Annotated in this window: 42 protein-coding genes, 1 tRNA gene and 1 pseudogene; 29 read left to right on the top strand and 15 right to left on the bottom strand. The window is 65.7% G+C overall.

The window, feature by feature from the left end:
* Window positions 1–386: 386 nt before the first annotated feature.
* Both CKJ85_RS11185 and CKJ85_RS11180 read right to left on the bottom strand, forming a co-directional pair.
* Window positions 387–1598, bottom strand: a complete 1212-nt coding sequence (locus CKJ85_RS11185; RefSeq protein ID WP_095554364.1) for an MFS transporter — start codon at window positions 1596–1598, stop codon at window positions 387–389.
* Window positions 1599–1680: 82 nt separating this feature from the next.
* On the bottom strand, window positions 1681–2121 hold the full coding sequence (locus tag CKJ85_RS11180) for a MarR family winged helix-turn-helix transcriptional regulator (protein WP_095554363.1): 441 nt from the start codon (window positions 2119–2121) through the stop codon (window positions 1681–1683).
* A gap of 59 nt (window positions 2122–2180) precedes the next feature.
* Between CKJ85_RS11180 and CKJ85_RS11175 the strand changes: the two are divergent.
* Window positions 2181–2498 (top strand): annotated as a pseudogene (locus CKJ85_RS11175) (IS481 family transposase); the annotation flags it as partial.
* 47 nt (window positions 2499–2545) lie between these two features.
* Here CKJ85_RS11175 and CKJ85_RS11170 read toward each other — a convergent pair.
* Window positions 2546–2619 (bottom strand) — tRNA-Leu (locus CKJ85_RS11170).
* A gap of 75 nt (window positions 2620–2694) precedes the next feature.
* On the opposite strand from CKJ85_RS11170, the gene polA reads away from it, so the two are divergent.
* Window positions 2695–5337: a DNA polymerase I gene (gene polA, locus CKJ85_RS11165; RefSeq protein ID WP_095554362.1), complete on the top strand. Its 2643-nt coding sequence runs from the start codon at window positions 2695–2697 to the stop codon at window positions 5335–5337.
* Between the two features lie 573 nt (window positions 5338–5910).
* Here the strand turns inward: polA and CKJ85_RS11160 are convergent.
* Window positions 5911–6678 carry a class I SAM-dependent methyltransferase gene (locus tag CKJ85_RS11160; RefSeq protein ID WP_095554361.1) on the bottom strand — a complete coding sequence of 256 codons (768 nt, stop codon included), beginning with the start codon at window positions 6676–6678 and terminating at the stop codon, window positions 5911–5913.
* Window positions 6679–6891: 213 nt separating this feature from the next.
* Here CKJ85_RS11160 and rpsA point away from each other — a divergent pair, with 213 nt between their 5' ends.
* The 3 genes from rpsA (at window position 6892) to CKJ85_RS11145 (ending at window position 9480) form a co-directional block, all read left to right on the top strand.
* A complete protein-coding gene (rpsA, locus tag CKJ85_RS11155; protein WP_095278821.1) occupies window positions 6892–8355 on the top strand; it encodes a 30S ribosomal protein S1 in 1464 nt (487 codons plus the stop codon).
* A gap of 84 nt (window positions 8356–8439) precedes the next feature.
* Window positions 8440–9048, top strand: a complete 609-nt coding sequence (gene coaE, locus CKJ85_RS11150) for a dephospho-CoA kinase (RefSeq protein ID WP_095554360.1) — start codon at window positions 8440–8442, stop codon at window positions 9046–9048.
* Window positions 9049–9105: 57 nt separating this feature from the next.
* On the top strand, window positions 9106–9480 hold the full coding sequence (locus CKJ85_RS11145; protein ID WP_095536477.1) for a DUF4259 domain-containing protein: 375 nt from the start codon (window positions 9106–9108) through the stop codon (window positions 9478–9480).
* Between the two features lie 5 nt (window positions 9481–9485).
* On the opposite strand, the gene CKJ85_RS11140 is transcribed toward CKJ85_RS11145, so the two are convergent.
* The 7 genes from CKJ85_RS11140 to CKJ85_RS11110 all read right to left on the bottom strand — a co-directional run bounded on the left by CKJ85_RS11140 (window position 9486) and on the right by CKJ85_RS11110 (window position 18709).
* Entirely contained in the window at window positions 9486–11222 is a 1737-nt protein-coding gene (locus tag CKJ85_RS11140; protein WP_095554359.1) for a choline/carnitine O-acyltransferase, read from the bottom strand.
* Window positions 11223–11274: 52 nt separating this feature from the next.
* Window positions 11275–12921 carry an ABC transporter ATP-binding protein gene (locus tag CKJ85_RS11135; RefSeq protein WP_095554358.1) on the bottom strand — a complete coding sequence of 549 codons (1647 nt, stop codon included), beginning with the start codon at window positions 12919–12921 and terminating at the stop codon, window positions 11275–11277.
* Window positions 12918–13940: an ABC transporter permease gene (locus CKJ85_RS11130; RefSeq protein WP_095546297.1), complete on the bottom strand. Its 1023-nt coding sequence runs from the start codon at window positions 13938–13940 to the stop codon at window positions 12918–12920. The genes CKJ85_RS11135 and CKJ85_RS11130 overlap by 4 nt, the downstream gene beginning before the upstream one ends.
* Before the next feature lie 2 nt (window positions 13941–13942).
* A complete protein-coding gene (locus tag CKJ85_RS11125) occupies window positions 13943–14887 on the bottom strand; it encodes an ABC transporter permease (protein WP_095536871.1) in 945 nt (314 codons plus the stop codon).
* Between the two features lie 4 nt (window positions 14888–14891).
* Window positions 14892–16445, bottom strand: coding sequence for an ABC transporter substrate-binding protein (locus CKJ85_RS11120; protein ID WP_095278857.1), 1554 nt, complete (start codon window positions 16443–16445; stop codon window positions 14892–14894).
* Between the two features lie 5 nt (window positions 16446–16450).
* Window positions 16451–17371 carry a TetR family transcriptional regulator C-terminal domain-containing protein gene (locus tag CKJ85_RS11115; RefSeq protein ID WP_095554357.1) on the bottom strand — a complete coding sequence of 307 codons (921 nt, stop codon included), beginning with the start codon at window positions 17369–17371 and terminating at the stop codon, window positions 16451–16453.
* A 69-nt stretch (window positions 17372–17440) separates the two neighbouring features.
* A complete protein-coding gene (locus CKJ85_RS11110) occupies window positions 17441–18709 on the bottom strand; it encodes an alpha/beta fold hydrolase (protein ID WP_158221648.1) in 1269 nt (422 codons plus the stop codon).
* A 61-nt stretch (window positions 18710–18770) separates the two neighbouring features.
* On the opposite strand from CKJ85_RS11110, the gene uvrB reads away from it, so the two are divergent.
* The 3 genes from uvrB (at window position 18771) to CKJ85_RS11095 (ending at window position 21866) form a co-directional block, all read left to right on the top strand.
* Window positions 18771–20870, top strand: a complete 2100-nt coding sequence (gene uvrB / locus CKJ85_RS11105; protein WP_095278830.1) for an excinuclease ABC subunit UvrB — start codon at window positions 18771–18773, stop codon at window positions 20868–20870.
* A 25-nt stretch (window positions 20871–20895) separates the two neighbouring features.
* The gene (locus CKJ85_RS11100) at window positions 20896–21354 is read left to right on the top strand and encodes a universal stress protein (protein WP_095548332.1); all 459 of its coding nucleotides are present in this window, start codon (window positions 20896–20898) and stop codon (window positions 21352–21354) included.
* 68 nt (window positions 21355–21422) lie between these two features.
* Entirely contained in the window at window positions 21423–21866 is a 444-nt protein-coding gene (locus CKJ85_RS11095) for a universal stress protein (protein WP_095278832.1), read from the top strand.
* A gap of 44 nt (window positions 21867–21910) precedes the next feature.
* On the opposite strand, the gene CKJ85_RS11090 is transcribed toward CKJ85_RS11095, so the two are convergent.
* The 3 genes from CKJ85_RS11090 to CKJ85_RS11080 form a co-directional block, all read right to left on the bottom strand.
* On the bottom strand, window positions 21911–24142 hold the full coding sequence (locus tag CKJ85_RS11090; protein WP_233127055.1) for an AAA family ATPase: 2232 nt from the start codon (window positions 24140–24142) through the stop codon (window positions 21911–21913).
* 115 nt (window positions 24143–24257) lie between these two features.
* Window positions 24258–25304 carry a DoxX family protein gene (locus CKJ85_RS11085; RefSeq protein ID WP_095536487.1) on the bottom strand — a complete coding sequence of 349 codons (1047 nt, stop codon included), beginning with the start codon at window positions 25302–25304 and terminating at the stop codon, window positions 24258–24260.
* A 131-nt stretch (window positions 25305–25435) separates the two neighbouring features.
* Window positions 25436–26032, bottom strand: a complete 597-nt coding sequence (locus CKJ85_RS11080; RefSeq protein ID WP_198947168.1) for an MBL fold metallo-hydrolase — start codon at window positions 26030–26032, stop codon at window positions 25436–25438.
* 103 nt (window positions 26033–26135) lie between these two features.
* On the opposite strand from CKJ85_RS11080, the gene uvrA reads away from it, so the two are divergent.
* The 21 genes from uvrA to tyrS all read left to right on the top strand — a co-directional run bounded on the left by uvrA (window position 26136) and on the right by tyrS (window position 49474).
* Window positions 26136–28988 (top strand): excinuclease ABC subunit UvrA, encoded by a 2853-nt coding sequence (gene uvrA, locus CKJ85_RS11075; RefSeq protein WP_095536865.1) that lies wholly within the window; start codon window positions 26136–26138, stop codon window positions 28986–28988.
* Between the two features lie 291 nt (window positions 28989–29279).
* Window positions 29280–29828 (top strand): translation initiation factor IF-3, encoded by a 549-nt coding sequence (gene infC / locus CKJ85_RS11070; protein ID WP_205691350.1) that lies wholly within the window; start codon window positions 29280–29282, stop codon window positions 29826–29828.
* Between the two features lie 31 nt (window positions 29829–29859).
* Window positions 29860–30054 carry a 50S ribosomal protein L35 gene (rpmI, locus tag CKJ85_RS11065; RefSeq protein ID WP_095278838.1) on the top strand — a complete coding sequence of 65 codons (195 nt, stop codon included), beginning with the start codon at window positions 29860–29862 and terminating at the stop codon, window positions 30052–30054.
* Between the two features lie 57 nt (window positions 30055–30111).
* Complete coding sequence (rplT, locus tag CKJ85_RS11060) at window positions 30112–30495, top strand: 50S ribosomal protein L20 (RefSeq protein ID WP_095278839.1); 384 nt, start codon at window positions 30112–30114, stop codon at window positions 30493–30495.
* Window positions 30496–30602: 107 nt separating this feature from the next.
* Window positions 30603–31106, top strand: a complete 504-nt coding sequence (locus CKJ85_RS11935; RefSeq protein WP_143340201.1) for a TM2 domain-containing protein — start codon at window positions 30603–30605, stop codon at window positions 31104–31106.
* A 22-nt stretch (window positions 31107–31128) separates the two neighbouring features.
* Window positions 31129–31941, top strand: a complete 813-nt coding sequence (locus CKJ85_RS11050; RefSeq protein WP_095554354.1) for an RNA methyltransferase — start codon at window positions 31129–31131, stop codon at window positions 31939–31941.
* Between the two features lie 120 nt (window positions 31942–32061).
* Window positions 32062–33108, top strand: coding sequence for a phenylalanine--tRNA ligase subunit alpha (gene pheS, locus CKJ85_RS11045; RefSeq protein WP_095554353.1), 1047 nt, complete (start codon window positions 32062–32064; stop codon window positions 33106–33108).
* Between the two features lie 33 nt (window positions 33109–33141).
* On the top strand, window positions 33142–35661 hold the full coding sequence (gene pheT / locus CKJ85_RS11040; RefSeq protein WP_095554352.1) for a phenylalanine--tRNA ligase subunit beta: 2520 nt from the start codon (window positions 33142–33144) through the stop codon (window positions 35659–35661).
* A gap of 51 nt (window positions 35662–35712) precedes the next feature.
* Window positions 35713–36756 carry an N-acetyl-gamma-glutamyl-phosphate reductase gene (gene argC / locus CKJ85_RS11035; RefSeq protein ID WP_095554351.1) on the top strand — a complete coding sequence of 348 codons (1044 nt, stop codon included), beginning with the start codon at window positions 35713–35715 and terminating at the stop codon, window positions 36754–36756.
* Window positions 36757–36828: 72 nt separating this feature from the next.
* The gene (gene argJ, locus CKJ85_RS11030; protein WP_095554350.1) at window positions 36829–38043 is read left to right on the top strand and encodes a bifunctional glutamate N-acetyltransferase/amino-acid acetyltransferase ArgJ; all 1215 of its coding nucleotides are present in this window, start codon (window positions 36829–36831) and stop codon (window positions 38041–38043) included.
* Window positions 38044–38062: 19 nt separating this feature from the next.
* A complete protein-coding gene (gene argB / locus CKJ85_RS11025) occupies window positions 38063–39043 on the top strand; it encodes an acetylglutamate kinase (protein WP_095554349.1) in 981 nt (326 codons plus the stop codon).
* Entirely contained in the window at window positions 39040–40251 is a 1212-nt protein-coding gene (locus CKJ85_RS11020) for an acetylornithine transaminase (protein ID WP_095554348.1), read from the top strand. Before argB ends, CKJ85_RS11020 begins: the two co-directional genes overlap by 4 nt.
* Complete coding sequence (gene argF, locus CKJ85_RS11015; protein ID WP_095554347.1) at window positions 40248–41189, top strand: ornithine carbamoyltransferase; 942 nt, start codon at window positions 40248–40250, stop codon at window positions 41187–41189. The genes CKJ85_RS11020 and argF overlap by 4 nt, the downstream gene beginning before the upstream one ends.
* Entirely contained in the window at window positions 41186–41683 is a 498-nt protein-coding gene (locus CKJ85_RS11010; protein ID WP_095278849.1) for an arginine repressor, read from the top strand. The genes argF and CKJ85_RS11010 overlap by 4 nt, the downstream gene beginning before the upstream one ends.
* Before the next feature lie 110 nt (window positions 41684–41793).
* A complete protein-coding gene (locus CKJ85_RS11005; RefSeq protein ID WP_095278850.1) occupies window positions 41794–43014 on the top strand; it encodes an argininosuccinate synthase in 1221 nt (406 codons plus the stop codon).
* A 2-nt stretch (window positions 43015–43016) separates the two neighbouring features.
* Complete coding sequence (argH, locus tag CKJ85_RS11000) at window positions 43017–44453, top strand: argininosuccinate lyase (RefSeq protein ID WP_095554346.1); 1437 nt, start codon at window positions 43017–43019, stop codon at window positions 44451–44453.
* A 56-nt stretch (window positions 44454–44509) separates the two neighbouring features.
* Window positions 44510–45676 (top strand): hypothetical protein, encoded by a 1167-nt coding sequence (locus CKJ85_RS10995; RefSeq protein ID WP_095554345.1) that lies wholly within the window; start codon window positions 44510–44512, stop codon window positions 45674–45676.
* Window positions 45673–47301, top strand: coding sequence for a VWA domain-containing protein (locus tag CKJ85_RS10990; protein ID WP_095554344.1), 1629 nt, complete (start codon window positions 45673–45675; stop codon window positions 47299–47301). The genes CKJ85_RS10995 and CKJ85_RS10990 overlap by 4 nt, the downstream gene beginning before the upstream one ends.
* On the top strand, window positions 47288–47953 hold the full coding sequence (locus CKJ85_RS10985; protein WP_095554343.1) for a hypothetical protein: 666 nt from the start codon (window positions 47288–47290) through the stop codon (window positions 47951–47953). The genes CKJ85_RS10990 and CKJ85_RS10985 overlap by 14 nt, the downstream gene beginning before the upstream one ends.
* Before the next feature lie 10 nt (window positions 47954–47963).
* On the top strand, window positions 47964–48140 hold the full coding sequence (locus tag CKJ85_RS10980) for a Trm112 family protein (RefSeq protein WP_095537049.1): 177 nt from the start codon (window positions 47964–47966) through the stop codon (window positions 48138–48140).
* Between the two features lie 68 nt (window positions 48141–48208).
* Entirely contained in the window at window positions 48209–49474 is a 1266-nt protein-coding gene (gene tyrS / locus CKJ85_RS10975) for a tyrosine--tRNA ligase (protein WP_095554342.1), read from the top strand.
* Window positions 49475–49487: 13 nt separating this feature from the next.
* On the opposite strand, the gene CKJ85_RS12275 is transcribed toward tyrS, so the two are convergent.
* A partial coding sequence (locus CKJ85_RS12275; protein WP_233127054.1) for a hypothetical protein occupies window positions 49488–49902 on the bottom strand: 415 nt, incomplete at its 5' end.

Below are 49902 nucleotides of genomic sequence, written 5' to 3'. Positions count from 1 at the left end.
TGCGCATCGGAAGCATCGGGAGATGATGTTGGCGGATTCGCTTACGTGTACGTGGAAGGATTGTGATGTGCCGGCGTCACAGTGCGATGCGCATCATATGGTGGAGCATCAGCATGGGGGTGAGACTAAGGTGGGGAATTTGGGGTGGTTGTGTCGGTATCACAATTATCAGGCGGGTCGGCCGTCGCGTGGGCGGACGCAGCGTCGGGATGGGCGGATTGTGTGGGTCTCGCCGTCGGGTCGGGTCACACCGACTGGGGTGGATCATGCGGCGCGGGCGCCGTTTCGTAGCCCGGACCCGCCGGATGATGGGTAGCCTGCCGTCGCTTTCGAGTTAGCGCCAGTGCCCCTGGCGCTCAGAGGCATGCGCTGGGGCGGCGGCGTCGTTAAGCGAGGCGGCCCAGGTTGCGCTTGCCCACGAGCAAGATTGCGAGGGAGAGGACAAGCGACGCCGCGCCGAACCAGTACGGGACGCCCGCGCCGAGCGCGGCGGCAAGCGGGCCGGAGACCGCGGGGGCGATGGCGCCGCCGAGGAAGCGCAGTCCGGAATACGTGGAGGAGGCGACGTTGCGGGGGAGGTGGGTGGCTTCCATGACGGCCTCGGTGAGCACGGTGTTGAAGACGCCGATGAAGATGCCAGCGATGATGACCAGGGTGACGACCGCCGTGAGGTGCAGCGCGGCGAAACCGAGGCAGGCGAGTAGGACGCCGAAGCCGCCGAGGATCAGGTTCAGCACGGGGAAGAGGCCGAGCCATTGCACGAGGCGGGGTGCGAGGAACACCGAGGAGATGGCGAGTGTGAGGCCCCAGCCGAAGAAGACGAATCCCAGCTCGATGGCGCCGAAGTCCTTGCCTGCGAGCGAGGCGGCCTCCTCGATTGGGTACGGGGAGTATGCCAGAAGCGTGAAGAAGCCGAAATTGTAGAAGAACGCGACCAGTCCGAGCGTGAGCAGTGCCGGTTCCTTCAACGCGACGAAGCCTGCGCTGAATTCGACGGGGGCGGGATTGTTGGACTTGCGCTTGAGGAGCGTCGCGATTGCGAGAAAGCCGATGGCCATGAGGACGGCGGTGCCGTAGAAGGGGGCTCGCCAAGAGATCTCGCCGAGGAGACCACCGGCCAGCGGGCCGACGGCGAGGCCGATGCCCATCGCCGCTTCGTAGAGGATGATGGCTTGACCGGCGCTGCCTGCGGCGGCGCCCACGATCGCCGCGAGCGCGGTGGAGATGAACAGGGCGTTGCCCAAGCCCCAGCCGGCGCGGAACCCGATGATGGCGTCGACGGAGCCGGCGGCGCCGGACAAAAACGCGAAGACGACGATGAGTGCGAGGCCAATCAAGAGTGTGACCTTGACTCCGATTCGCGAGGAGATGAAGGCGCTGAAAAACATTGCGAGCGCCGTGATGAGCAGGTAGCTGGTGAACAGCAGCATCGTCTGCGTGGGGGACGCGTCGAGTTCGCGGCTGATTGCAGGCAGAATCGGATCGACCAAGCCGATGCCCATAAACGAGACCGTGCAGGCGAACGCGAGGGCCCACACAGCGATTGGTTGCTTCAGTATTGAATGCGGTTCGGCGTCTTCCAAACCAGCGTTGGACATGAAAACCTCCTTGTTTTTGGGCATGGCAAATGTGGTGGGGTCGACTGGATTGCCGACCTCGGTAAGTAGGAATGCAGATGCGCTAGCGCTTCTCGGAGAGTTCCTCGGTGATCTGCTGGAGCAGTTCGGAGGCGCGGTGAAGCACGGCGATGTCGTCGTCGCTCAGCGTGTCCAGCACAGGCAGAATCTGGGCGGCGGAGTCGTTGCGGTACTTCAGGAGAATGTCGCGGCCCTTGTCGGTGATCATGAGGTCCGCGGCGCGCGCGTCTTCGGGCGAGGGGTGGCGGGTGATGAAGCCGCCGTCGACAAGCTTCTTGATTGCCTGACTCATGGACGGCTGTGTGATACCCTCACGACGTGCGAGTTCTCCGACGCGAAGTCCGGGCTCGCGATTGAGTGCGGACATCGCGCGCAGCGAGACGTACGAGAGTTGTACCGGCGTTGCTTGATATGCGGTCCGTGCGAAGCGGCTGCTGGCCCACACGAGGCTGTTGGCGAGCTGTGCTTGTTCGTCAATCTGCATAGCGTAAATATATACTATGCCTATGTAAGTTGCAATCCGGGCCCACGCCAGGGTGATCTACCCCTGCGGAGGCCTACAACGCTTTACCCAAAGCGCACCCCCGACCAGACATCAAGGCTCATGACTACCGCCTGCGAACCGACAAAGTCGCCAAAAACGGCAAAACAACACTGCGATGGGGCGGCCAACTCAGACGCCTCTACATCGGACGCCGATGGGCCGGAGAACCCATCACCATCATGTGCGTAGACAACACCGCAGACATCAAAATCACGGCCACGGGGCAACACATAGCCCACTACACATTGACACCGGACAAGATCTACTACAACCAAAAAGACAACGAACTCAACCCCAACCCGGGCAACAAAAATTAAAGAAGCCCCGAGACATAACCGGAACGATGTCTCGAGACTTCACAGCGTGCCCCAGGTGAGACTCGAACTCACACTGGACGGGTTTTGAATCCGTTGCCTCTGCCAATTGGGCTACTGGGGCTCGCGGAAAAGTGTAGCGGATGCGCGTGAGGATCTGGAAATTGCGTGGCGTGGGCGGTCGCTAGACTGGTGCACCGTGACTGATCAAAAACGCCTCCTGCTCATCGACGGCCACTCCATGGCCTTCCGCGCCTTCTACGCCCTGCCGGCGGAGAACTTCTCCACCACGGGCGGGCAGCACACGAACGCGGTGTACGGCTTCCTCTCCATGTTTGCCAACATCCTCGCCGACGAGGCCCCGACGCACGTCGCGGTCGCCTTTGACGTCGGCCGCAAGACGTTCCGCACGGAGCGCTTCCCGGAGTACAAGGCGCAGCGCGAGTCGGCGCCGCCGGAGTTCAAGGGCCAAGTCCCGATCATCGAGGACGTGCTGCACACGCTCGGCATCGTCACGCTGTCGAAGGAGAACTTCGAGGCCGACGACATCGTCGCCACGCTGGTCACCCAGGCGCGCGGCGACTACGAAATCGTCATCGTCACCGGTGACCGCGACTATTTGCAGCTTGTCGACGCCCACACGACCGTGCTCTACCCAACCCGCGGCGTCTCCACGCTCACCCGGTTCACCCCGGAAGAGGTGGAGAAGAAGTACGGCCTCACGCCTGAGCAGTACCCGGACTACGCGGCGCTGCGTGGCGACCCGTCGGACAACCTGCCGAGCGTGCCGAAGGTGGGCGAGAAGACGGCGACGAAGTGGATCGTGAAGTACGGCTCGCTCGCGGAGCTCATCGCCCACGCCGACGAGATCAAGGGCGTGGCGGGGAACAACTTCCGCGAACGCATCGAGCAGGTGCAGCTCAACCGCGAGCTCACCCAGATGGTCACGGACGTCGAGCTGCCGGTCGGCCCGGACGAGCTGGCGCTGACAACCGCGGACGTGGGGGAGGTCTCCACGGCGTTCGATGACCTGGAGTTCGGCGCCAACCTGCGCGAGCGTGTGCTCAAGGCCGTGCCGACCGAGGGTGATGCGGCCGAGCAACAGGCGCCGGTGGAGCTCGCGGACGTCGAGATTGCGGACGAGCCGCTGGACTCCTGGCTCGAGGCCCGCCGCGGGGAGGGGCTCGCCGTGTACCTGGCTGGTTCCGCGGTGCCGGCGGGTGGTGATGTGACGGGGCTGGGGATCGTCGATAAGCAAAGGCACGGCATCCAGCGAGACACTGCCGAGCTTTCCCCGGCCGAGGACGCGGCGCTCAAAGCCTGGCTGGAGTCGGAGGACCCGAAGTACCTCCACGACGCGAAGGGCGCGTACCACATGCTGCGCGGGCGCGAGATCGAGCTGCGCGGGATCGCGCACGACACGGCGATCGCGGCCTACCTGCTGCGGCCCGGCCAGCGCACGTACGGCCTCGAGGACGTCTACCAGCGTCACCTGCAGCGCCAGCTCACCGTGGGTGGGGACCAGTTGAGTCTGCTCGAGGACACCTCGCTTATCGACGCCGCCGCGGCCGTCCTCGAACTCGCCGAGGAACTCACCGCGCAGCTGCGCGACATCGACGAATACGAACTCTACGCGGACCTGGAACTCCCGCTGGTGCCAATCCTCGCCGAGATGGAGCACACCGGCATCGCCGTGGACCGCGACGTGCTCGAGGTGCAGCGCAAGGACTTCGCCGACAAGGTCACCCAGGTGGAGGAGAAGGCGCGCGAGCTTGTCGACGAGCCCGAGCTCAACCTGTCCAGCCCGAAGCAGCTCTCCGTGGTGCTCTTTGACAAGCTCGAGCTGCCGAAGACGAAGAAGACGAAGACGGGGTACTCGACGGCGGCGTCGGAAATCGAGGCGCTGGCGGAGAAGCACCCGCACGAGTTCCTTGACTACCTGCTGCTGCACCGCGAGTACCAAAAGATGAAGTCCACCATCGAGGGCCTCATCAAGGCGGTCGGCGACGATGGCCGGATTCACACGACGTTCAAGCAGACGGTGGCGTCGACAGGCAGGCTCAGCTCCGCGGACCCGAACCTGCAAAACATCCCGGTGCGGACAGACGCGGGCCGCGAAATCCGCTCCGCCTTCAGGGTCGGCGAGGGCTACGAATGCCTGCTGACGGCCGACTACTCGCAGATTGAGATGCGCGTGATGGCGCACCTGTCGCGCGACGAGGGCCTCATCGAGGCGTACAAGGCGGGGGAGGACCTCCACAACTTCGTGGGCTCGCGCGTCTTCGACGTGCCGATCGGCCAGGTCACGCCCGAGTTGCGCCGTCGCGTGAAGGCGATGAGCTACGGCCTGGTGTACGGGCTGTCGGCCTACGGGCTGTCGAACCAGCTGGGCATCTCGGCGGGCGAAGCGAAGCAGATCATGGAGAGCTACTTCGAGCGCTTCGGCGGTGTGAAGCGCTACCTGGATGAGGTGGTCGAGCAGGCGCGGCGCGACGGCTACACCTCAACCCTGTTCGGCCGCCGCCGCTACCTGCCTGAGCTGAACAGTGAAAACCGGGTCGCGCGCGAGAACGCGGAGCGCGCGGCGCTCAACGCGCCGATCCAAGGGACGGCTGCGGACATCATTAAGGTTGCGATGGTCCGCGTCGACAAGGCGCTCGCGGGCTACCAGTCGCGAGTGCTGCTCCAGGTGCACGACGAACTTGTCGTCGAGGTTGCCGCGGGTGAGCTCGACGAGGTGCGCGGGATCGTCGAGCGAGAAATGGATGGGGCGATCTCGCTGCTGGTGCCGCTCGAGGTTTCCGCCGGCACGGGCACGAACTGGAACGAGGCGGCGCACTAAACGCACGGAAAATCGCGGAAACACACGGAAAAGCGCGGGGTGTGCCGTCTCCGTGCAGTTCACCCCGCGCCTTTCACACTCAGCTGCGGGCAGAGCCGCCGCTGAGGGACGAGGAGGCGGGCACCAGGGCCGTTAATCTCGTGCCCGCCTCTCGCGCAGCATTCCGGGGAATGCTGCATCCCCCTTCCCCCCGATCGCGTGGCGAACCCCCTCCACCACGCTGTGCTTCCCTTTTCACTTAAACCCCCTGTGAGCGGGGAAGGGTTTTCGATGTTTTTCCCGCCTCAGTGGTCTTCCCTTACCAGAGGGGCGAGCTTCGAAAACCAAGAGCGAGTTTAACATGTTGTGAGCGAATTGCCGGGTTCGCCTTACGTGAAACTCAGGTATGAAGAAGCATTTATATTTTATGACGAGTCTCACGATGTGGAAATATCTTGACCTGCAAGTTGGCTGTGTATAGGTCGATTTTCTCGGAAAAGCGGTAAATGGTCATCTCACTTCAAGGAGCGGTGCAATTGCCCCTATATGGGGGTGTTGGGTTCGGGGAGAAGCTGAGAGTGTGGGAAGTGAAGCTTAGACCGCCTGGGTAGCGAAGATGGCTGTGCCCGGGAAGAGCGCGCCGCGCTCCGGTGACCACTGCCCCCAGGTTTCTGTGAGGGTGGGCGGCCAGGTTGGCTCGGTGACGTCGACAAGCGGCAGTCCCGCTGTACGGAGGGCGCGGACCCAGTCGCCGAACGTGCGGTGGTATTCCGCGTAGGTCAATCGGCCCTCGGCGTCGCGCTCCTCGTAAGCGCGGTCGAAGTAGCTGATCTCGGCGGTGGTGGAGACGGGGTCGTCGGGGAAGACCCAGCGCATGGGGTGCGTGACGCTGAAGACGAAGCGTGCGCCGGGGCGCAGGACGCGGCGGATCTCGGAGAGGGCCACGTCGAGGTCGGCGACGAACGGCAGCGCGCCGAAGGCGGAGAATGCGACGTCGAAGGCGGCGTCGCGGTACGGGAGGGCGAGCACGTCCGCTTGTGCGAGGGGGAGTCCGGTGGGCGCGCGGCGCAACATGCCCGCGGAAATGTCGAATCCCGTGACCAGTTCGGCGTCCTGCGCAGTGTGTGCGAGCCACGCGCTGCACGGGGCGGAGCCGCACCCGATCTCCAGCACGCTGCGCCCGGCGAGGTCGCCGAGGAGGCGTGCCTCCGACTCGTGGAGCATCTCCGGGCACCAGTAGAAACTTGACAGGTACGCCGCGTGATCGGCGTGGTAGCGTGCCGCGTCATCGTCCCAGAATTGGCGGTTTGCCGCGGAGGGGGTGACGGTGGCGTCGATAAGCGAATGATCGGAATTGTGCATGACGGATATTATTTGCTTAAGCAGGTGAAACGGACTACCCTTGCAGGGGCGCATCGACGTATCGGGGCGACACCGGCCGTAATAGGAGGGCCTGGGTCGATCCTCGCGCGAGATCTTTCCCACGTCAAGCCCCCCCATTGGAAGGTGAACTGGGTGGAGAGATGCGCCCCTGTCCAATTTCGATCTCCTATTCATTTCGGAGCACATATACTTATGCGCACTACTAACGCACCCCAGGTTGCTATCAATGACATCGGTGGCCCTGAGGAATTTCTCGCTGCAGTCGACGCCACCATCAAGTACTTCAACGACGGTGACATCGTCAGTGGCAAGGTTGTCAAGGTTGACCACGACGAGGTCCTCCTTGACATCGGCTACAAGACCGAGGGCGTCATCCCGACGCGCGAGCTGTCCATCAAGCACGACGTCGACCCGGACGAGGTTGTCGAGGTCGGCGACGAGATCGACGCGCTTGTCCTGACCAAGGAGGACAAGGAAGGTCGCCTGATTCTGTCCAAGAAGCGCGCTCAGTACGAGCGTGCTTGGGGCACCATCGAGGAGCTGCAGAACAACGACCAGCCGGTTACCGGTACGGTCATCGAGGTTGTCAAGGGCGGCCTCATCCTGGACATCGGCCTGCGCGGCTTCCTGCCGGCATCGCTGGTTGAGATGCGTCGCGTCCGCGACCTGGAGCCGTACATCGGCCAGGAGCTCGAGGCGAAGATCATCGAGCTGGACAAGCACCGCAACAACGTCGTGCTGTCCCGCCGCGCCTACCTGGAGGAGACCCAGTCCGCGGTCCGCTCCGACTTCCTGCACCAGCTGCAGAAGGGCCAGGTCCGCAAGGGCGTCGTGTCCTCCATCGTCAACTTCGGCGCCTTCGTCGATCTCGGCGGCGTCGACGGCCTGGTCCACGTGTCCGAGCTGTCCTGGAAGCACATCGACCACCCGTCCGAGGTTGTCACCGTGGGCGACGAGGTCACCGTCGAGGTGCTCGACGTGGACCTGGACCGCGAGCGCGTGTCCCTGTCGCTGAAGGCAACCCAGGAGGATCCGTGGCGCGTGTTCGCACGCACCCACGCCGTGGGCCAGATCGTCCCGGGCAAGGTCACCAAGCTCGTCCCGTTCGGTGCGTTCGTCCGCGTCGACGAGGGCATCGAGGGCCTCGTTCACATCTCCGAGCTGGCGCAGCGCCACGTCGAGGTGCCGGACCAGGTTGTCAACGTGGGCGAAGAGGTCATGGTCAAGGTCATCGACATCGACCTGGACCGTCGCCGCATCTCCCTGTCCCTCAAGCAGGCTGACGAGGACTTCACCGAGGAGTTCGATCCGTCCCGCTACGGCATGGCCGACTCCTACGACGAGCAGGGCAACTACATCTTCCCGGAGGGCTTCGACCCGGAGACCAACGAGTGGATGGAAGGCTACGACGAGGCTCGCCAGGAGTGGGAGGCACGCTACGCCGAGGCAGAGCGTCGCCACCAGGCGCACGCCGGCCAGGTGGAGCGTCACCGCGCCGCAGCCGCAGAGGCCGCCGACCAGGCAGCAGACCAGGCAAACTACTCTTCCGACTCCAACGCTGCAGCTCCGGCAGCGGAGCCGGCAGAGTCGTCCATGGGCTCCCTGGCTTCGGATGAGCAGCTCGCCGCACTGCGCGACAAGCTCACCGGCAACTAAATCCTCCATGTGAGGTCGCACGGCGGCCCGCACCCAGTCGCTTATCGACGGGGCGCGGGCCGCTTTGCTCTATCATCGGTGCCCATGTACATGATCGGATTGACCGGCGGCATCGGCAGCGGCAAGTCCACGGTCGCGGCGCTTATGCGCCAGCGTGGCTTTCCCGTCGTTGACGCCGACCAGGTGGCCCGCGACAACATGGAACCCGGCTCGCCCGTCCTCGCCGCAGTGGCGGAGGAGTTCGGCGCCGACCTGTTGGGACCGGACGGCGCGCTGGACCGGGCGGAACTGGCCCGCCGCGCATTCGCCTCGGAGGAGGCGACACAACGACTCAACGCCATCACCCACCCAGCGATCCGCGCGGAATCCGCCCGCAGGTTCGCCGCGCTGGAGGCCGCTGGGGAGCGGGCAGCGGTATACGACATGCCGCTGCTCGTGGAGCTCGGCATGGACCAGGACATGGACATGACCGTCGTGGTCGACGTGAATCCGGAGGAACGCGTGCGGCGCCTGGTGGCGCACCGCGGGCTGGACGAGGCCGACGCGCGCAACCGCATCGCGCGGCAAATCCCGGACGTCGAGCGCCGCGCAGCGGCAGACGTGGTGCTGGATAATAACGGCACGGAGGACAAACTTGCACAGCAGGTAGACACGTTGGCAAACCGGATTACCAACATATTGCTTGACGTTTAAGTATTGTTCGCTTTACGGAAAGCAACCTGCAACCAGCCGGTCTTAAGCTCACTGGCCATGGGAACGTGGAACTATGGGCCGTTTGATAATGACCACGCGCGCGACGCCGTGCGTCAGCTTGCCAATGGCACGTTCCGCATGGATAAGTTCCGCTTCGCCTGCCGCGAGCTGCCCCTTGATTCGGGCCAGGCCGAGGTCGTCGTCGCCCTCGTTGCCGTGATGAACGGCAACCTGCCCTCCGAAGAGTTCCACGAGGCTCTGGCGTTTGAATTTTCGTTCCGCGACCGACGCTGGCTGGAGCACCAGGTCCGTGAGCTGATGTCCTCGCCCGACTCCGACTTGTACGAGCAATGGCTCGACGCCGGCGAGCTCGAGCAGTGGCTGGCGGCGACCCGTCGCGCCACGGGGTTTACGGGTTTCGCCGACGCGTAGCCCCGCTAGAGGTTCGCGCAGAACTCCCACAGGAGCTCGGCGGCGCGCGTGAGGTTACGGAGAAACTCCTCGGGCCGCTCCGCGGTGTCCGCGTTGTAGGACACGCAGTACTCGGTAGCCTTCGGCAGCGGCGTGTAGGCCACGCCGAAGCCCTCGGGCAGCGTCGGCGCGAAGGCGTACCGCACGATCTGGTCCGCGCCGCCGATCGAGGTGGTTGAGAGGAAGTCCTGGCGCGCCGCGATGGTGGTCTCGTCGGTGAAGAACTCCGCCGGGGGCAACCGTTCGTCGAGGCGCTCGAGCATCTGAATGTGGCGGTCAAACCCGTTACCGGACTTGCAACGCTTCACCCACGCGCGGTGGGCGTCGACAGCGGCCACGAGCTGCTCCTGGGTGGCATCGCCGTCCACCAGGTGGCGGGCGAAGGCGACGGCCTCGGAGGTCGCCGCGCGCAGGCACTCGGTGCGGCCGGCGCGGAACTCGCGCATGTCAACGGCCTCGTACACCGCACGCACGCGGCCGTAGGTGAGCTGCTGCGCGATGGATAGGATGAGCTGTGCGCTCGCGTCGCGGCTGAACTTGAACGGTAGGTCGTCCGGTTGGTTGATGTCTACGGGGACGATCTCGGCGGTGTACGGTTGCGCGTAGTCGCCGGTGATGTTGGTGTACGAGCGCACCTCGCGCGCAATGTCCGAGATGTTGCTGTCCAACTCCCAGCGCAGCTCCTGCGGGGCACGCGCGGTCATCGACGCGGACTCGGTGACGTCGGCGTCGTGCATCCGCGTAAGCGCCGTGACCAGTGTCGCCCCGTCCTGGCAGCTGTGCTCGACGTGGACTGCGGTCCACGGGCTGTCCACCCCGAACTGGTAGCTCAGCGGCTTGTAGGTCCAAGCGCCGCGCGGGCGGAACGTCAGGTCCGCCAGGAGCGCGGCGTCGCTGCGGCCCGCGGCGTCCACGAGGTCCACAGTGAACAACAGGTCGCGGAGGCGCGCGTAGGTGCCGGGGTTCTGCGTGAAGAGGCCCGAGAGGGCGTCGCCAAGCGGGCCGGACCCGATCAGCGACGCAGCGTTGAAGTCGGCGTTGAAGTCGGCGGCCTCATCGGTGGACAGCAGCTCGTCGAACGCCGCGGAGAGTTGGTCAAGCGGCGCGACGTTGCCGTCGGCGTCGCTGATCTGCAGGGCGAAGAGGCGACCGCGCACGAACACGCCGATTTCCCGATCCGCGACGTCGCGATCGCAAACAGTGACGTCGTCCACGTCGACGTTCGGGTGGCGGACGCCGCCGTTGTAGACAAACCACTGGTTCATGGTGATGCGGTTGCCGCGCGCGTCTACGTCTTCGGGAACCTGTTGCGCCGCGGCCTGCAGGTGCACAGTGGCGATGCGTTGCACGGCGCTGGCAACCCGGCTCGTGCCTGTGCCGTCGCCGAAGGGCGCGAGCTGGAACCCAACGTTCGTGCTCAGCTGCAGTGGCTCCCGGTTTTCCAGGTACCCCTCGTACCACTCGTCGTGCAGCCAGTTCGTGCCTTCCTTCTCGCGGGCGGCGGCACGGTCGCGCAGGGTGGCGTCGAGAAGCGGCCCATCGCCCTGCGCGAAACCCTCGATGACGCGAGTGGCGTGGGCGAGATCCTCCTCGCTGAGTACCGCGGAGAGTGCGGTGCGGTATGCCTCGAGTGTCTGCCCGAGCGGCGGCAGGGGCAGCGGCTTGAGATCGACGGTGGCGGGGTGGACGGGCAAGGAGTGCACGGTGGCTCGCTTCCTAGGCTGGGGTCAGATCATCCACCAGCCTAGCGGGCCGCTACAGCGAGGGGACGTCCGCGAGCAGGTGCTTGGTGTAGTCGTGCTGCGGGTTCTCCAGGACCTCGTCGACGGTGCCGGCATCCACGATCACGCCCTTGTTCAGCACCGCGATGCGCGTGGCCACGTGGCGGGCGAGTGCGATGTTGTGGGTGACAAAGAGCATGGACAGGCCCCGCTCGCGGCGCAGCTTGGCCAGCAGGCGCAGGATAGAGGCCTGCACGGAAACGTCGAGCGCGGAGGTCACCTCGTCGCACACGAGCACGGACGGGGCGTTGACCAGGGCGCGGCCGATCGCCGCGCGCTGGCGCTCGCCGCCGGAGAGGTCGCCGGGCCGGCGGTCGTAGAAGCTGGGGTCGAGCTGCACGGCCTCGAGCACCTCGTACACCACGTCGCGCTGCTCGCGCTTGGGCAGGCGCTTCGACAGCTGCATCGGCACGCTCAGCGACTCGCCGATCGTGCGCCGCGGGTTCAGCGAGGAGAACGGGGACTGGAAGATGTACTGCACCGCCTGGCGCTGGTCCAGCGTGCGCTTGCGGCTACCGTGCGCGAGTTCCTCGCCCCCGAGCGCGACCGTGCCGGTGTACCCGGGATTCAGCCCCGCGATGGAGCGCGCGAGGGTGGTTTTGCCCGACCCGGACTCGCCGAGCAGCAGGATCGAGTCGCCCTCGTTGAGCTCGAGGTCGATGCCGTGGAGCACCTTGTTGTCGCCGTAGGACATCTCCAGGTTGCGGACCTGCAGGAGCGGGGCCGGGCCCTCGCTTATCGACGCCCCCGCGCCACCCTTGTCCGCGCCGCCCGCCTCGCGCCCGGCGAGGTTCTTCTTCCCCGCGAGGTCCGGGATGGAGGCGAGCAGCCGCTGGGTGTAGCGGTGCTGCGGGGAGTACAGGACCGATTGGACGGGGCCTTCCTCCACGATGTCGCCGCGGAGCATGACGATGACGCGGTCGACCAGCTCCGCGACGACGGCGAGGTCGTGCGTGATGTAGAGAGAGGCGACGGCGTGGCGGACGGTCATCTCGCGGATCGTTTCCAACACGTGCGCCTGGGTCGAGACGTCGAGGCCGGTGGTGGGCTCGTCGAGGACGAGCACGTCGGGGTGCATCGCGAACGCCATCGCGATGCCGACGCGCTGCTGCTGGCCGCCGGAGAGCTGGTGGGGCCAGCGCGCGAGGTACGCGTCGTCGTCGGGCAGGTCGACGTCCCGCATGACTTCGCGGACGCGCGCGGCGGCGTCCCCGTCGTAGTTGTGCTGGTCCAGCACCTCGGAGATCTGCTCGCCGATCCGCATGGTGGGGTTGAGGCTCAGCGCGGGGTCCTGGGGCACGTAGGCGACGCGGGCGCCGCGCAGCTGGCGCAAGTCGTCCTCGCCGAGGCCGAGGACGTCGACGGTGTCGCCGTTGCGGGTGTGGAGGGTGACGGTGCCGTCGGTAAGCGAAAGCCCCTCGCGGCAGTGACCGAGCGCGGCGAGACCCGCCGTGGTCTTGCCGGAGCCGGATTCGCCGACCAGGCCGACGATCTCGCCGCGGTGCAGGTCGAAGTCGATGCCGTGCAGGATTTCGGTGCCGTCGTTGGCGCGGATGCGCAGGTCGCGGACGCTCAGTACGGTGCCGGCGGCGTCGGTGGGGGTGGTGATCGCGGTGGTCATCGTTGGGCCTCCTCGGACTCGGTGGCGGTAGGTGCGTCGTGGCGGATGGGCTCGTTCTTCGGCTTCCGCGCGGCGTCGAGCTGCTCGGGCGTGGGGCGCGCGGGCATGGCGGTGGACGCGGTGGCGCGCGCGGTGGCGTCGGCAAGCATGTTGGTGCCGATGGTGAGCAGCGCGATGGCCGCGACCGGCAAGATGACGCCCCAGGGCTGGAGCGAGAGTGCGATGCGGTTCTCGTTGATCATCAAGCCCCAGTCCGCGGCGGGCGGTTGGATGCCTAGACCGAGGAAGGACAGCGAGGCGATGGAGCCGATGGAGTAGGTGAGTCGCAGTCCGGCTTCGACGGCGAGGGGGCCGGTGATGTTGGGCAGGATCTCGCGGAGCAGGATGCGCCAGTGAGGCATGGAGTACATCTGGGCGGCGCGGATGTAGTCCTCGTTGGTCACCGACATTGTGGACGCGCGGGCGACGCGGGCGATGCGTGGCGCGTGGGTGAGCCCGATCACCAGCACGAGGACGGTGGCGGAGGGTCCGAAGATGACGATCGCCAGCATGGCGAAGATGAGCTGCGGGAAGGCGAGCACGACGTCGTTGATGCGCATGAGGACTGCGTCGACCCAACCGCCCGCGTAGCCGGCGACCATGCCGATGAGCGTGCCGACGAGCATGCCGAGCGCAGTGGCCAAAAACGCGGTGACTAGCAGGACCAAGCCGCCGGCGATGAAGCGGGAGAAGACCGAACGGCCGAGGTTGTCGGTGCCGAATGCGCCCTCGTTGGTGAACGGCAGCCCGAGGAACTCGGTGGAGGAGTAGCCGGTGAGCTGCTCTGCGAAGAGGTAGCCGATGACGGTGCACACGACGATGAGGGAGGTGAGGACGAGCCCGACCTTGCCCTCGGGGATTGCCCAGATGCGGGCGAGCACCGGCGCGGGTTTGGACGCGGATTCCTTGAGCGTCTCGAACTCGTCAGCGGGCTCGTTGCCTGCGGTGCTGTGGGCACCGGTGGTATTCGGTGTGGTCATTGCTAGCTCCTCAGTTTCGGGTTGGCCGTAATGCTGACGATGTCCGCGATGAGGTTCACCACGACGTAGACCGCGGCGATCAGGAGGGACACGGCTTGCACGACTTGGACGTCGCGGTAATTCACGGCGTCAATGAGCGCGACGCCCAAGCCGGGGTAGCGGAACAGGTACTCTACGACGACGATGCCGCCGGCGAGCCACGCAAGCTGGATGGCCACCACCTGCGCGATCGGCCCGACCGCGTGTGGCAGCGCGTGGCGGAAGATGACGCGCCGCTCGGGCACGCCCTTCAGGCGCGCCATCTCGACGTAGCCGGAGTCCAGCGTTTCCACCATCGTCGCGCGGGTCATGCGCGCGATGTACGGGCTGACCACCAGCGCGAGCGTGATCGTGGGCAGGATGAGCTGGGACGGGAACTCCCAGACGTGGCTGCCGGGCGGGGACATCGTGACCGCCGGGAGCACCTTGAACACGGAGGTGGCAAACAGCGTGATCAGCGCGATACCGATGACAAACTCCGGCATGGCGGCGAGGATCAGCGTCACCCACGTGATCGCCTGGTCGCGCTTGGTGCCGCGCCACCAGGCGGCGTAGATGCCAACCAGGATGCCAACTGGGATGGCCACGACGGCCGCGAGCACCATGAGCACGAGCGAGTTGGCCAGCGGCTCGCCGAGCAAGTCCGCGACCGGGCCGCCGGTAGACGTCGAGGTCCCCAGGTCCCCGGTGAAGATGCCGCCGAGCCACATGAAGTAGCGCTGCAGCGGGGGCTTGTCCAGGTTCATCTCGGCCTCCAGCGCGGCGATGCGCTCTGGCGTGGCTTGCTGGCCGAGGATCGCCGTGGCGGGGGAGCCCGGCAGCAGCAGCGTGGCACAGAAGATGATGATGGACACGGCGATGAGGATGAAGATGCTCACCGCGAGTCGGCGCAGAATGAATTTGCCCATGATGTTATGCCTCCGCGAGCCAGATTTTGTGGAACATTGCTTGCGACAGCGGCACACCGCTCGGGTGCGGCGTGAGCCCGACCACGTAGTTGTGGTACGCGTCGACCTGGTTGGCAAAGCCCCAGATGATGTAGCCGCCTTCGTCGTAAAGCTCTTGCTGTAGTTCTCGGATGCGTGCCTCGCGCTCGGGCTTATCGACGATCGCGCGTGCCTCATGCACCCGCTGGGTGAAGTCCTCGCGCACCCAATGCGTCTCGTTGAACGGGGAGTCCGCCGTGGCACACTGGTTGACCTGCTGAAGGAAGTTGCGCGTGTACCAGAACGACTGCGCGAGCGGGTATTCCAGGTAGTTTCCGGACGCGTAGAACGTGGAGGAATCCACCTGCTGGATGTTGACGGTGATGCCTGCCTCGCGGGCCTGCTCGGCGAAGACCTGGGCGGTGCGCACGGCGCCAGACTGGATCTCGGAGGTGACCAGGTCCACCTCGATGCCATCCGGGTAACCGGCCTCCGCGAGCAGCTCCTTCGCCTTCTGCACGTCCTGTTCTCGTTGCGGGAAGTCCCGGGGGTAGGCCTCGTCGTAGAGCGCGAACATGTCGTTGCCCAGCTGGCCCTGGCCGGAGTAGACCTGGTCGACCATCTGCTGCCGGTTCACCGCGAGGCGCATCGCCTGACGCACGCGGACGTCGTCAAACGGAGCGACGTCGACGCGCATGGTCAGCGGCAGCCACATGCCGGTTTCAGAGATGAGCGTGCTCAGGCGCGGATCTTCATCGATGACGCGGGCGAGCGCGTGGTTGAGGCTGCCGATCGCATCCACCTGGGAAGACAGCAGCGCGTTGAGCATGGCGTCCTCCTCCTGGAAATCGATGATGCGCACCGCGTCCAGGTGCGCGGGGCCGGCCCAGTAGTTGTCGTTGCGCACGAGTGTGGTGGACTGGCCCGCCGTAAAGTCCTCGAGCGTGAACGGGCCCGCGCCGATTGGGTGTTCCGGGTCGTAGTCTTCGGGGACGATGCCCATCTGGTACTCCGCGAGCGAATCGACCAACGCGGCGTCCGCGACCGCGAGCCGGATGAGCAGCCGCCGGTTGTCCAGCACCTCCATGCTGTCGATGTGGGAGATCGAGGCCGCGCCGGACTTCGGGTCCTGCGGGTCGCGGATGCGGTCGTAGGAGAACATGACGTCCTCGGGCCGGACGGGGCGGCCGTCGGAGAACTGCGCGCCCTCGCGCAGCGTGATCGTCCATTCGGTGGCGTCCGCGTTGGGCTCGATCGCCTCCGCGAGGCGGTACTCCAGGTTGTAGTCGTCGTCGCGGCGCGCCAGCGCGTCGTACAAATTGATCACGCGCGCGGCGTCGCTCGTACTGGTGGGCACGTGCGCGTCCACGGTATCCGTGGACGAGCCGCCGACGAGTCCGATGCGCAGCGTGCCGCCCTGCTTGGGTGGGCCGGAGGTATCAATGTCGTCGACGGGTGCGGTGGAACAGGATGCGAGCGCGAGCGTCGCGCCTCCCATCACCGTGGCCTGCAGCAGCTGCCTGCGGCTCAATTGCAACATGTCGTTCACACCTTGCTTTCGTGTGCTTGGGAATCTCGGGCGGGGGCAACGTCTGGGGGCGAGCTTGCTGGCTCGCGGCCTGCGCCGCCGCTATCGCTGTGCGTGATCCAGCCGCGGATGCTGCCGGTGACCACCGCGTGGACGTCGGCCGGGCTGAGGTCGCCCGCGAGCATTCGGATCCCCAGGCCGTCGATGAGTGCGGTCAGCGCCGTGACCATGGTCTGGGGGTCCCCGGCCCGGAAGGTGCCGTTGTCCATGCCCTCTTGCACGACAGGCAGGAGTTCCCGCTGCCAGCGCGAGTACGCGATCTCGGTGGCGTCGTGCGCATCGGTGAAAATGGCGGAGGAGGACCAGAACTGCGCCCAGGTTGCCCACTCGCGATGCGCCTCCGGGGAGCCGTCGAGTTGGACGGCGAAGAGCGCGTTGAGCCGGTCGACCGGGTCTGCGACCGTGTGCGCTGACGCCCGGCGCGCAATGCCCTGCAGCGAACAGGCATCCAAGGTAGCCAGGAAGATCTCGTTCTTGGTGGGGAAGTAGTAGTGCACGGCGGAGGCGGACATGCCCGCGGCGGCGGCGATGTCGGCCACGGTCACTGGCTGGTACCCGTGCGCCGCAAACAGCGGCCACGCGGCGCTGACGATGGCGTGCCGGCGGCTTGATCGCGCCTGGTCGCGCCGTGCCTGGTCGCGCCGTGAGTCGTGCTGGCGCGGCGTGTGCTGCTCACCGCGGACGGCGAGCTCCCGGACGGGGACGCCGGTGAGGTCGGCCAGCAGGGCCAGCTCCGTTGCGGTGAAGCGACGCACCCCGGAGAGGGACTTTGAGAGTTTGCTCGCGTCAATACCCAAGTGCTGAGCGACGTCGCGCTGCCGCATGCCGGAGGCGGCGATGGCGGCGCGCGCCGCGTCATATGGGTGGGCTGGAGTCATAACAATGACCGTATAAATAGCTGAAAGGAGTCGCAACTCCCTGACGCGGAGTCAGGGAATCGCTCGCAATTACGCCCTATCCGGGGGCAACGCGGCGTGCACCTGGCGGAACACTTCGTCGCCGTGGAGGTAGATGCCGTCGTGCTGGTACGTCGGGTGCGTGGTGACGGACAGGTTGGGAATCTGCGCCGCTTGGGCGCTGGCGTAGTCAAAGGGGACGAAAAGGTCGTCCTCGTAGAGCAGGACGGCGGCGGGTGTGTCGTTCGCGCGCAGCGCGTCGGCGTCCACGCTGGGCCGCTGGCCGGTGCGCTGCGCAATATCCTCCACCGCCTCGCGGAACGGGCGGAGCGCAGGGTCCTGGTCGAAGTGGAACGGGAAGAAGGCGTTGCCCAGCAGGTAGAAGGGAGCGTCGCTCCGCGGGTCCGCGTGGACCGAAAACCCTTCGGCCTCCTCGTACGTCCGGGCGCCGGGCCAGTTGGTGGGCTGCGGGGTCAGGCCGGCGAAAATCTGGTCGTGGACCACGGCCCACAAGGGATTTGGCGCCAGGCTGAGCATCGCGCCCGCCGCAGCGAGGAAGTCGGTGCGCAGCCGCTTGTGCGCGCCGCGGTGGAACGGTGCTTCGAGCAGCATGGCAAGCGTGTCCGCACCAGTTTCCTCGCCGAGCCGCACGCCCACGAAGCGGAAGCGCTCCGGGGTGAGCCGCTCGCCGGTGGGCAGAAACTCCTCGGTGTCCGCCAGGTGCGCGCACACCTCCCGGACACGCCCTTCGGCCCACGGCACCGCGGCGTAGAAGCGCTCGACGCGTTGGGCCATGAGCGCCACCGACTGGCGGTTGAACTCCTCCGGCGTGGTCCCGAACGGCGGGACCACGCCAGTCATCATCGCGCGCCCAATGCCCTCCGGAAAGTAGGAGAGGTAGGCGCCCACGCAGATCCCGCCAAATGAGTTGCCCAGGATGTCCCAGGTATCAAAGCCCAGGTGGCGGCGCAGGTCCTCGGCGTCGGCGGCGATGTCGGGTGGGCGGAGGCGGGAGAGATGCGCGGCGTCGAGAAGCGTGCGCTGCGTCGCATCGATCCTGGTGGAACGGCCGGTGCCTCGCTCGTCGATGAGGAAGACGCGGTAGTGCTTGAGTGCCTCGGGGATCCACCCCATGAGCATGCGCGGGCCGGGGTTGCCGGGGCCGCCCTGGAAGTAGGCGAGGGGCGGCGCGTCGGGGTCGGTGTACAGCTCGCGCGCGAAGAGCTCGAGGGTGCCTAGCGACGCGTCAGTGCGGTCCCAGGGGACGCGGATGACGTGCTCGCGGATCTGGAAACCGTGGGGGATCAGCGTAGAAAGCATGTGCCCCATTCTGGCACGGCGGCAGCGGAGCAGTTGGGGAGCGGCGAGTATGCTGACAGCCATGGCTTTCGCTGCAGAACACCCAGTCCTTGCGCACTCCGAGTTCCGCCCCGTCGGCGAGATTGAGCGGCGCGAAAAGCCGTTTGAGGTGGTTTCCGAGTTCGAACCGTCCGGCGACCAGCCCGCCGCGATCGCGGAGCTGGACGAGCGGCTGCGCCGCGGCGAGGAGGACGTCGTGCTCATGGGTGCGACTGGTACGGGTAAGTCTGCGACGGCGGCGTGGTTGATTGAGCAGCAGCAGCGGCCCACGCTGGTGATGGCGCCGAACAAGACGCTGGCCGCGCAGCTGGCGAACGAGCTGCGGCAGCTACTGCCCAACAACGCCGTCGAGTATTTCGTCTCCTACTACGACTACTACCAGCCGGAGGCGTACATCGCGCAGACCGATACCTACATTGAGAAGGACTCGTCCATCAATGATGACGTGGAGCGCTTGCGCCACTCCGCAACCTCCGCGCTGCTGAGCCGCCGCGACGTGGTCGTCGTCTCCTCCGTGTCCTGCATCTACGGCCTGGGCACCCCGCAGTCCTACCTGGACCGCTCGATCGTGCTGCGCGTGGACGAGGAGGTCGAGCGCGACCGGTTCCTGCGTCTGCTCGTGGACGTCCAATACGAGCGCAACGACATCGACTTCAAGCGCGGCACCTTCCGCGTCAAGGGCGACACCGTCGACATCATCCCCGCCTACGAGGAGGTCGCCGTGCGCGTCGAGTTCTTCGGCGACGAGGTCGACTCGCTCTACTACATCCACCCGCTCACGGGCGACGTACTCAGCCAGGAGGACGAGGTGCGCATCTTCCCGGCCACCCACTACGTGGCCACCGAGGAACGCATGGAAAAGGCGATCCAGGCGATCAAGGAGGAGCTCGCCGACCGGCTCGAGGAACTGGAGAGCAAGGGCAAGCTCCTCGAGGCGCAGCGCCTGCGGATGCGCACCGAGTACGACCTGGAGATGATCCAGCAGGTGGGGTTCTGCTCCGGTATTGAGAACTACTCGCGGCACATGGACGGCCGCGGCCCCGGCTCCGCGCCGGCCACGCTCATTGACTACTTCCCGGAGGACTTCCTCACCATCATTGATGAGTCCCACGTGACCGTGCCACAGATCGGCGGCATGTTTGAGGGCGACATGTCGCGTAAGCGAAACCTCGTGGAGTTCGGGTTCCGCCTGCCCAGTGCCGTCGATAATCGGCCCCTGACCTTCGACGAGTTCGAGGCGCGCGTGGGGCAGACCGTGTACATGTCGGCGACCCCCGGCGACTACGAGCTCGAGGCTGCGCAGGGCGAGTACGTCGAGCAGGTGATCCGCCCGACCGGGCTGGTGGACCCGAAGGTGACCGTCAAGCCGACGAAGGGGCAGATCGACGACCTCATCGACGAGGTGCGCCAGCGCGTGGACAAACAGGAGCGCGTGCTCGTGACCACGCTGACCAAGCGCATGGCCGAGGACCTCACCGACTACTTGCTCGACCACGGCATCAAGGTGCGCTACCTGCACTCCGACATTGATACGCTGCAGCGCGTCGAGTTGCTGCGCCAGCTCCGGCTTGGCGAGTTCGACGTGCTCGTGGGCATCAACCTCCTGCGCGAGGGCCTCGACCTGCCCGAGGTCTCGCTCGTGGCCATCCTGGACGCGGACAAGGAGGGCTTCCTGCGCTCCACGAAGTCGCTCATTCAGACCATCGGCCGCGCGGCCCGCAACGTCTCCGGCGAGGTCATCATGTACGCCGACACAATCACCGAATCCATGCAGGAGGCGATCGATGAGACCGAGCGCCGCCGCGAGAAGCAGCTGGCCTACAACAAGGAGCACGGCATCGACCCGCAGCCGCTGCGCAAGAAGATCGCCGACATCCTCGACCAGGTCTACGAGAACGGCGATGCCGAGGAGCAGGCGAGCCTGAGCTCGGATGCAGCGGTGGCAGAGAAGCCGGACGTGACCACCATGGCCTCCGACGAGGTGCAGAAGCTTATCGACGACCTCACGAAGCAGATGGGCGACGCCGCCCGCGAGCTGAAGTTTGAGCTCGCCGGCCGACTCCGCGATGAGATTGCAGATCTGCGCAAGGAACTCCGTGGTATGAAAGACACAGGAAACTAGAACGAGAAAGGGCGCAATACCCATCATGCACACTTACACATCCATCGCCGTGGGCACCGACGGTTCGCCGACCTCCCTGGTGGCCGTCCGCGCCGCAGCCAGCCTGGCCCGCGTGTACGACGCCCAGCTTACCGTGATCTGCGCGCACTACACCGCGTCCGGTTCCATGCTGAACTCCACGAACGCCGAGCTGAGCAAGATCGACATCGTGACCGAGACCGGTGCCCAGGAGATCCTGACCCGCGCCCGCACTATCGCGGAGGAGGAGCAGGCCCCGAAGGTCAACGTCGTGTCCAAGGCCGGGCAGCCGGCGAACGTGCTGCTTGAGTCCGTCTCGGAGTACGAGGTCGACCTGCTCGTGGTGGGCAATAAGGGCATGCGCTCGCTGGCTGGCCGGGTATTTGGCAACATCCCCGGGAGCGTGGCAAAGAAGGCTCCGGTGGACGTTATGCTGGTAGATACCAGGGCCGAGGGGCATAACTAACCTCCCCGGAGCACCCGGAGTACCATGTCCACAGATTCCCAAACTCGATGAAAGGTCACCCAGACACTATGGCTGAGTACTACAACACCATCGTCGTCGGCTCCGACGGCTCCAAGTCCTCCCTCCTCGCTGTTGAGCGCGCGGCACGGATGGCAGCGGCCTTCGGGGCAACGCTGGTCATCGGCACGGCGTACTACCGCACCCAAGAGGACGCCTCCAAGGCCTTGCGCCAGGACTCGGTGACGATTCTGGGCGACGAGCAGGCGCTGAAGAACCTCGAGGAGGCCGCTGAGCACGCTCGCTCCTTCGGCGTCGAGGATGTGCAGACCGCGACCCGCCCGGGCACCCCGGTCGAGGCGCTCATGGCGATCGTGAACGACAACAAGGCTGAGCTGCTGGTCGTGGGCAACCGCGGCATCAACTCGCTGACCGGCCGCCTGCTGGGCTCCGTGCCGGCTGACGTTGCCCGTCAGTCCGACTGCGACGTGATGATCGTCCACACCGTCAAGTAACGGTGACCCCGCCGCGCTGCGCGGCGGGGCGCTGACGGTGGCGCTTAGCCGATCACCGTCAGGCTTTGAGTCGCTCGCGTAGCGGCAACGTAGAGGTCTTGCCACCCCTGTGGCGAGGCCTCTACTACTTTGTCCGGATCGACCACGATGACGTGGTCAAACTCCAACCCCTTCATCTGCGCCACGTTGGCGGCATCGATGACGGCAACGGTGCGCTGCTCCTGCGCATCCCCCTGGTGCAGCTCCACGCGCACCCACTCCGGGTCGGTCCCGGCAGGCAGGCGGCGCACCGGAACACCGGTCTCGCGGATGGCTACCGACGCCTGCGCCTCCGGGTCGATCTGCGCCAGGACGTCGCGCGCGTACTCCATGATTTCCGCGGGGGTGCGGTAGTTTACCGTGAGCTCGTGGGTGACAAACCGCTCGCCGACGAACGGCGCGAGTGACGCGGCCCAGTCGTCCGTGCCGGCGGGCGCCGACGTCTGCGCGGGGTCGCCCACCAGCGTCATCCACCTCGACGGGCACCGGCGGAACACCATCCGCCACTCCATGGGGGAGAGCTCCTGCGCTTCGTCGACGATCACGTGGCCGTAGGCCCAGGTGTGATCCGCCCGCGCGCGCTGCGCGGTGGAGCGAATGTCGGTGACGCGCTGGCGGCTTGCCAAGGTTTCCGCGTCGATGACGTCGGCAGCGGAAAGGATTTCCGCCTCGAACTGGTCGTCGTCGTTGTCCGTGGACTCGGAGGACGCGAGCACGTCAAGGGCGTCGGCGGCCTCCTCGACCTGCTGGCGCCACTGCGCGTTCTCCTTCGCGCGCTGTTCCTCGGGCGCGACGACGCCGATGAGGACGGACAGCTCGTCGATAAGCGCGGTGTCCGACGCGAAGAACCCCGAACCCGGCGCGCGGTAGAGCGCGTCTTGGGTGTAGGCGTCGTAGTCCCCGGCGACCTCTGCGATGCGCGCGCGGTCCGTGAGCGTGACGTCGAGGACCTCTGCGGGGTCGAGCTCCGGGAAGTACTCGTCCACCAGGGCGATTACCTGCGGGTCGTCGGCGAGGTCGTCGTGCAGCTGGTCCACGTCTGCGGCGGAGAGGAGGTTGCGGCCGCCGAGCGGGTCCGCGCCGATCTTCTCCGCCAGGGCCTCCGCGAGCGACTGCGTGAGGTGCTCGGCGAAGTACTCGCGGGCCTGGTTGTGCGGCTTGCGCGAACGCCGGGCGCGGGTGCGTGCCGCCCTTACCATCGCCGGGGTGGCCTCGATGTCGACGGAGTCGATCTTCAAGGTGACGGGGCGCTCGGGCACCGTCTCAAAGGCCTGCACGGCACGCTTGAGCACCGTGACCATCTCCTCCGAGCCCTTGACCTCGCGCGCAGCCAGCGGCTCCGCGTCACGCGCCGGCGTGAACCCGGGGACGAGGTCCTCGATGGTGGACAGGACGACGCCGGTTTCGCCCAACTCGGGCAGGACGCGGGAGATGTACTCCAGAAACGTCGGGTTCGGGCCGATGATGAGCACGCCGGTGCGCGAAAGCTGCTCGCGCCAGGTGTACAGCAGGTAAGCCACGCGGTGCAGCGCCACCGCGGTCTTGCCGGTGCCGGGGCCGCCCTGGACGACCATGACGCCGCGAGTGGCGTCACGGATGATCTCGTCCTGCTCGCGCTGGATCGTTTCCACGATGGACTGCATGTGGCCGGTGCGTGCGGTGTTCATGGCGCGGCGCAGCGCGGCCTCGGAGCCGACGTTGCCGCCGTCGGTCGCTGACTCCGCGGCGCCAGGCTGGTCGGCATCGGTGCTGTCGCCAGACAGGACCTCGTCATCCACCGCCGTCACCTTGCGGCCGCGCATGCGGATGTTGCGGCGCTGTTCAACGCCCTCGGGGTGCGCCGTGGTAGCCAGGTAAAACGGCCGCGCCAGTGGCGCGCGCCAGTCCAGCAGGAGGGTGCGGTAGTTGTCCGCGCGATCGTCCATCCCCATGCGACCGATGTAACGCCGCTCGAGCCCAGGACGCCCCGGGACCGGATTCTCCACGTCCGTGTCGGCGACGTCGATGCGGCCGAAGACCAGGCCCACCTCGGCGATGTTGAGTGCATCGAGTTTGGCGTTGAGCCCGTGGTACTCCGTTTCGCGGCGCACGAGTGCGTCCGAGTCCGGGTTGTCCGGGTCTACGTCGCGCTGCACCGCGGCCAGCTTCTCCTGGGCTGCGGTGACTTCCGCATCCAGGTGCCGGAAGAGCTCATCAACGTAAGCCTGCTCGGATGCGATGTGTTGGGGATTTCTCACCCGCGTGTACCTCCTCACGATTCTCCGCGGTCAAACCGCGCCGTGTAAGCAACAAACGGCCCCGCCGCCCGGATTATTCCGGGGTGGCGGGGCCGCGGTGCGCGAAAGCGGGGGATTAGCCCAGCTTCTTCTGCAGCTTCTTCACCGACTTCTTGGCGCGCTTCTCGGCCTTTTTCGCCTTGCGCTTCCACTTCAGCTTCTGAATCCAAGACGGGTCAGCGTCGAGCTTGTCAAACGCAGCCTGCAGCTTATCGACGGAACCCTGTGCCTTCTTTTCCAGCTTCGCATGGTTCTTCTTCACCTTGTGCTTTGCGGAGAGCTTCTCCAGGGTGCTCGGGCGAAGGTCATCGATGGAGCCCTGCAGGTCGCCGACAATGCCGTGGACCTTGCGCTTGGCCTGGAACTGCTCGAGCTTGGACGGGGTAGCCTGCTCGATCAGCTTCTCCGCGTCGAAGTCCTTGTACGCGTCCTGCGCGCGGTCGGAGGTCTCAGCGAGGAACTTCGAGGTCTGCTTCTTTGCGTCCTCGAACCAGTCGCCGGCTACCTCGGTGGCGTGGGAGGCAGCCTTCTTCCAGTCGTCCTTGTTGTCATCGACGTAGCTGGTGACCTGGCTGGTGACCTGGTCGGTGGTGTCGGACAACCAGTCGCTGGCCTTGCTCATGGTCTTCTCGGTCTCGGACTGAGTGGGCAGCGCCTGCTGGACGTTCTTGCGCGCAACCTTTGCGGCATTCTGCGCGCGCCACTGCAGGCCCGGCTTGCCGGCCGTGTCGACGGTAGCCAGCAGGACGCCGCCTGCGAGTGCGACATCGGTCAGCGCGCCGGTGCGGCGGCGGGCCTTGTCGTCCGCATCATCTGCCTCCCAGAACGCGTTGCGCCCGATCAGGGACGGGACGGTGGAGAGGGCGAGCAGGGACGCGGAGGTGCGCGGCATCTTGCCGATGGCGAAGAGGCTACCGGCACCGGCCTTGACGCCACCCACGATCTGGGCGGCGGTCTCCGGGTCCTTCGGCAGGAAGCTGCGGTACTGACGCGGCAGTACGGAGCGCACCTTCTTCAGTGCGGAGTCCGCAGCGTCCTTGTGCGACGCCGGGTTCAGCGCGGTCTCAACGCCGTCAATGATGTAAACGGACGCCAACATCGGGCGAGCGATCTTACGGATCATCTTGCAAACCAGTCCTTTTCATTTGATCGTGGTTTATTCAGGTTCATGCTGGAGCCCACAGCGGGACTCTTCTGGGCACAACTGTACTTACGTTCCGGTCTCATCGGGGAAACTCGGTGAAAAACGCTCGGCTACCAGCGACGCTGCCACCACTCATCCAGGTGGGGTCGTTCCTCGCCCAGCGTCGTCGGCTTCCCGTGGCCTGGGCGGACGATGGTGTCGTCCGCGTAGGCGTCGAACAGCTTGGTTTTCACCTCGTTGAACAGGCGGACAAAATCGCCCTCGGAGGCCGTCTTGCCCAGGCCGCCGGGGAAGAGGGAGTCGCCAACGAAGAGGTTCGTCGCGCCGTCGATCTCCGCCGCGAGCGCCGCGCCGCCGGGGGTGTGGCCGCGCAGGATCATGACGGGGAACTGGTGGCCGTCGAACTCGAGGGTGTCGCCGTCCTTGAGCTCGCGGTCCACCGGCGCCGGCAGCGCCGGGGCGTCCAGGAACGGTGCCCAGTGCGTCGCGCCGGTCGCGTCGAGGACCTCCTTGAGCGCGCGGACGTGGTCGTGGTGGCGGTGCGTGGTGAGCACGTCGGTGATCTCTACGCCTGCGTAGCTGGCGAGGGAGAGGAGTGCGGCGGGGTCGGCGGCGGCGTCGATAAGCAGCCCCTTGCCCTGGGAAGCGATGAGGTAGCAGTTGTTGTCCATCTCGGAGACGGAAATCTGGTGCAATGAAAGCGTCATGGTGCCCCAGCGTAGCCGGGCGGGAATAGCTCGGGGGTGGCCCGAGTTGGTAGTTTCTAGGACTGAACCCCACAGAGAACCGCTAGGGAAGGGACGTGGTGACGTGGCTGAATGGCTGACCGTGCGCGGCGCGCGCGAACACAACCTCAAGGGCGTCGACATTTCGCTACCGCGAGACAAGATGGCCGTGTTTACCGGGCTCTCCGGCTCGGGCAAGTCTTCCCTGGCGTTCGACACGATCTTTGCGGAAGGCCAGCGCCGGTACGTGGAGTCCCTGTCCTCGTACGCCCGCATGTTTCTGGGGCAGATGGACAAGCCGGACGTGGACTACATCGACGGGCTCAGCCCCGCGGTGTCCATCGACCAAAAGTCCACGAACCGCAACCCGCGCTCGACCGTGGGCACGATCACGGAAATCTATGACTACCTGCGTCTGCTGTACTCGCGCGCGGGGACGCCACACTGCCCGGTGTGCGACGCGGTGATCCAGCGGCAGACGCCTCAGCAGATCGTCGACCAGGTCCTTGAGTACGAGGAGCGCACGAAGTTCCAGGTGCTCGCGCCGATCGTGCGCAAGCGCAAGGGCGAATTCCAGGACCTGTTCGCAGACCTGGCCTCCCAGGGCTATTCCCGCGTGAACGTGGACGGGGAGACCTACCAGCTCTCCGAACCGCCGAAGCTGGAGAAGCAGATCAAGCACACGATCGACGTCGTCGTGGACCGCCTGCAGGTGAAGGAGAGCCAGAAGCAGCGCCTCACCGACTCCGTCGAGACCGCGCTGAAGCTGGCCGACGGGCTCGTCGGGTTCGACTTCGTCGGCCTGGACGCGGACGACCCGGATCGCGTGCAGATCTTCTCGGAGAAGATGGCCTGCCCGAACGGACACAAGCTAGACGTGGAGGAGTACGAGCCCCGCGCATTCTCCTTCAACTCCCCGTTCGGCGCGTGCCCGGCCTGCGACGGCCTGGGGATGCGCAAGGAGATTGACACCGACCTGGTCATCCCGGACCCGGACGCCCCCGCGGTCGACGCGTTCCAGCCGTGGAACTCGAGCCCGAACAAGAAGTACTTCGTGCGGCTCATCGAGGCGCTGGCCAAGGAAGAAGGCTTCGACGCGCACGTGCCGTTTTCCTCGCTGACCAAGACGCAGCAGAAGCACCTGGTCAACGGTTCGAAGACCAAGGTGAGCGTGCGGTATAAGAACCGCTACGGCAGGCAGCGCTCCTTTAGCGCCGCGTACGAAGGCGTGATCGGCTACCTGGAGCGGAAGCTCGAGCAGGCGGAGACGGACACGCAGAAGGAGCGCCTGCTCGCCTACACCCGCGAGGTCCCGTGCCCGACGTGTAAGGGGGCACGCCTGAAGCCAGAGATCCTGGCGGTGCGCTTGGACTCCACGACGCACGGCGAGCGCTCGATTGCCGGGCTGACCGAGCTGTCCATCGAGGACGCGTCGGAATACCTGGACCACCTGGTGCTGGGGTACCGCGAGGAGATGATCGCCGGTGCCGTGCTGCGCGAGATCCAGGCAAGGCTCCACTTCCTGCTGGACGTGGGCCTGAACTACCTCACGCTGTCGCGTTCCGCCGGGACGCTCTCCGGCGGCGAGGCGCAGCGTATCCGCCTGGCCACGCAGATCGGCTCGGGACTTGCTGGCGTGCTGTACGTGCTGGATGAGCCCTCCATCGGCCTGCACCAGCGCGACAACAACAGGCTCATCGCCACGCTGAAGAAGCTGCGTGACCTTGGCAACACACTCGTGGTGGTGGAGCACGACGAGGACACGATCCGCGAGGCGGACTGGCTCATCGACATCGGCCCGCGCGCCGGTGAGTACGGCGGCGAGGTGGTCTACCAGGGCGAGCCCGACGGACTCGTCGAGGCGGAAGGCTCGCTCACCGGCGACTACATCGCCGGCCGCAAGAAGATCGAGGTGCCTGCGCAGCGGCGACCGCTGGATAAGGACCGGAAGATCAAGGTGGTCGGGGCCCGCGAGAACAACCTGAATAACGTCAGCGTGGAGATTCCGCTCGGCCTGCTCGTCGCGGTGACGGGCGTGTCCGGCTCCGGCAAGTCCACCCTAGTCAACGAGATCCTGGCCAAGACTCTGCAGAACGAACTGAACGGCGCCCGCCAGGTTCCCGGCCGCGTCAAGCGCGTGGAGGGGCTGGACTCGTTGGACAAGCTGGTCCAGGTAGATCAGAGCCCGATCGGGCGCACGCCGCGCTCGAACCCGGCGACGTACACAGGCGTGTTTGACAAGATTCGCAACCTTTTTGCCGAAACACAGGAGGCGAAGGTGCGCGGGTACAAGGCGGGCCGCTTCTCCTTCAACGTCAAGGGTGGCCGGTGCGAGGCCTGCCGCGGCGACGGCACCATCAAGATCGAGATGAACTTCCTGCCCGATGTGTACGTGCCCTGCGAGGTGTGTGGCGGCGCGCGCTACAACAGGGAGACCCTCGAGGTCCGCTACAAGGGGAAGACGATCGCGGAGGTGCTGGAGATGCCGATCTCCGAGGCCGCCGAGTTCTTCGAACCGATTTCTTCCATTCACCGGTACCTCGCCACGCTTGTCGACGTCGGCCTCGGCTACGTCCGCCTGGGACAGTCCGCGACGACCCTGTCCGGCGGCGAGGCGCAGCGCGTGAAGCTGGCAACCGAGCTACAAAAGCGATCCAACGGCCGCACCATCTACATCCTGGACGAGCCGACGACCGGCCTGCACTTCGAGGACATTCGCAAGCTGATGCTCGTGCTCAACGGCCTGGTGGAGAAGGGCAACACCGTCCTGGTTATCGAGCACAACCTCGACGTTGTAAAGTCCGCCGACTGGATCATCGACATGGGCCCGGAGGGCGGCTCCGGCGGCGGCACCGTGGTTGCGCAGGGAACGCCCGAGGACGTGGCAGCGGTGGAAGGTTCGTTTACGGGCGAGTACCTGCAAAAGGTCCTGCACTAGCTGCCGGGGCGGGGTGCGGAGAATCGAAATAGCCCGTCTCGGCGTGCGATTTGGTGTCTCTCACAACGGCTGCTAGCATATGCACCACTACCGCCCAGTGCTCCTGATTCAGGTGTACGGGCCGCAAGTGGAGTTACTCCCACCCCACGCCGCGCAGCAGCGCAGGATACGGGTCAACGGTATGGCACACGCGAGACGTGTGTTGTGCTGAACGGATGAACTCCCGCTGGCGTAAACGCTAGCGGGTTTTTCGTGTGGGATGACGTCGCTTGGGGCTTGGTAGCGATCACATTGTCATTCTCGTCTTTAGGAGTTCTCATCAGCGCTGAAGCTCGGATCAACGAACGAATCCGCGTACCGGAAGTTCGCCTCGTCGGCCCGTCCGGCGAGCAGGTGGGCATTGTCCGCACGGATGATGCCCGCAAGTTGGCGTACGACGCGGACCTCGACCTGGTCGAGGTCGCGCCGAAGGCCAAGCCGCCCGTGGCCAAGATCATGGATTACGGCAAGTACAAGTACGAGCAGGATCAGAAGGCCCGCGAGGCTCGCAAGAACCAGCAGCAGACCGTGGTGAAGGAACAGAAGTTCCGCCCGAAGATCGATGAGCACGATTACCAGACGAAGAAGGGCAATGTCGAGCGCTTCCTGGAGAAGGGCAACAAGGTCAAGGTGACCATCATGTTCCGTGGCCGCGAGCAGTCGCGTCCGGAACTCGGCTACCGCCTCCTCGAGCGTCTTGCAGACGACATCGGTGAGCTGGGCGTGGTCGAGTCTCGTCCGAAGCAGGACGGTCGCAACATGACGATGGTCTTCGGGCCGGCTCGCAAGGGCAAGAAGTAGCACACATTTTCAACTCTGAAGGGCTTTTACCATGAAGCAGAAGACCCACAAGGGCACCGCAAAGCGCATCAAGGTCAACGGCAAGGGCAAGCTGCGCCGCGAGCAGGCCGGCAAGCGCCACCTCAACGAGTCGCTGTCCTCCAAGCGTCGCCGCAAGCTGTCCGGCACCACCGACGTCGCACGGGCAGATCAGAAGCGCATGAAGCGCCTTCTTGGCCGCGCATAGTTCAACCAGCGCCCCGTAACCAGCACAAATACCGAATAAGTAAAGGAAGTTTGACTCATGGCACGTGTGAAGCGTTCAGTCAACGCCAAGAAGAAGCGCCGCGCAATCCTCAAGTCCGCGAAGGGCTACCGCGGCCAGCGCTCCCGCCTGTACCGCAAGGCCAAGGAGCAGTGGCTGCACTCCCAGACCTACGCGTACCGCGACCGTCGTAAGCGCAAGGGTGAGTTCCGCAAGCTGTGGATCCAGCGCATCAACGCCGCTGCTCGTCTCAACGACATCACCTACAACCGCCTCATCCACGGCCTGAAGCTGGCCGAGGTCGAGGTCGACCGCAAGATCCTCGCCGAGCTTGCCGTCAACGACTTCGCTGCGTTCTCCGCGATCTGCGAGATTGCCAAGAACGCCCTCCCGGAGGACGTGAACGCTCCGAAGGCTGCGTAAGCACCCTTCGCTTATCGACGCCCACCTCACCCTCGCGCTTGCGAACGGGTCGGGGTGGGCGTTTCGCGTGCCCGGGCGTGTTCGGGTGCCTGAGTAAGGTGTGAGACATGACGAACCCCTATGACAACGGCAGCAACAACAACACCGGTGGACCCTACGGGAGCGGGTACCCCAGTGGACACGGCAATGGTGCAGATGACTGGTACTGGGACGAGCAGGGCGCGGCTGCCAACGAGTGGGCGCGCACCCGGCAGTTCTACGGCGGCAGACCCGGTAGCGCGAGCGCTCCCGCGCTGTCGGATCACTTCGAAACACTTCGCTCCTCAACCGCATCCGTGCAGCCTGTGAGGCAGCCCCGCGCATGGCCCCTTGCTGTCCTGCTGTGCCTTTTCTTTGGGCTTTTCGGTGTGCACAATTTTTACTTGGGGTACACCAAGCGGGGGCTTGTCCAATTGGGGCTCCACTTCTTCGGCTGGTTGACGACGTTCTTCTTGGTTGGCTTTGTCGTGTTTGGGGTGCTGGGGATCTGGGTGCTGTGCGACCTCGTCAGAATTTGCACGCGCAGCGGCTTCTACTCCACGGACGCGGACGGCGTGCCGTTGTTGCGGTAGCACGCCGGTAGAATCTAAGGCCATGAGCCTCGATTTCACGCAACCCTTTACTGAGCGCACCCCCCGAGTCGTCAACGCGGCGAAGCTGCACCGGGCGCAGGCCCGAAAGAAGGCGAACCGCTTCTTGGTGGAAGGCGCAAACTCAGTGGAGGCGGCCGTGGCGACGGGCGCGGCCACCGATCTTTTTGCCACAGAGCGTGCCGCAGACGAGTTCGCGGACATCATCACCACGGCGGACTACATGGACGTGTTCACCCACGCCATTACTGATCAGGCGGCGAAGCACATGTCTGATACGGTCCACACCACCGGGCTCTTCGCCGTGTGCAAGCCGTCGCTGTGGACTGTCGGAGCGGCGCTGCGCGGGACCCCAGAGTTCGTCGCCGTAGGAGTGGAAACGAACGACCCAGGCAACGCGGGCACCATCATCCGTATCGCCGATGCGACTGGCGCGGATGCCGTGATCTTTGCCGGAGAGACGGTGGACCCGGAATCTTCCAAGGTTGTGCGCGCTTCCGCAGGCTCGCTGTTCCACCTCCCCGTGGCCCGCGAACGAAACATCAAGGACGTCCTGGGTCAGTTGCGCGCCAAAGGCTTGCAAATCGTCGCGACCGCCATGGACGGTGAAGTCTCCCTCGACGCAGCGGGGGAGGTGCTCGCGAAACCGACTGCGTGGCTCTTCGGCAACGAAGCGCACGGGCTCCCCGACGAGATCCTGGAACTGGCTGACCACCGGGTGGCAATTCCAATCAAGGGAAGCGCGGAGTCATTGAACCTCGCCACTGCTGCAGCAATGTGCATGTGGGAGTCCTCCAAGGTGCTCGGCCAGCATTAGGCGACGCGTCGGGCCGTGTGCGCCCTCGAAGTTGTCTCTGCAGGCGTCGGACAATTGATGTGTGCGCCCGGGTATGCTTGTGTGCGCTGAAATATCACCAGACAAGTGGAAGGGACGAGCGTGTCCGAGACCCCGGAGATTCAACTGACCGAGGAAGCGCTAGACAGCGCTGCCGCGGCGGCGATCGAAGCGTTTGAAAACGCGGCAGACTTGCCGGCGCTGGAAGAGGCGCATAGGCAGCATCTGGGGGAGAAGGCCTTTATCCCGCAGGCGCGGCGGGCCCTGGGCACCCTTCCGAAGGACCAGCGCAAGGACGCTGGTCGGATGGTGAATATGGCGCGCGGGCGCGTGGAGAAGCGCTTTGCGCAGCTGCGCGAGCTGCGCGAGGCCGAGTACCGTGCGCAGCAGCTCAAGGAAGAAGCGGTGGATGTCACGCTGCCGACGACTCGCGGTCAGGTCGGGGCGATGCACCCGATCACCACGCTGAGCGAGCAGATTGCGGACATCTTTGTCGGCATGGGCTGGGAAATCGCCGAGGGGCCGGAGATTGAGGCGGAATACTTCAACTTTGACGCGCTCAACTTCATCCCGGATCACCCCGCGCGCACCCTGCAGGACACCTTCTACATTGGTGAGCCGGGCTCCAAACAGGTCATGCGTACGCACACCTCGCCGGTGCAGGTGCGCTCCATGCTGGACCGTGACGTTCCGCTGTACATCGCGTGCCCGGGTCGCGTCTTCCGCACCGACGAGCTTGACGCCACACACACCCCGGTGTTCCACCAGATTGAGGGCCTGGCCGTGGATAAGGGGCTGACCATGGCGCACCTCCGCGGCACCCTGGACCACCTGGCCAAGACGCTGTTCGGGCCGACGGCGAAAACCCGCATGCGTACGAACTACTTCCCGTTCACGGAGCCGAGCGCTGAGGTGGACGTGTGGTTTGAAAACAAGAAGGGCGGCGCAGGCTGGATCGAGTGGGGCGGCTGCGGCATGGTCAACCCAAACGTGCTGCGCGCTGTCGGCGTGGATCCGGAGGAGTACCAGGGCTTCGCCTTCGGCATGGGCCTGGAGCGCACCCTGCAGTTCCGCAACGGGCTGACGGACATGCGCGACATGGTCGAAGGCGACGTGCGCTTCACCCTGCCGTTCGGCGTGCAGGCGTAAGCAGGCAATAGGAGAGAAAGGACAAGGACAACAATGCTGATTTCCAAGAACTGGATCACCCGCCTGCTGCACAACGCGGGCAACGAGGGCTGGACCGTCACTGACGACGAGCTGGACGCAGGCTTCGTCCGCGTCGGCTTCGAAACGGAGGGCTACGCGCCGATCGAAGAAACCACTGGCCCGCTCGTGCTGGGGCGCGTCGCCGAGATCGAAGAGCTCACCGGGTTTAAGAAGCCGATCCGGCACTGCCAGGTTGACGTGGGAGATGCGAACGGCACCGGCGAACTGCAGGGCATCATCTGCGGTGCGCGGAATTTCGCGCTTGGCGACTACGTCGTGGTAGCGCTGCCGGGCGCGGTCCTGCCGGGTGGCTTCGCCATCTCCGCGCGCAAGACCTATGACCACATCTCCAACGGCATGATGGCGTCCGCCGCGGAGCTCGGCATGACCACGAAGAGTGACGGCATCATTACCCTGCCCGAGGGCATGGGCAAGCCGGGCGATGATGCCCGCGAGATCCTCCAGCTCGATGACACGATCTTTGACGTCAACATCACCCCAGACCGTGGCTACGCGCTTTCCGCGCGCGGCCTGACCCGCGAGATCGCCTCCGCGTTCGACCTCACGTTCACCGATCCCGCCGCGGACCCGCAGGTCGCGGCCGTGGACACCTCGCAGGTCCCCGCAGCGCAGGGTTCGCTTATCGACGTCACCGTGGACGACTCCACCCGCGCTCGCCGCTTCGGGCTGGCCAAGGTCGAGGGCATTAACCCGGCAGCGAAGGCCCCGTTCTGGATGCAGCGCGAGCTCATGCTCTCCGGCATCCGCTCCGTCAACGCGGCGACTGACGTGACCAACTACGTCATGCTGCTCCTCGGCCAGCCGATGCACGCCTTTGATGCGGACAAGATCTCCGGCAACCTGCACGTGCGCAACGCGTCGGCGGGCGAGGAGTTTGAGACGCTGGACCACACGAAGCGCACCCTGCTGGACTCCGACGTAGTCATCACCGACGACGCAGGCATCCAGTCCCTCGCGGGCGTGATGGGTGGCGTCACCTCTGAGATCTCGGACGAGACGGTAAACGTGTACTTCGAGGCCGCCAACTGGGACGAGCTTACGGTGGCGAAGACGGCGCGCCACCACAAGCTGAGCTCGGAGGCGTCGCGCCGGTTCGAGCGTGGCGTCGACCCGGCCATCGTGGAGGTAGCCCTGGACGTTGCGTGCGCGCTGCTGACCAGCATCGCTGGCGGCGAGATCGCGTCCGGACGCACCCTCGTCGGCGCGGTCCCGCAGCGCGAGGCCATTGAACTGCCGGTGGCCGCGCCGTCCAAGCTCATCGGCGTCGAGTACGCCGAGGAGACGGTCGTGCGCCGCTTGGAGGAGGTCGGCTGCGCCGTGGAGGCCGTGGAGAAGGCGGCCGAGGGCATCCTGGCTGTCACCCCGCCCACCTGGCGCGGCGACCTCACCGTCCCGGTCGAGCTGATCGAGGAAATCGTGCGCCTGGAAGGGCTGGACGACATCCCGTCTCTCCTGCCCACCCCGCGCGGTGGCCGCGGTCTGACTCCGGCGCAGCAGCGCCGCCGCGCCGTGACGCACGCGTTGGCCTACGCCGGTTACGCCGAGATTATCCCCACCCCGTTCATGGCAAACAGCACCTTCGACACCTGGGGCCTGGACGAGGACGACCCGCGTCGCAACACCGTGAAGGTGCAGAACCCGCTGGATACTGACTACGGAGTGCTCGCCACGACGCTGCTGCCGGCGATGCTCGAGGCCGTGGGGAAGAACGTGGCACGCGGTCGCGCTGACGTCGCGATGTACTCGGTGGCGCAAACGGCGTTCAAGCGCGCGGAAGCCTCGCCGCTGCCCAGCGTGGAAGCTCGCCCCGACGGGGCGACGATCTCCGGCATCCTGGATTCGGTGCCGCACCAGCCGCTGCATGTGGCAACCGTCGCGCTGGGCAACGCCGAGGAGGCAGGCCCGTTCGGCCAGGCTCGTGCCTACACCTGGGCAGACGCGCTCGAGTCGGCGCAGGTTGTGGCCCGCGCCGCAGGCGTTGAGCTCACGGTTGCTGCTGCGGAGTACTTGCCGTGGCACCCGGGCCGCTGCGCTGAGCTGCGCGTCGGCGAGACCGTCGTGGGGCACGCCGGCGAGCTCCACCCGCAGATCTTGGAGGCGCTCGAGCTGCCGCCGCGCGTGTGCGCGATGGAGCTCGACCTCTCCGCGCTGCCGTTTGCGGAGGTCCTCCCGGCCCCCATCCTTTCCGTCTACCCGGCGCTGCACCAGGACATCGCGCTCGTCGTCGACGAGGCAGTGCCGGCCGAGGAGGTCCGCAGGGTCCTCGAAGAGGGGGCAGGTGAGCTGCTCGAGGGCGTCACGCTTTTCGACGTCTACCGCTCCGAACAGCTCGGCGAAGCCAAGAAGTCCCTGGCGTTTGGCCTGGTGTTCCGCGCACCGGACCGCACGCTCACCGAGGACGAGGCTTCCGAGGCCCGCCTCGCGGCGGCGGAGGCGGCCAAGGCCCGCTTCGGCGCCGAGATGCGTGGCTAAACCAAGAATGAATAATTTGCAGCCGACTGCATAAAAGCGTAGGGTGTCTGTATGACACTGAACGTAGCAGTCGCCGGGGCGACGGGGTACGCAGGCGGAGAAATCCTCCGCCTGCTCCTGCGCCACCCCCTGTACGAGTCGGGCGACCTCACTATCGGCGCACTGACCGGAAACTCCACGACGGGGCAGTCCGTCGCCGAGCTGATGCCACACCTGCCGCAGTTGGCGGATCGGGTCATCGAGCCGACCTCTGTGGAGGCGCTCGGCGGGCACGACGTCGTCTTCCTCGGGCTGCCGCACGGCTTCTCAGCTGAAATTGGCGCGAAGCTGCCGGACACAACGATCGTGATCGATTGCGCGGCGGATTTCCGTCTCCGTGATGCCGCCGCGTGGCAGCGCTACTACGGCTCCGCGCACGCGGGCAGCTGGCCCTACGGTATTCCGGAGATGCCCGGCCACCGTGACCAGCTGCGCGGCGCGACCCGCGTCGCCGTACCCGGCTGCTTCCCAACGGGTGCGACCCTCGCCGCCTACCCGGCCGTTGCAGCGGGGTTGGCGGTACCCGACCTCCGCGTTGTGGCTATCACCGGGGTCTCGGGCGGCGGCAAGAAAGCGTCCGTCGCCATGCTCGGCGCAGAGACGATGGGCTCGCTCAAGACGTACAAGACCGCAGGCGCGCACCGGCACACCCCGGAGATCGCGCAGAACATCGCCGAGGCCACGGATGAGGACGTCACCGTGAGCTTCACCCCGGTCCTGGCACCGCTCCCGCGCGGCATTCTCACCACCGTGACCATGCCGCTACGCAGCGGGATCGACGCCGCCACCGCTCGCGCGGCGTACGAGTCGGCGTACGGCGACGAACCGTTCGTGCACGTCCTCCCGGAAGGCGCGCACCCGCAGACGCAGCACGTCGTGGGTGCAAATACGTGCCACGTTCAGGTTGAGGTCGACGAGGGCGCCGGAGTACTGCTCGCCACGTCCGCCATTGACAACCTGACTAAGGGCACCGGCGGCGCGGCAGTGCAGTGCATGAACCTCGCCCTCGGACTGGACGAGACGGCCGGCCTGCCACGACAGGGCGTCGCCCCCTAGCCCAGGCACACCTGGAAGATCATCCCTACAACGCCACCCGCGCGGCGACCTTTACACAGAAAGCGAGACACCATGGAAACCCCACACCCATCACCGAGTACCCACAATGCCGCCGAAGCGCCCCGACTGAGTGTGACCGCCCCCCAGGGGTTCCGCGCTGCGGCGACTGCGGCGGGCATCAAGCCGTCGGGGAAGTCGGACATGGCACTCGTGGTCAACGACGGCCCGAATGACGCCGCGGCCGCGGTATTTACGCGCAATCGCGTGAAGGCGTCGCCGGTCAAGCTTTCGCAGGCGGCGTTGGCAGACGGTGCGCTGCGCGTGGTGCTGTACAACTCCGGGAACGCGAACGCATGCAACGGCGCGCAGGGCGACGCGGACGCGCGCGAATCCCAAGCGCTCGCCGCAGCGGCGCTCGGTGTCGAGCCCTCGGAGGTGGCCGTCTGCTCGACCGGGCTGATTGGGGAGCTGCTGGACATGGGGAAGGTGCGTGGTGGCGTCGAAAAGCTGCTGCCCCTGCTCGGCGACGACGAGGCGCAGGGCGAGGCGGCGGCTGACGCGATTTTGACGACGGACCTTGTGCGGAAAGAGGCTGGCTACCACGGCGAAGGCTGGGCGGTCGGGGCGATGGGCAAGGGCGTGGGCATGATGGCGCCCTCGCTCGCCACGATGCTGGTGTGCATTACTACCGACGCTGCCGCGACACCCCAGGCGCTGGACGCCGCGCTGCGCAAGGCGACGAAGGTGACGTTTGACACCGTCGATATTGACGGCTCGACCTCCACCAACGACACGGTCATCGTGATGGCCAACGGCGCGAGCGGGGTTACCCCGAGCCAGGACGAGCTGGATCGCGCGATCCACGCGGTGTGCGATTCACTGGCGCGCCAGATGCAGGCCGACGCCGAAGGCGTGACCAAGCGCGTCAACATCACGGTGACCGGCACCGCGAGCGATGACGACGCACTCAACGCCGCCCGCACGCTGGGCCGCGACAGCCTGTTCAAGTGCGCCATGTTCGGCTCCGACCCGAACTGGGGCCGCACACTCGCGGCGGTCGGCATGGCGGACGCAGCGATGGACCCCGAGAACATCGCCGTGTACTTCAACGGGCAGCCGGTGTGCGAGCGCTCTACCGGAACGCCCGGCGCGCGCGATGTCGACCTCTCCGGCGTGGACATCGACGTCCGCGTGGACCTGGGGACCGGGGGCCCGGGCACCGCGACGGTCCACACCACCGACCTGTCCCATGACTACGTGGAGATCAACTCCGCGTACAGCTCCTAGCAGGAAGGGCACCGAGGCAATGAGCGAACCAACTCCGGCGCAGCCGCTGAAACCCCTGAAGAATCTCAGCAGCGAGGACCGCGCACACGTCCTCGCGGAGGCCCTCCCGTGGCTGCAGCACTTCCGTGACAAGATCGTCGTGGTCAAGTACGGCGGCAACGCCATGATTGATGAGCAGCTGAAGGCCGCGTTCGCCGCGGACATGGTGTTTCTGCGCACGGTTGGCGCTAAACCCGTTGTCGTGCACGGCGGCGGGCCGCAGATTTCGGCGATGCTCAAGCGGCTGGGCCTCGATGGCGGAAAGTTTGTTGGGGGCTTTCGCGTTACCACGCCGGAGATCCTCGACGTGGTCCGCATGGTCCTGTTCGGCCAAGTCGGCCGCGACCTGCTGGGCAAGATCAACTCGCACGGCCCCTACGCGGTGGGGACCTCCGGCGAGGATGCCGGGCTGTTTACCGCGGAGCGCAGGCTTGTCGACGTCGACGGGCACCCCACCGACATCGGTCTGGTCGGCACGATCACGGACGTGAACCCCTCTGCAGTGATGGACATCATTGAGGCTGGCCGGATCCCCGTCGTCTCCGGCATCGCGCCAGGTGAGGGCGGCGACGTGTACAACATCAACGCCGACGAGGCAGCCGGCGCGCTGGCCAAGGCGATCGGCGCGGAGCGCCTGGTTGTACTCACCAACGTGGAGGGCCTCTACACCGACTGGCCGGACAAAGACTCGCTCCTGTCCAAGATCCAAGTCGGGGAGCTCGAGCGCATGATGCCAGACCTGGATTCCGGCATGATCCCCAAGATGGGGGCCTGCCTGACGGCGGTGAAAGGGGGAGTGCGCGCTGCCCACGTGATTGACGGCCGTATTGCCCACTCCGTGCTGCTGGAGCTGCTCACCGAGGGCGGTATCGGCACCATGGTGTTCCCGGATGCTTTTGACGTGAACAACTACCCGGAGGGCACGGCCACCACTGTGTTCAGGAAGGATGAAAACGCATGACCGAGCAGACGCACTCCACGCAACCAGCGCTCGCGGCCTGGGGCGACACGCTCATGAACACCTACGGCACGCCGCCCGTGGAGCTCGCCCACGGCGAGGGCGCGCGGGTCTTTAGCCCGCAGGGCGCCGAGTTCATCGACATGTTGGCCGGCATCGCGGTCAACTCCTTGGGCCACGCCCACCCGGCGGTGATCGACGCCGTCACCGAACAGATTGGCAAGCTGGGCCACGTCTCCAACCTCTTCGCCTCCGAGCCGGTGGTGCAGGCCGCACAGAAGCTCAAGGCGCGGTGTGGCGACGATGCTGCGCGACTGTTCTTCTGCAACTCGGGCGGCGAGGCGAACGAGGCTGCGTTCAAGCTTGCTCGCTTGACTGGGCGCTCGCGCGTCCTCGCCGCGGTGAACGGTTTCCACGGCCGCACGATGGGTTCGCTCGCGCTTACCGGCCAGCCCGAGAAGCGCGCGCCGTTCGAGCCCCTGCCCTCCGGCGTGGAGTTCTACCCCTACGGCGACACCGACTACCTGCGCAAACTCGTGGCCGTAAACCCGGGTGACACCGCGGCGATCATCCTCGAGCCGGTCCAGGGCGAAACCGGCGTCATCCCCGCGCCCGAGCATTTCCTCACCCAGGTCCGCCAACTGTGCGACGAGTCCGGGGCGCTCATGCTTATCGACGAAGTCCAGACCGGCATCGGACGCACCGGAGACTTCTTTGCGTTCCAGCACGAAGGCATCGTCCCGGACGTGGTGACCATGGCGAAGGGGCTCGGCGCCGGCCTGCCCATCGGCGCGGTCCTGGCGCGCGGGAAGGCCGCGGAGCTGTTCACCCCGGGCTCGCACGGCACGACCTTCGGCGGCAACCCCGTCGCCTGCGCTGCGGCGAACGCGGTGCTGGACACTGTTGATGACGCATTCCTCGCGGAGGTGCGCCGCAAGGGGGAGAAGCTCGCTGCGTCGGTCGCGGCGTTGGACGGCGTGCAGGAGGTGCGCGGCCGCGGCCTTATGCTCGGGGTGGTGCTCGACCGGCCCGTGGCCAAGGACGTGGTGGCGAAGGGGCTGGAGCGGGGAGTGATTGTGAACGCTCCGTCGACAAGCGTGGTGCGACTCACGCCGCCCCTCATCATCACGGACAATGACATTGATGCGGCCGTTGAGCGCATCGCGCTCGCGTTTGCCGACGCCACCGAGAACGAAAGGAACGACTCATGACCAGGCACTTTTTGGCTGATGACGATCTGACGCCGGACGAGCAGGCCGAGGTGCTCGCGCTCGCCGCTGAGATGAAGCGCGACCCGTACGCGAACCGCCCGCTCGAGGGGCCGAAGTCTGTGGCCGTGCTCTTTGACAAGACGTCCACACGGACCCGCTTCTCCTTCGACGTGGGCATCCACCAGATGGGCGGGAACGCGATCATCACGGACACGTCCAACTCCCAGATGGGGAAGGGGGAGACGCTGCAGGACACGGCGGCGGTGCTGTCCCGGTTCGTTGATGCGATCGTGTGGCGCACCTACGCGCATGACAACTTCCACGCGATGGCCGAGACCGCGACGGTCCCGCTGGTCAACGCGCTGTCGGATGACCTGCACCCCTGCCAGATCCTCGCGGACCTGCAGACTATTCAGGAAAACTTCGGCCGCCTCAAGGGGCTGCGCGCCGCGTACCTGGGCGACGGCGACAACAATATGGCGAATTCCTACATGCTCGGGTTTGCCACCGCGGGTGTGGACATTGCCATCGTCGCGCCCGAGGGGTTCCAGCCTAAGGAGAAGTTTGTGCAGCGGGCGCGCGAGCGCGCCGAACAGACCGGCGCGACGGTCACGGTGAGCGCCGACCTGGCCGCGGTGGACGGCGTGGACGTGGTCATCACCGACACGTGGGTGTCCATGGGCATGGAGGACGACGGGTTGGACCGCCGGACCCCGTTTTTGCCCTACCAGGTCAACGCGGAGGTCATGGCACGCGCGTCGGAGGATGCCGTATTCTTGCACTGCTTACCTGCGTACCGCGGCAACGAGGTCACGGCGGAGGTGATCGACGGCGCGCAATCGCGCGTGTTCGACGAGGCGGAAAACCGGCTGCACGCCCAGAAGGCATTGCTGGCGTGGCTCATGGAACACCAAGACGAGGAGGAACACCAGGTATGACCCAACCCGTATCGCGCACGGCGCGACAGGCCCGCATCCTTGAGATCATCGGGAGCACACGGGTGTCTTCGCAGGCGCAACTCTCCGAATTCTTGCAGGCCGACGGCATCGACATCACCCAGGCGACGCTGTCGCGCGACCTGGACGAGCTTGGGGCGAAAAAGATCCGTCCCCTTGGGGGCGGCCGTGCGTATTACACGGTGACCTCTGACACGGGGTCGCTCTCCGTCGTGCAGACCGGGCCGCGGGACAAGCTGCGCCGCATGATCGAGGAGCTCGTCGTCTCGGTGGACTACACCGGCAACACCACGGTCTTGCGCACGCCTCCCGGCGCCGCGCAGTACTTGGCCAGCTACATCGACCGCGTCGGCCTCGACGAAGTCGTGGGCTGCATCGCGGGCGACGACACGATCTTTGTCCTGGCTCGGGAGCCGCTCAGCGGTAAGGAATTGGGCGAAAAGATCTTCGGCCACGCGCACCCCGCCAACGAATAGCGTGTTCCGCAGCAGCGGGTCACAGGAAACACACATCCCCCGGGTAACCTCAGTAACCGGGTGTGTCACAACTTGAACAACCTCGAACACTATTGAAGGAGCTACTTCTCATGAGCAATCGCGTCGTACTCGCATACTCCGGCGGTCTGGACACCTCCGTCGCCATTTCCTACCTGGGCGAAATGCTTGATGCCGACGTCGTCGCAGTCGCCCTCGACCTGGGCCAGGGCGGCGAGGACATGGAGTCCGTCCGCCAGCGCGCGCTGGATTGCGGCGCCGTCGAGTCCATCGTCGTTGACGCGAAGGACGAGTTCGCTGAGGACTACTGCCTGCCCACCATCAAGGCGAACGGCATGTACCAGGGCGAGTACCCGCTGGTCTCCGCGATTTCGCGCCCGCTGATTGTCAAGCACCTGGTCAAGGCCGCCCAGGAGCACGGCGGCACCCACGTCGCCCACGGCTGCACCGGCAAGGGCAACGACCAGGTCCGCTTCGAGGTCGGTTTCCTCAACCAGGACCCCGACCTGGAGATCGTGGCCCCGGCTCGCGACTTCGCCTGGACGCGCGATAAGGCAATCGAGTACGCCGAGGGCAAGGACCTGCCGATCGAGCAGTCCGCCGCGTCACCGTTCTCCATCGACCAGAACGTGTGGGGCCGCGCCGTCGAGACCGGCTTCCTCGAGGACCTGTGGAACCCGCCGACAAAGGACCTCTACGCATACACCGAGGATCCGGCGATGGGCAACGCGCCGGACGAGATCATCATCTCCTTCGAGGGCGGCAAGCCCGTTGCCATCGACGGCCGTAAGGTCACCGTGCTCGAGGCCATCGAGGAGCTCAACCGTCGCGCCGGTGCGCAGGGCATCGGCCGCCTGGACATGGTCGAGGACCGCCTGGTGGGCATCAAGTCCCGCGAGGTCTACGAGGCACCGGGCGCGGTTGCGCTGATCACCGCGCACAAGGCGCTTGAAGACGTCACCGTTGAGCGTGAGCTTGCGCGCTACAAGCGCCTTATCGACGCCCGCTGGTCCGAGGAGGTCTACGACGGCCTCTGGTTCGGCCCGCTGAAGCGCTCGCTCGACGCCTTCATCGACTCCACCCAGGAGCACGTCACCGGCGACATCCGCATGGAGCTGCACGCGGGCAAGGCGACCGTCAACGGCCGCCGCTCCAACCACTCCCTCTACGACTTCAACCTGGCCACCTACGACACCGGCGATACCTTCGACCAGACCCTGGCCAAGGGCTTCGTGCGCCTGCACGGACTGTCCTCCCAGATTGCCAATAAGCGCGACCGCGAGGCCGGCGCCCAGGAGAAGCAGGAAAAGTAGGCATGGAACAGCACAAGACCAACGAAGGCGCGCTGTGGGGCGGCCGCTTCTCTGGCGGCCCCTCGGAAGCGATGTTCGCGCTCTCCGTGTCCACCCACTTTGACTGGGTCCTCGCGCCCTACGACGTGCTCGCGTCCAAGGCGCACGCGAAGGTGCTCAACAAGGCAGGGCTGCTTTCCGACGCTGACCTGCACACCATGCTCGACGGTCTCGACCAGCTCGGGCGCGACGTGGCGGACGGCTCCTTTGTCCCGGCCCCGACGGACGAGGACGTCCACGGCGCCATGGAGCGCGGACTGATCGAGCGGGTCGGCCCCGAGGTGGGCGGACGGCTGCGCGCTGGCCGGTCCCGCAACGACCAGGTCGCCGCGATGTTCCGCATGTGGTGCCGTGACGCGCTGCGCGGCGTGGCCGTCGAGGTCAGCGCGCTCATCGATGCGCTCGTCGACCAGGCCGCCGCGCACCCGGACGCGATCATGCCGGGCAAGACCCACTTCCAGGCGGCGCAGCCGATCCTGCTTGCGCACTCGCTGCTGGCGCACGCGCAGCCACTGCTGCGCGATCTTGAGCGGATCCAGGACGCGGACAAGCGCCTCGCTGTCTCGCCCTACGGCTCGGGCGCGCTGGCGGGTTCGTCGCTGCACCTGGACCCTGAAGCGATCGCGGCCGAGCTCGGTTTCGACTCCGCATGCGACAACTCGCTGGACGGCACCGCGTCGCGCGACTTCGCGGCGGAGACCGCCTACGTGCTCACCCAGATTGCCGTGGACATTTCGCGGCTGTCCGAGGAGCTCATCGCGTGGTCGACCCCTGAGTTCGGCTACATCACGCTTGACGACGCCTGGTCCACCGGGTCCTCGATCATGCCGCAGAAGAAGAACCCGGACGTGCCGGAGCTGGCTCGCGGCAAGACGGGCCGTCTTCTGGGCAACCTGACCGGCCTGCTCGCCACGCTGAAAGCGATGCCGTTGGCGTACAACCGCGACCTGCAGGAGGACAAGGAGCCGGTGATCGATTCGGTCAACCAGCTGCGGGTGCTGCTGCCCGCGATGACCGGGCTCGTCTCCACGCTCGTATTCCACGAGGACCGCATGCGCGAGCTCGCGCCCGCCGGCTTCACGCTGGCGACGGACCTCGCGGAGTGGATGGTGCGCCAGGGCGTGCCGTTCCGCGAAGCGCACGAGGCGTCGGGCGCGTGTGTGCGCATCGCCGAGGAGCGTGGTGTGGACCTCATCGATTTGACGGATGAGGAGCTGGTGGGCGTCGATAAGCGACTGACCCCCGAGGTCCGTGAAGTCCTCACGATCGACGGGGCCGTGGCATCCCGCGATACCCGCGGCGGTACCGCCAAGGTGCGCGTGGACGAGCAGCGGCAGCGCGTTTCCGAGGCGAACGCGGCATTCCGCGCGTGGGCGGAGGCGCCGGTGCGCGGCGCGTAACCTCGGCATTGGCGCAATGACCTGCGCCACAGCCGCCCAGCCCTTATGCTGAGTGCATGAGCGACACCAACGGAGGGAAGCGGTCTTTCTCTGCAATAGTCTCGATCATCATCGCGGTTGTGCTCATCGTGATGATCGGGCTTGCGCTGAGCGACGCCCGCGGCGAGAACAACGCGATACGCTGGCTGAACTTCGGAGGCGGCGAAGGTGGTGGCGCCGGAACCACCACCGTAGAGGGCATCATCGGCTCGGAGAAGCGCGACTACTTCGAGGACCCGGAAGTGAAAAGCCGGCTCGCGGAGCTCGGCTACACCGTGAAGTTTTCCACCGCGGGCTCGCGCCAAATCGCGACGAACACTGACCTGGACAAGCAGGACTTTGTCTTCCCGTCGTCCGGACCGGCAGCCCAAAAGGTGAAGAGCCAGGGCGGCAGCTACTCGGTGGACTACCCATTTTTTACCCCGATGGCCATCGCCTCCTGGCAGCCGATCGTGGACCTGCTCGAGCAGGAGGGCGTGGTGCGCAACACGGGCGACGGCTACGCCTTTGACATGGGCGCGTACGTCAAGCTCGCGGAGAGCGGGAAGCGGTGGCGCGACCTCGGCGACACTTTCCCGTCCCCGCGCCAGGTGCAGGTGAGCACGACGGACATTCGCACCTCAAACTCCGCTGCCATGTACCTCTCGCTGCTGACCTGGCAGTTTGAGCAGGAAAAACCGGGGATGAGCACCGAGGAACTGGTGGACAAGATTTCGCCGTTCTTCGTGGGGCAGGGGTACTCGGAATCGTCTTCTTCCGCGCCCTTCCGCGACTACCTGAGCCAGGGCATGGGCTCGACGCCGCTGGTCCTGGTCTACGAGGCCCAGTTCCTTGGCGAGCAGATGAAGGACAACTCGCGCGTTCGCGACGACATGGTCCTCCTGCGCCTCGAGCCGACCGTGGTGGCAAACCACGGCATCGTCGGCATCTCGGACAAGGGCAAGGAGCTCGGCCGCCTGCTGAGTACTGATCCGGAATTGCAGCGACTTGCTGCGAAGCACGGTTTTCGCCCGGCTGAGAGCGGCTCGCTCGCGGACGAGCTCCAAGCGCACGGACTGCCCGCGCCGTCCGACTACGTCAACAGTGTCGACCCACCGACCTTCGATCGCCTCGAGCAGCTTCTCGACGCCGTCGGGCAACGCTACAGCGGACAACCACCAGCCAATGAGGAGGCCACCCTATGAAGAAACTACTTGCCGTTCTTTCCGCGCTGTTCATGGTGACTGCCACCGCCGGCTGCATGAACCTCGGCGGTGAATCCGGTGGCCTGGGAGGATCGGGTGGGTCCGGTGGGAGTGGTGATGCATCGCTGCACATTCTCGCTGCGACCGAGCTGAAGGATCTTGAACCGCTGATCCAGGAGGCGGCTGATGACCTAGGTAAGGACATCAGCGTGAGCTACGACGGCGGCACCCTGGAGAACTCACAGGGCCTGAAGGACGGTGGGTACGACGGCACGTACGACGCCACTTGGTTTGCCACCAACCGCTACGCGGACCTGATCGGCGCCTCTGACGCGCTGGCGGACCAGTACCCGTTGGCCAATTCCCCGATCGCGCTAGGAGTTCGCAGCGATCTGGCGCAACAGAAGGGCTGGGTTGACAACCCGCCGACCTGGGACGACCTCGTTGCCGCCGCCGATGCCGGCGAGCTGTCCTTCGGAATGACCGACCCCACGGCGTCGAACTCCGGCTTTTCCACGGTGGTCTCCGCCGCGACGGCGCTGGCCGATACCGGGCTCGCTCTGACGGAGGAGGACATCAACCGGGTCGCCCCGCAGCTGCAAACGTTCTTCTCCTCCCAGACGGTTTCGTCTGGGTCCTCCGGCTGGCTCGCGGACACGTTCGCGCAGGATCCGACGAAGGCGGACGCGATCTTCAACTACGAGTCGACGCTCTTCCAGTTGAAGAAGGCAGGGCAGGACATCGAGGTGGTGGTCCCCGCCGACGGAACCATCACCGCGGACTACCCGCTCAGTGCGCTCAAGCACCCGCAGAATACGGGCTCGGGCGAGGCGGTCCGTGAGCTTGCGGATTGGTTCCAGGAACACCAGCAAGAGGTGGCGGATACGTACCGGCGCCCGGTGCAGGGCGTCGATACTCTGCCCGCTGAGCTCGCGCGGCACACGCCGATCGAGCTGCCGTTCCCGGCCACGGAGAACGTCACGACGCAGCTGCTGGACAAGTACAACGGCGAGTTCCGCATGCCCGGCCAATCGACATTCCTGCTGGACACCTCCGGCTCGATGGAGGGCGAGCGCCTTGCGTCGCTGAAGCGGATCATGCACGAGCTCATCGGCGGCACTGCTGCCACGTCGACCGGTGATGTCTCCTTCCGCGACAGGGAAAGCGTCGAGCTCCTGCCGTTCAATGATGCACTGGAAGAAGGCGCCTCAAGTGTCATTGCTGATGCGGACCCCGCGTCCCGCGAAAACCTTGACGCCTTTGTGAACAACCTCGAGCCGGGCGGGTACACCGCGACCTACGCCGCGCTTGAGCAGGTGCTTACCCAGCAAGCTGCGGCGAAGGCGAAGAGCGAGTCGACGCAGGACCAGAACGAGAAGACCCGGACTCCCACGGTCGTGCTCCTGTCCGACGGGCAGGCGACCGCCGAACCGTTCTACGATCAGTTCGTTGCGGATTACGGGCAGCACCCCGAATGGTCTGGTATCCCGGTCTTTGTGATCCTGTACGGTGAAGCGAACCGGGGCGAGATGGAGCAGTTGGCTCAGCTCACCGGCGGTAAGGTATTCGACGCCCAGAACGGCGACTTGGCCGAGACGTTTAAGGAGATCCGTGGCTACCAGTAAATGGGACTATTTCGCCTCGCCGAAAAACCAGGTCGGCATGATCGCGGCCGCGGTCACCACCGGGGCGTTCGCCGTCTTCGGCCTGGTGGGGGCGCTCGGAGTGATTCCCTGGGCGGTCGCCGCCGGAGTCGCGTACGGGGCGGGCGCGTTGCTCACGCCGTCGAAAAGCCAGAAGGCGCTCCCGGCGGCTGAGACGACTTCGACCGAGTCGATGATTGATGAGTCAATCAAGGAAAACCTGGCCAAACTGCACCGCGCGAACGTGCCACCGCCGGTGTATAACGAGGCGATGAAGTTGCAGTCGGTTACTCGCTTCGTGCTCTCGCAGTGGGAGAGCCTGACGCCGACTCCTGAGCACCAGCAGACCGTGTACAACGTGTCAAAGGTCTACCTCCCCGAGGTTGTCGACACCTACCTCAAGGCGCCCCAGTACCGCGGGCGCGAGGCGTCGATGCGCTGCATCGATTCGCTTCGCACGATGTACGACGCGGTTAACCGCGTCAAGCACGGCATCCTGGACAACAACCTCCGCGCCCTGGATTCGCAGGCTTCGTACCTCAAGGAGGCGCTGCAGGGGCCCGTTTCGCTTGACGACGCCGCCGTTGACCCTCCCTCCGATCCCGACACGTCGGGGACGAGCCCGTACAAGTAGGATGAACCCCATGAGTCTCGATCCGAAACTCCTTGACGTCCTGGCCTGCCCGAAGGACAAGGGCCCACTGACATACAGGGAAGACGAACAGCTGCTGGTCAACGAGCGCCTCAACATCGCGTATCGCATCGACGACGGGATCCCGGTGCTGCTTATCGACGAAGCCGAGCCCTATCCCGCAGCCTAAGACCTCACCCCATCAGCTGAATTCAACTACCCGAGACAACTGCGCTTTTCCACGCGCGAAGGACACCGATGAGCACAAACATTGTTGAAGAACTCGAATGGCGCGGACTGATCAACCAGTCCACCGACCTGGACGCACTGCGCGCCGCGACGGAATCGCCGATCAGCTTGTACTGCGGCTTCGACCCGACTGGCCCGTCGCTGCATGCCGGCCACCTGGTGCCGTTGCTCATGCTGCGGCGCTTCCAGGAGGCTGGGCACCGACCGATCGTGCTGGCGGGCGGCGCCACAGGCATGATTGGTGATCCCCGCGACGTAGGGGAGCGGACCATGAACTCCTCCGACACAGTTGCGGATTGGGCTGGACGTATCAGCGGTCAGCTCAAGCGGTTCGTCTCCTTTGAGGGCGAGAACGGCGCGTTGTTGGTGAACAACAACGACTGGACGAAGGACATGTCGGTCATCGACTTCCTCCGCGACGTGGGCAAGCATTTCTCCCTGTCCACGATGCTTGGCCGCGACACGGTGAAGCGCCGCCTGGAAAACGACGGCATCTCGTACACCGAGTTTTCCTACATGCTGCTGCAGGCGAATGACTACGTGCAGCTTCGCCGCAACCACGACTGCGTGTTGCAGGTTGGTGGAGGTGACCAGTGGGGCAACCTTGTCGCTGGTGTGGACTTGAACCGTCGCATGGACGGCGAGCAGGTGCACGCGCTGACGGTGCCGCTGGTCACCGACTCCGAGGGCAAGAAGTTTGGCAAGTCCACTGGTGGCGGCTCGCTGTGGCTCGATCCCGAGATGACCAGCCCGTACAAGTGGTACCAATACTTTGTGAACACCGCTGATGCCGACGTGATCCGCTACCTGCGCTGGTTTACGTTCCTGGACCAGGAAGAACTCGATCGCCTTGCGGTTGAGGTGGAGGAGCGACCGTTCAAGCGTGAGGCTCAAAAGCGTCTTGCACAGGAGATGACGGACCTCATTCACGGCCGCGAAGCCCGCGAAGCTGTTGAGCTGGCTTCGCAGGCGCTGTTCGGGCGGGCGGAACTGACCGACCTGGACGAGAAGACGCTCGCTTCCGCGGTTTCGGAGACCCAGGTGTTCGAGTTCAGCGATGCGGAGACCACCATTGTTGACCTGCTCATTGGCGCAGGCCTTGCCGATTCGAAGGGCGCTGCCCGTCGCTCGATCAAGGAGGGTGGCATCTACGTGAACAACGAGCGGGTGGCATCCGAGGAATGGAAGCCCGGAAGTGACGACTTGTTGCACGGCGCGTGGCTGGTCCTCCGCCGCGGGAAGAAGAACTTCGCCGGTGCCAAGAAGGTGGGATAGCTCCTCACCGCTACTAACCGCCAACAGTTTTCGTGTAAGCGAGCTGTTGGCGGTTTTCGTTTGCCCAAAAACCTGTTGTGTGCTGGGGGTTTGCGTGTTTGTGTTGTTCGTGGTTAAGTAGTTCCTCGTTGCCGAGAGCGAGTGAGTCGCTCGGAGGGAACGAGATAATTTCACAGTGTTGCGGGCTTGGTTGCTTGAGTTTGGTTGAGGTTTTCCTCGATTTTGACTTTTGTTTACCTTGTGTGTAACGTTGTTTTCCGCTGCCGAGCACTGATTGGTTGTGTTTGACTGGTTGGTCTGGTGTGCGTGTGTTGTTTGAGAACTCGATAGTGTGCCAATGTACTTTTGTTTGTGGATTGGTTGCGTGCCTGTGTTGTGCTGGCTGCACGTTTTGTGTGGTTGGTGTGTGCCGGTAGCATCGCTTGTGA

The organism is Corynebacterium sp. NML 150383, from assembly GCF_002285085.1.
Taxonomy (GTDB): domain Bacteria; phylum Actinomycetota; class Actinomycetes; order Mycobacteriales; family Mycobacteriaceae; genus Corynebacterium; species Corynebacterium gottingense.
This window is presented reverse-complemented; position numbering and strand designations above follow the sequence as displayed.

Coding starts and splice junctions, on each gene's coding strand:
- uvrB (WP_095278830.1), top strand. CDS start 18,771: ATGGCTTTCGCTGCAGAACACCCAGTCCTTGCGCACTCCGAGTTCCGC.
- rplT (WP_095278839.1), top strand. CDS start 30,112: ATGGCACGTGTGAAGCGTTCAGTCAACGCCAAGAAGAAGCGCCGCGCA.
- CKJ85_RS11145 (WP_095536477.1), top strand. CDS start 9,106: ATGGGAACGTGGAACTATGGGCCGTTTGATAATGACCACGCGCGCGAC.
- tyrS (WP_095554342.1), top strand. CDS start 48,209: ATGAGCACAAACATTGTTGAAGAACTCGAATGGCGCGGACTGATCAAC.
- CKJ85_RS11935 (WP_143340201.1), top strand. CDS start 30,603: ATGACGAACCCCTATGACAACGGCAGCAACAACAACACCGGTGGACCC.
- rpsA (WP_095278821.1), top strand. CDS start 6,892: ATGCGCACTACTAACGCACCCCAGGTTGCTATCAATGACATCGGTGGC.
- pheT (WP_095554352.1), top strand. CDS start 33,142: ATGCTGATTTCCAAGAACTGGATCACCCGCCTGCTGCACAACGCGGGC.
- argF (WP_095554347.1), top strand. CDS start 40,248: ATGACCAGGCACTTTTTGGCTGATGACGATCTGACGCCGGACGAGCAG.
- CKJ85_RS11005 (WP_095278850.1), top strand. CDS start 41,794: ATGAGCAATCGCGTCGTACTCGCATACTCCGGCGGTCTGGACACCTCC.
- CKJ85_RS11160 (WP_095554361.1), bottom strand. CDS start 6,678: ATGCACAATTCCGATCATTCGCTTATCGACGCCACCGTCACCCCCTCC.
- CKJ85_RS11130 (WP_095546297.1), bottom strand. CDS start 13,940: ATGACCACACCGAATACCACCGGTGCCCACAGCACCGCAGGCAACGAG.
- CKJ85_RS11125 (WP_095536871.1), bottom strand. CDS start 14,887: ATGGGCAAATTCATTCTGCGCCGACTCGCGGTGAGCATCTTCATCCTC.
- argH (WP_095554346.1), top strand. CDS start 43,017: ATGGAACAGCACAAGACCAACGAAGGCGCGCTGTGGGGCGGCCGCTTC.
- CKJ85_RS10980 (WP_095537049.1), top strand. CDS start 47,964: ATGAGTCTCGATCCGAAACTCCTTGACGTCCTGGCCTGCCCGAAGGAC.
- argJ (WP_095554350.1), top strand. CDS start 36,829: ATGGAAACCCCACACCCATCACCGAGTACCCACAATGCCGCCGAAGCG.
- CKJ85_RS11010 (WP_095278849.1), top strand. CDS start 41,186: ATGACCCAACCCGTATCGCGCACGGCGCGACAGGCCCGCATCCTTGAG.
- CKJ85_RS11050 (WP_095554354.1), top strand. CDS start 31,129: ATGAGCCTCGATTTCACGCAACCCTTTACTGAGCGCACCCCCCGAGTC.
- CKJ85_RS11085 (WP_095536487.1), bottom strand. CDS start 25,304: ATGATCCGTAAGATCGCTCGCCCGATGTTGGCGTCCGTTTACATCATT.
- CKJ85_RS11080 (WP_198947168.1), bottom strand. CDS start 26,032: ATGACGCTTTCATTGCACCAGATTTCCGTCTCCGAGATGGACAACAAC.
- CKJ85_RS11100 (WP_095548332.1), top strand. CDS start 20,896: ATGCACACTTACACATCCATCGCCGTGGGCACCGACGGTTCGCCGACC.
- CKJ85_RS11120 (WP_095278857.1), bottom strand. CDS start 16,445: ATGTTGCAATTGAGCCGCAGGCAGCTGCTGCAGGCCACGGTGATGGGA.
- coaE (WP_095554360.1), top strand. CDS start 8,440: ATGTACATGATCGGATTGACCGGCGGCATCGGCAGCGGCAAGTCCACG.
- CKJ85_RS11020 (WP_095554348.1), top strand. CDS start 39,040: ATGACCGAGCAGACGCACTCCACGCAACCAGCGCTCGCGGCCTGGGGC.
- rpmI (WP_095278838.1), top strand. CDS start 29,860: ATGAAGCAGAAGACCCACAAGGGCACCGCAAAGCGCATCAAGGTCAAC.
- CKJ85_RS11180 (WP_095554363.1), bottom strand. CDS start 2,121: ATGCAGATTGACGAACAAGCACAGCTCGCCAACAGCCTCGTGTGGGCC.
- CKJ85_RS11135 (WP_095554358.1), bottom strand. CDS start 12,921: ATGACCACCGCGATCACCACCCCCACCGACGCCGCCGGCACCGTACTG.
- CKJ85_RS10990 (WP_095554344.1), top strand. CDS start 45,673: ATGAAGAAACTACTTGCCGTTCTTTCCGCGCTGTTCATGGTGACTGCC.
- CKJ85_RS11110 (WP_158221648.1), bottom strand. CDS start 18,709: ATGCTTTCTACGCTGATCCCCCACGGTTTCCAGATCCGCGAGCACGTC.
- argB (WP_095554349.1), top strand. CDS start 38,063: ATGAGCGAACCAACTCCGGCGCAGCCGCTGAAACCCCTGAAGAATCTC.
- CKJ85_RS10995 (WP_095554345.1), top strand. CDS start 44,510: ATGAGCGACACCAACGGAGGGAAGCGGTCTTTCTCTGCAATAGTCTCG.
- CKJ85_RS11095 (WP_095278832.1), top strand. CDS start 21,423: ATGGCTGAGTACTACAACACCATCGTCGTCGGCTCCGACGGCTCCAAG.
- CKJ85_RS11185 (WP_095554364.1), bottom strand. CDS start 1,598: ATGTCCAACGCTGGTTTGGAAGACGCCGAACCGCATTCAATACTGAAG.
- CKJ85_RS11115 (WP_095554357.1), bottom strand. CDS start 17,371: ATGACTCCAGCCCACCCATATGACGCGGCGCGCGCCGCCATCGCCGCC.
- argC (WP_095554351.1), top strand. CDS start 35,713: ATGACACTGAACGTAGCAGTCGCCGGGGCGACGGGGTACGCAGGCGGA.